This window comes from Mesoflavibacter zeaxanthinifaciens DSM 18436 (assembly GCF_000422365.1).
GTDB classification, from domain to species: domain Bacteria; phylum Bacteroidota; class Bacteroidia; order Flavobacteriales; family Flavobacteriaceae; genus Mesoflavibacter; species Mesoflavibacter zeaxanthinifaciens.
In genome coordinates this window covers 322,009-376,411 of record NZ_KE383820.1, presented here as the reverse complement: position 1 = coordinate 376,411, position 54,403 = coordinate 322,009, and the positions used below count along the sequence as shown (strand labels likewise).

Sequence of the window (54,403 nt, the reverse complement as noted above, 5' to 3'; positions counted from 1 at the left end):
TTTTTATCTTTTTTTCAAATCTGTTTTTTCAACCTATATAATACACTTAATGCTCCTTTTAAATCTTATACTTTTATGTAGAGTATATATATATTATTACTTATTTCTTATAAACATTTAAATAGTGTTTCAACTATATATAATATTAATACTTCTTATAAATCTAAAACATTAATCAATTTAAATCATACCAGGAAAAAAAGCACTAGCCGTAAAAATAATTAAGTTCTGTACTTAAAAGAATTCTACATAAAGAAATCCCATACCAACCCAAAACGAACAGCAAAATCTCGAAATGGTTGGTTTGGTGCTGAATAATAATTATATCCTGTAAAAGCTGCATTGAAGTGCTCTGCCTTTAAAAAGATTCTTGTTTGACGAATTTTAGCATTAATGAAAAAGTCTAATCTAGGGAACCCACCATACTCTTGCTGATTTTGCGTATAAAATTCTGCCAACAAAGGATCATAACCATTCATATTATATTTTGTGAAATAATTAAATATCACACCTGTTTGAAGAAACATCGCTTTTTTAAACACGTGATTTGAATAGTACAATGTATTACGTGTTACTATTTGAGGTACATTTAATGTATTATTCTCATCGGAGACATTTTGATATAGTACCGTATTATCTAAAGCGAAGTTTTTATATCGTATTTCTTTTTGAAGTTTTGCTCTAAGATATGTAATTGTAGCACTATTTTGAAAAGGCTTTACGTTATCATCTTCGTTTTTTGCAAAATACACATTGTCTGTTATGGTGTTAAAGTCTAATGATAGGTTTACGTATTTATCTGATTTAATGTCAAAAACTATTTGTTGTGTCTTTATATTGTTGAAATTATTTTTCCAGTTATAATTTACATAGTCACTTTGATACAATAAAGTATTAAAGTTTGGTGCCACAGTATGATGATTAATACCTACAGAAGCATCAAAGTTTTCACTTAACTTATAACCTGCTTTTGCGGATAGATAATTAGAATCATAATCACCCACGATGTTTAATTGTGCTTCTCCGGATAATAAGAAACCTTTATATTGTTTTTTATACTTTCCGCCAACACTTAATATGTCTCCTTTAATCCTATTAGGTATTGTCCCAGAATCTAAATACAATACTTTATTGTAACCATAATTATAATTATTATGACTTGCATTAAATTGTATGTTACCTATTGTTTTATTTGTATAATCTAGTCGCAATTGATTGTAAAAACGCTCATACTCATTTCTGTCTACTAGATTTGAGGTCTTAAAAGCTTCTCCAAAATAGTCATTACTACTACTTTGTTCAAACTTGTATATTTTATCCTCTAGCATCATTATATGCCCCACTTGTAACTTATTGGTTTGTGTAGAATCGTTTTGTTTAATGATATCATATGTATGGTTAAGATAAAATCGTTTTCCTAAAAATAAGCTTTCGGCATTTTCAAAATTTACTTCAAAAACACCTCTATCTAAGAAATCTTCATCTCCAGTTTCAAAAAACTCAATACTTTCATCTGTAATACCACCATTTTCTTCATTTAAAATATCTTGAGAGGTAAAGTGCATATTAGCTATATATCTATTGTTTTTAGTCTTATAGCTTGCTGTCATCCTTAAGTTTCCGGTACTTGATAAAGAATTTTGATAAAACCCTAAAGATCGCATTCCTTTATATGCAATAGATAAATTAAGTCGTTTTGATGTGTTTACCGTAAAAAAAGCATCTAATTGCTGACCTTGTGTAAAAGCTGTTTTATAGTAAATCTCTGTTAAAGGTGTCGGGACATGGTAATAATTAACATCTTCTGCGTCTAAATAATTAAAATGTTTTGCGTTAGCACCAAATTTGGGCAATAAATTATTATCACTAAAATTATGCGTTAAACTATTATACGTTTGTCCAACATTGGCAAAAGGCATTAAACCAAAATCATCACGTCTTAAATAATTATATTTATACTCTTTTTTTATAGATAAGGTTGTATCTAAATAAGTAGAGTCTCTTTCTGGAGTAATTATTAGATATTGTGTTATTTCTGTGTCTTCAAATTTGACTTTTTTCCATTTTTTTTCTCCTCCTTGACCAATAGAATCCATTAACTCTTGATCTTCTTTTGACACATCTGACTTCCCTCCAAGTTTTCTTTGAGCAAAACCAAATACTGTAAACATTATTAAAATTATACTGAAAATTATTTTTTTCATTAATTGCTGACTATTTTAGTCTTTTAATTTTTAAATTATCTAAGTGCCAAAAATAGCAAATATCTTTATGGTATTTGATTTTTAGTAAAGAAAGGCATAAATCTGTAATTTTTTAAACGTTTTATTATTCATTTTATTTAATGCTTAAACTAAATTTTTCTGGCTTTAACCTTGAATGCGGAACAGACGAAGCTGGTCGTGGTTGTCTTGCTGGTCCCGTTACTGCTGCTGCTGTTATATTAAAACCTGATTTTAAAAACTCTATTCTTAACGACTCTAAACAGATAAGCGAAAAAAAACGCGACATTTTAAGACCTGTTATAGAAAATGAAGCTTTATGTTTTAGCTTTTCTCATATCTATCCTGATGTAATTGACGAGATAAACATTTTAAACGCATCAATTTTAGCAATGCACAATTCTATTAAAACTTTAAAAAACACACCCGAATTCATCATAGTTGATGGCAACAAGTTTAAACCTTTTAAAGAAATACCGCATGAAACTATAATTAAAGGAGATGGTAAATTTTTAAGTATTGCTGCTGCTTCGGTTTTAGCAAAAACGTATAGAGATGAGTATATGAATAAAATCCATGAAGAATTCCCTATGTATAATTGGAAAAAAAACAAAGGTTACCCAACAAAAGAACATAGAGAAGCCATTAAGGAATTTGGCGTAACAAAATATCACAGGAAATCTTTTAGACTATTACCAGAACAATTGAAATTAGAACTGTAACTTTCTATCTTTGCATAAACCCTCATAATTTATATGAAACATTTTTGGTATTACCTTTCAATAGTATTCTTATTTTTTTCTTGTAATTCGGATTCAAAAAAAGTTAAGGTTGTAGATTTTATTTCAGAAGGTGCAGATGTTGTTTTAACCATAAACAACCTAGAAGGTTTTACAAACAACCTTAATAATAATGATCTTCTTTCTTCATTAAACAAAACTAAAAGCTATCAAAATACAGTAGCTAAATTTGCCTTTATAAAAAACCTAAAAACAAAACATCCTATATATATAGGTATAAATTCTAAAAAAGAAACTGTTTTTAGTTTTACAACTAGAATATCAGATTCGATTTTTACTTTAGATAGTACAAAAAGAAAATCTCTACAATTAAAAGGGTTTTCTGCTGAAGAAATTTCAATAGACAGTTTAAAACTTTACGTAACTAAAAAAGATAGTGTTTTAATAGGTAGCAATACCAAAACCGAATTAGAGCAAATCATAAACAGTAAGCAAAAACCTGAACACATTAAAAATTTAATTAATGTCCAGGATAAAAATGCTGCATTTTCTGTAATTGCGACAAACAATTCACCTGTAAAAAGTCTATTTAAAAACGAAAAGATTACGTTTTCAAATTTCACTAATTCGTTAACTTTTGATGCAGATGTATCTCAAGACCAAATTATATTAAATGGTATTACAAAAGCAACAGATAGTAGTAACAGTTTAATTAATGTTTTTAAAAACACAATACCACAAACCAACCAACTTGCACAAATTGCTCCATCTAACAGTAATGGTTTTTTAAGTTTGACCTATAACAACTACACTACGTTTAAAAAAAATCTAAACGCTTTTACTAAGAAAAATGACACTTTAGCAAATTCACTTTTAAAAAACAGTATAGAATTTGGAGAAGTTTATTTTGAATCAGGCAACCTATTTATTATAAATACCGAAGATATTATTGCTACAGAAGAAGCCTTAATAAGCGAACAACATCTTGTAGAAACTTACCGAAATGTAGATCTGTTTAATTTTAGTAATCCTGAAATTTTCAATAATACATTAGCACCATTTATAAATAAAGTTGAAGCTAATCATTATTGTGTGTTAGATCAGTTTGTTGTATTTGCTAAAACTACCGAAGCATTAGAAAATGTTATTGCTAATTATCAAAACCAAACCACATTTAGCCACCGCGATTATTACAAAACAGTAAAATCAAAAATTAGCAATGATGCTTCAATCTTACAAATTTTAACTCCAGAAAGTTTAGAAGCAACAGTTAAACACAACTTAGATTCTGAAGAAGATTTCAACCTAAAGGGTTATAAAACTTCTGCTATACAATTTATATACGATCGCGATTTTGCACATTTCAATGCTATTTTCAAAAAAGCAAAACAAAGCTATAGAGACAATATTATTTCTGAAGTATTCAATATAAAAATTGAAAATGATGTACTTAACACGCCGCAATTTGTTACTAATCATACAAACAATCAAAAAGAAATTATAGTGCAAGACATTACTAACAAGTTGTATTTAATTTCTAATAACGGAAAAATCTTATGGACCAAACAACTAGACGGTCCAATTTTAGGTGAAGTCAACCAAATAGACATGTACAAAAACAGCAGGTTACAATTAGCTTTTGCAACTCCGCATCGTGTTTATGTTATAGACAGAAATGGTAAAGACGTAGATCCTTTTCCTCTTAAATTTAGTGACGAAATCACACAACCTTTAGCTGTTTTTGATTATGATAAAAGACGTAAATACAGATTGTTTGTCACTCAAGGTAAAAACGTATTATTATACGATGCAAAAGGGAAAACAGTAAAAGGTTTTGAATTTGAATCTGCCAAAGACTTAATTAATACACCTCCAAAACATATAAGAATTGGCTCTAAAGACTATATTGTTGTAAAAACAGATAATCATTTACACATTTTATCAAGGCGAGGTAAAACCAGAATCAAAGTAAAGCAACAATTAAATTACTCTAATCAACCAGTTTTTGAATTTAATAACGGATTTATAACAACAACAAACAACGGAAAATTAGCTACAATTGATCAAAACGGGAATGTAAACGTTGCTAATACCAATCTAAAAGAAAAACATCAACTAGTTACAACTACAAAAACATTGGTGTCTCAATCAGAAAACATACTTAATATTAAAGACAAAACGCTTAATTTAGATTTAGCAAATTACACGGCGCCAAAGTTATTTTATATCAATAATAAGATATACGTTTCGGTAACAGATGTTCAAAATCAAAAAATTCTTCTTTATGATAGTAATGCTGAAATGATTGAAAACTTCCCGGTTTACGGCACTTCAAGCATTGAACTAAACAATATTGACACAGACAATAAATTAGAATTTGTTACTAAAGGAGAAAGCAACAATATTTTAGTTTACAAAATTAACTAATAGCACTAATGATAAACAGAAACAAAGCCAGCATACTTAAATGTATAATCCATAAAGTTGGTAATAAACATAACGATACAAAAAATGCATTTTCTGAAAACGAATTACAGTTTGACGAAGAAAGCTACGAGCTAATGTTACCCTTTTTACTAAGACCTTTTACCAGCTTAGTACAAAGTCACAGATTTAATCATCACGCCAATATCGAGTTAAATGAAATTAACGCCTACTCTAAAGAAATTTTTAGTGATGATAATGCATTAGTAGAAACTTCAAAAAACATAGTAAAACATTTATACGAGCAATCTACAAGTGCACAAATTAAAACAGGAGATGTTATTGTAGCTTATTTTGATGGTATAGAATATAATGAAATGGTCATTGATGCAGTTGGTATTTTTAAAATTGAAAACAAGAGCAATTTCTTTCAAACCTATTTAGAAAATAATAGCTACGATGTTATTGTTCAAAAAGGAATCAATGCAAAAAAACTAGACAAAGGTTGTTTAATTTTAAACACTGGTGATGCAGAAGGAAAAGTAGTGCTTACCGTAGATAACAATAATTATGATGCAGCATATTGGACAGACAAGTTTTTAAACATAAAATATGCAGACGATTATAATAGTCATACCCAAAACTATTTAGAATTATGTAAAGAGTTTTCTACAGAAGTTATAAAGACCAGTTACGGATCTAAAGAAAGAAATGACTTTTTAGCCAAAACCATAGACTTTTTTAAAGAAAATGAAATTATAAATGTAGAGCGTTTTAAAGAAGAAATCTTTGAAGAAGATAAACACATAGATTTATTTGAAAGCTATAAAAAAGATTTTGAAGCAGAGCAAAACATAATTATCAGAAATCAATTTGATGTTTCTGAAAAAGTATTAACCAAAGAAAAAAAGAAAATAAAAACCGATATAAAATTAGATACGCATATTCAAATAAAACTTGATATTGACGCACCAGATGCTGCTAGTGAACATCTAGAACGCGGTTACGACGAGGACAAAAAAATGCATTACTATAAAGTATATTTTAATGCAGAAGATTAAAAACAAAAAAGCGATTTGAAATTTCAAATCGCTTTTTTTTATACTGTCGCTGTTACAAATTCAGCTTCAAAAAGAGTTTTAAAATGATTAAGCAGTTTTTCTTTTACTTCAGCTTCATCTACTTCCTTTACACCTAACTCTACATTTAAAGAAGTTACTGCTTTTCCTCTTATGCCGCAAGGAATAATATTATCAAAGTATCCTAAGTTTGCATTCACGTTAAGTGCAAAACCATGCATAGTTACCCATCTACTAGCACGTACGCCCATAGCACAAATCTTACGTGCAAACGGTGTACCAACATCTAACCAAACTCCTGTTTCGCCTTCACTACGGGTAGCATCTAAACCGTATTCTTTTAAAGTTAAAATAATAACCTCTTCAAGAAAACGTAAATACTTATGGATGTCTGTAAAAAAATTGTCTAAATCCAATATAGGATAACCAACAATTTGTCCTGGTCCATGATAAGTTATATCTCCGCCTCTATTTATTTTATAAAATGTAGCACCTTTTTCTTCTAACTGTTTTTCATCTAAAAGTAAATTAGACATATCTCCACTTTTACCTAAAGTATATACATGCGGATGCTCTACAAAAAGAAAATAGTTTGGAGTTTCTAAACCTGCATCTTCTCTTCTGTTTTTAATTTTTATATCAAGGATTTCTTTAAATAAAGTTTCTTGGTAATCCCAAGTATCTTTATAGTCTTTAAATCCTAAATCTTCTATTATTATTTGTTTATTCAATGTATTAATCTTCTAAAATTACTTCCAAATTTAAAGCTTCTGGATCTGTTACATAAGTTGCAAAAGGAAATTCTACCATTATAGTTTTTCTATCTGCACTAAACATAGCGTTATCATTATTTACAGATTTTACTGGTCTAGGAAAATGATAATTTAATTTATACGTAGAAGACCCAAACATAGCCATCATATCTTTAATACTGTCTGCTCCTTTTTGATGAGCTTCTGGATCCAGAATTTTTACAGTTCTTGTAAATGTTTTTCCGTCAAAATTATAGTCTAGTTTTGTAGCTGTATTATCTAATTGACTAAAAGGATTTGACGGATCATTAATTGGTTGCTTCTTACCCTTTTTATTACCTTCTAACTCACTAAAAGTATTCATAGCTTCAAACATATTTTGCATTTCAGAAGCATTATTAAATTCTGTAAACAACTCAAATGTCATTTGTTCTGTTTCAGGATTCATAACCATATGCATACTAAAGTTTTCTAGCTTTTTAAATTTCGCTTGTTCTTCAGCTGGTAATTTAGATATACTATCTCTTTTTTCGTCAAACAATTCTTTAAAACTAAAGGTAGAATCTATAGCTTTTTCGCCATCTTCTTTAATTTTATCTCCTGCCATTTGCATTAATTGAGAGCCGTCAAAAGAGAAAGAAATTTTACCTGATCCGTCTTCGTTGATGTAAACATCTTCAGAAAAGTTACAACTGGTTAAAAACAGAGTCATAAGACCAAAAACTAGAGTAAAAAATTTGTTCATTATAATTATTGATTAAGTTGGTTAAAGTACAAAGATACGATTTATCTGTTAGGATTGTTTACAATTATCAAAGCCGCAATAGTACCTGGTATCCAACCCAAACACCATAATATAAATACGATTAGAATTGATCCGCATCCTTTATCTAAAACGGATAAAGGCGGAAAGAAAATGCATAATAATACGCGCCAAAAAGACATAATAATTTGATTTTTAATGATTGATGATTACATATAAGACGTTTACAAAAGTTATTTGTTACAAAAAATAATTCTTATTTTAATTCAATTCTAGACGCTGCATTACGTAAAAAAATAGTTTTAATTCCTCTGTTAATATCTTATCTTTGCTAGCTAAAATTATATTCAAAATAAACATGTCACAATTATCTGAGCAAGAACTTGTAAGAAGAGAAAAACTAGGTAAATTAAGAGAACTTGGTATTAACCCTTATCCTGCGGATTTATTTCCTGTAACCGAAAACTCTAAACAAATAAAATCTCAATTTGAAGAAGGTAAAAAGGTAGTTATTGCCGGTCGTTTAATGAGTCGTCGTATTCAAGGAAATGCTAGTTTTGCCGAACTACAAGATAGCGAAGGTCGTATTCAAGTTTATTTTAATAGAGACGAAATTTGTACTGGCGAAGACAAAACAAAATACAATACTGTTTACAAAAAATTACTTGACATAGGTGATTTTATTGGTATTGAAGGCGAATTATTTACCACTAAAGTTGGTGAAAAAACAGTTTTAGTAAAAGACTTTACCTTATTAAGTAAAGCATTAAAACCTTTACCATTACCAAAAGTAGATGCCGAAGGTAATATACACGATAAATTTGATGATCCAGAATTACGTTATCGTCAACGTTATGCAGATTTAGTGGTTAACCCAAAAGTTAAAGACGTATTTGTAAAACGTACTAAACTGTTTAACGCTATGCGTCAATTTTTTAATAACTCTGGTTATTTTGAAGTTGAAACACCAATCTTACAACCAATACCAGGTGGCGCTGCTGCAAGACCATTTATTACACATCACAACAGTTTAGACATTCCTTTATATATGAGAATTGCTAACGAACTGTATCTAAAACGATTAATTGTTGGTGGTTTTGAAGGTGTTTATGAGTTTTCTAAAAACTTCCGTAACGAAGGTATGGACCGTACACACAATCCAGAATTTACCGCTATGGAAATTTACGTGGCTTACAAAGACTATAACTGGATGATGGATTTTTGCGAGCAATTATTAGAGCATTGTGCAACAGCTGTAAACGGAACAACAAAAGCGACATTTGGCAAACACGAAATAGACTTTAAAGCGCCATACGCAAGAGTGACTATGGCAGACTCCATAAAACATTTTACAGGTTTTGATATTACAGGTAAAACAGAAGCAGAAATAAGACAAGCTGCAAAAGAAATGGGTATTGAAGTTGATGAAACCATGGGTAAAGGAAAATTAATTGACGAAATTTTTGGAGAAAAATGTGAAGGTAATTACATCCAACCAACATTTATCACAGATTACCCAAAAGAAATGAGTCCGTTATGTAAAGAACACCGTGATAACCCTGAGTTAACAGAACGTTTTGAACTTATGGTTTGCGGTAAAGAAATTGCAAATGCCTATTCAGAGCTTAATGATCCTATTGATCAAAAAGAACGTTTTGAACACCAATTAAAATTAGCCGAAAAAGGAGACGACGAAGCTACAGAGTTTATAGACTACGACTTTTTACGTGCTTTAGAATATGGTATGCCACCTACATCTGGTATGGGAATTGGTATGGACAGATTAATCATGTTTTTAACCAATAACCAATCTATACAAGAAGTATTGTTTTTCCCTCAAATGAAACCTGAGAAAAAAGCAATACCAATGACAGATGAAGAAAAAGCAGTGTTTGCAATCTTAAAAGCAAATAACCCAATAGACCTTAACGAGCTTAAATCTCAATCTGGATTAAGTAATAAAAAATGGGACAAAACCATAAAAGGTTTAACCAAACTTGGTGTTGCTAAAGTCAACAAAACCGACGAAGGTTTATTTGTAGAAATAGCTTAAAACCTAAATTAATTAGCACATAAAACCTAAATTTTATCTATCGATATAATTTAGGTTTTTTTTGTAAATTGTACTAGTAAAACTAATTTACTTAAACTTAAGAAAAAGCTTATATCTTCTAAGATTATGTAAGCCAAAACCTATTACAATGTTTAAAACTTTAAACAAAAAGATTGTTATATTTCCTTTGGCTACATTTTTAGTGATAACACTAATTGTAATCACAGCTTGGCAAGAAGCTTTAAATAATAATAAAGATTTAGTTAGAGAAAGCGTCCTGCAAAATGGCAAGTTAATTTCTAAAGAATTTAAAAATATCTTTAAAGCCGATGTCTCTAGACTTGAAAATCTTAAAAACAGAATAGAATTCACCAATGGTTTATATCTAGATTATTGGGAAAAAGATGCCTCTATGCTTCTTGAGCAAAATCAATCATTTAAGTTTTTAGAATGGATTGATAGCGCTATGGTTATCAGAAAAATAAACCCTTTAAAAGGTAACCAAAAAGCTATAAACTTAGATATCTCTAAAATCGAATATAGAAGAGATGAATGGATACAACATAGCAAAGACAGTTCTGTAAACATAACACCATGGGCTAAACTAACACAAGGTGGAAATGCTTTTTTGGTAGATGTACCAGTTTATTTTGAAAATAAATTTCAAGGAACGATTACTGGCGGAATGAATTTTAAAGACAATTTTGATAAGCTGGCTAAAAACTTAAACAACCATCTTTCCATACAGCTATTTGACCATAACAACACCTTATTTTACGAATTAAATAAAGACTCAAAAACTACCAATAACATCATCTTTCAAGATAGTATCCTTGTAGATAAACTAGACAACCAAAAATGGAAACTTCAAGTAACCGCAAATAAAAACCTTTTTACAGCAAACGGAAGATACATAACCAACATAACACTTATAATTGGTCTTATTTTAAGTTTTTTAATTAGTTTATTAATCTACTTTTACCAAAGAGCAAGAGCAGAAAGAAAACTTGTTTTAAAATCTAATAAAGAGCTTTTACAAACTAACAAACAACTAAACATAGAACGTAAAAAGGCAGAAAAAGCTTCTTTAGCTAAAACAGAGTTTTTATCTAATATGAGCCACGAGATAAGAACACCTTTACACGCTATATTAGGCTTTATAGATCTTTTAAAAAGCAGCAATCTTAATAAAAACGACAAAGAATATCTAAACTTAATGAGTAAGTCCTCAAGCAACTTATTAAATATCGTAAACGATATTTTAGATATTGATAAAATCGAGTCTGGCAAACTAGAATTAACAAAAGTTAAATTTAACCCATATCAAAAAATAATTGAATTAATAGAGGTTAATCAATTTTTATTTATACAGAAGGACTTATACCTTAAAGGAAAATACATAAACATAGAAAACAAATTTGTTTTAGGTGACGAAAGTAAATTTATTCAAGTCGTAAATAACATACTTAAAAACGGGTTAAAATTCACAAATAATGGCGGTGTTACACTAACATATAATGAAGAAATTACAAACGACAACAAGTTGCAGATTAATATATCCATAGCAGATACAGGTATTGGCATACCAAAAGACAGATTAAATACAATTTTTGAAAGATTTACACAATTAGAAAACAGTGTTAAAAAACAATATGAAGGTAGTGGTTTAGGTCTTGCTATTTGTAAAATTTTTATAGAAATGATGGGTGGAGAAATTTCTGTAGAAAGCACACCTAATAAAGGAACAACATTTAATTTTCACCTAAAATATCCAATCTTAGATATCCAAAAAGAAGAAAACGTTAAGTTTGAAAACCAAAAAGACATTAACCTTAAAAATCTAAATGTATTAATTGTAGATGATAACAAATTAAACATTATTGTTCTTAAAAAAATTCTTGAAGATTTAGGAGTTAAAGCCGACTCTGCTAATAACGGAAAAGCAGGCCTAAGAAAATTTAAAGAAAAAAATTATCAGCTTATATTTATGGATATACATATGCCAGAAATGGACGGCTGGGAAGCAACAAAAAAGATTAGAGAATTTAATAAAGAGGTTATTATATTTGGACTATCTGCTAATGTAACTACAGAAGCTATAGACAAAGCTTTAGAAAGTGGCATGAATAACTATCTTTCAAAACCTTTCAAAAAAGAACACTTGTATAAGCTACTATTTTTCCATTTTAATAAAGATTAACTAGCACCAACTTTATTTTTCTAACTCAGGTCAAGTTTCTATCACTTATTTTAAAACTAGATAAATTACTTTTTATCAAAATCAACAACTATCCTTCGTTTACAAAGTATTATCAACTATTAATAAAAAATCAGATTGTTAATTAATTCACAAAAATAAAACACTATTAAACCATTTAAGTTTTTAAAAGTCAAAGTAGTAAATAACTTAAAAAACAAAACAGATGAAAAAATTAGCAATACTAGCTTTAGCATTGATCACTTTTCAAGCTAATGCACAAGACAAAAAAGAAGTAAAAAAAGAACGTAAAGAAAAAATGATGCAGTTAGAGCCTCAAGAAATGGCTGAGCTTCAAACTAAAAAAATGACTTTACATTTAGATCTTACCGAAGCACAACAAAAAAAAGTAATGGCGCTTAATTTAGAGCAAGCTAAACAACGTAAAGCCGCAATGGAAAAACGTAAAGAAGCTAAAGAAAAAGGTAAAAAACCAACAAAAGAAGAACGCCTAGCTTTTGAGAACAAAAAATTAGATGCTCAAATTGAAAATAAAAAACAAATGAAAAGCATCTTAAATGAAGAACAATACAAAAAATGGGAAACCATGTTAGAGAAAAGAGCTAGAATGAAAAGCAGAATGAAAAGAGGAAAACGTATGGAAGAGAAAAAAATGCATAAAGAGCTATCAAAAGATTAACACAATCTTAATTACTTGGTATTTTAATCACTTTAAAAGATAAAAAGCATTGATTTGTCTAATCAATGCTTTTTTATTTGTAATTATTAATCAAAAAGCGTTACTTTGAGATACAATTAATTAACTATTACTACAATGAAAAAATTATTTACTCTTTGTTTATTTGTTTTTGGACTTTTATTAACTACGCAATCAGTTAATGCACAACAAAAGTTTAGCACAGAAGTTAACCAAAAAGCTTATCAAAAAGCTGTAGAATATGGTAGACACTTAAAAGCAGACCAAGAAACACAAGAAGCTATGTACACTGCTTTTCAAGAATATTATGACAAAACAAATACATTAAACAAAACTCAAAAAATTGGTTCTAGCGGATATACTGATTTAGAAACAAAAATCAACAAACGTTTACTTACATCTTTAGAGAGTGTTTTAAATGAAGAACAATTTGGAAAATATTTAGAGTTAACAGACCAAATCAAAGACGAGTAATAATTATCATATTTATTATAAAAAAATCCGATTGAAAATTTCAATCGGATTTTTTTATTTCAAAACATACATGTTTAACTAACTAAATACAGCATCACAAGCAGCTATAGTTTTATCTAAATCTTCGTAAGTTAAAGCATCATTTAAAAACCAACTTTCAAATGCGCTTGGCGCTATATAAATACCCTGGTTTAACATACCGTGAAAAAACGTTTTAAATGTTTCATTATTCCCTTTTGCAGATGTTTCAAAATCTAAAACTTCATCTTCACAAAAATGTACCGAAATCATAGAACCTACTCTATTTATGGTATAAGTCACATTGTTTTTGTCTAAAACTTTTACTAAACCTTTATGTAAGTATTCAGTTTTTTTAGCTAAACTCTCAAAAACATTCCCGCTATTTAATTCTGTAAGCATGGCTAAACCTGCAGCCATAGCTAAAGGATTCCCGCTTAAAGTTCCTGCTTGATACACTGGTCCTAAAGGCGCAAGATGATTCATTATTTCGTTTCTTGCTGCAAATGCACCAACTGGCAATCCACCACCAATTACTTTTCCGAAGCAAACAATATCTGCCTTAATACCAAGTAATTCTTGAGCTCCACCTTTTGCTAATCTAAAGCCTGTCATAACTTCATCAAATACTAACAAAATATTATTTTCGTCACATAAAGCTCTAAGTCCTTCTAAAAAACCCGGTTTTGGAGGTATACACCCCATATTTCCTGCAACTGGTTCTAGAATTATACAAGCTATTTCATCTTTATTAGCCTCTATTAAAGATTTTACATTATCTAGATCGTTATATTTTGCTAACAAAGTATCTTTTGCTGTTCCTTGAGTAACTCCTGGACTATTTGGTGTACCAAAAGTAACTGCGCCACTTCCTGCTTGTATTAAAAACGAATCTGAATGTCCATGGTAACAACCAGCAAATTTGATTATTTTTTCTCTTTTAGTATAACCTCTAGCTAGCCTAACAGCACTCATACATGCTTCTGTACCTGAGTTTACAAATCTAATTTTATCAATATTAGGTACCATTGACACAGCTAATTCTGCTATTTTAGTTTCAATTTCTGTAGGTGTTCCAAAAGAGGTTCCTTTTTTAGCTTTATCTATTACTGCATTAACTACAGGCTCATGTGCGTGACCTAAAATCATTGGTCCCCAAGATGCTATGTAATCTATTAATTGGTTTCCATCTTCGTCATATAAATATGCTCCTTTAGCTTCTTTAACAAAAATTGGTGTTCCGCCAACAGCTTTAAATGCTCTAACAGGACTATTAACGCCTCCAGGAATTACTTTTTCTGCTTCAGCAAATAAGGCACTACTTCTTTTATAAATCATGTATTAAAAATCTTTTGGAATTGGTTTTACAAATAAAACTTGACCTACGTGTAAATCGTTACTTTGTAAACCGTTTAACGATTTTAACTGGTCTACTGTTATATTATATTTTTTTGAAATGGCATAAAGTGTATCGCCTTTTACGACAACATGTTTATCATTGTTAACGGTTTGCTTTCCTAAAACTTCAGCATCAAATCTATGTAATTGATAACGTTCTATCAAGCTTATTAACTTATCTGGATACTTTCTATCTGTAGCATAACCGGCTTTTCTAAGCTCTATTGCCCAATTTTTATAATCGTCTTTTTCTAGTGTAAAAAGTTTTGAATAACGTTTTCTTTCTTTTAAGAATAAAGAATGATCTCTGAAAGAGTATTTTGAGTTTTTATATTTTCTGAAACACTCTTGAGATGCATCGTCATCATGATATATTTTTGCTCCTGTCCAACCATGACATTTGATACCAAAATGATTATTTGCCTCTACAGATAGTCTTCCTTTACCAGAAGCAGACTCTAAAATTCCTTGCGCTAATGTAATACTAGCTGGTATACCATAATTACGCATTTCTTCTTGAGCTATATCACTGTATATTGCAATGTATTCTTCAGTTTTATTTGCATAAACTTCAGGTGTACTTTTTGGTGTTACTTCTACAACGACATCTTTTGTCTCTTCTTTATCAGTTACTTTTGGTGTTTTTTTTACAACAACTTTTGGTTTTGTTTTAGTTTTTCTAGTTGTAACTTTTCTAGAACTACCACAACTTACTATTAATATTGAAAGTAGTAAAAGCGTAAAAATTTTCTTCATTAATTTATAGAATTAACGGTTTGTTTTGTTTTTTAAGTTTCGCATTCATTCCTTCTATTCCTTGTAATCCTCCTGTATGAATGGCTAAAATCTTTGAATTTGGTTTAAAATATCCCTTTTTAATTAAATCAAAAATACCAAACATCATTTTTCCTGTATAAATTGGGTCTAACGGAATTTTATTTTCTGATTTAAATTTATTGATAAACGTAATTAAACTGTCATTTATTTTTCCGTAGCCTCCAAAATGATAATCTGTAATTAATTCCCAATTTGTACTTGTGGCAAATTTACTAATATCTTTATTTAAAAAGTCACCTTTTAATGACGAAAACCCTAAAACTTTTTGATTAGATTTTGACGCATTAATCATCCCTGAAACTGTACCACCTGTTCCAACAGCACAACACAAATAATCAAACTTACTATCCTTCTCATTTAAAATTTCTTGACATCCTTTTATGGCTAAATTATTTGTTCCTCCTTCTGGTATTAAATAAAAATCACCAAACTGTTCTTTCAGTTTTGCTATAAATTTTGGATTAGACTTATCTCTATAGTCTTTACGACTTATAAAAATAAAAGTCATTCCACAAGATTTAGCAAAACTTAGTGTAGGATTAGTGACAACTTTGTCTTTCAATTCCTCTCCTCTAATAATTCCTATAGTGTTAAAGTCTTCAGCTTTACCTGCAGATGCAACTGCTGCAATATGGTTAGAAAATGCACCTCCAAAAGTTAGCAAGGTTGTTTTATTTTCTTCTCTAGCTTGTAAAACGTTGTATTTAAGTTTTCTATACTTATTACCAGATACAAAAGGATGTATTAAATCTTCTCTCTTTATTGAAAGCTCAATATTTTTTTTATCATCTAACCAAACATTCTGATTATCTGATAAAAAATTAGAAGAAAACAAATTTAAACTCATTACTTATTTTATTAAGTACCAAACTTCAAAAAAACTGATTTAAAATAAAAAGAAAACTATATAAATAAATTTAAATACAAAATTGACCAAAAATTCATTTTTAAGCAATTAAGTGTTTTCTTACAAGGCAAAAAAACTCCTAAAAACCAGCAAAATCAGTAAAATCGGTATATGAACAATTTTAAATATCATGTTTTTTATCGATAAAAAAAGCATTTAAATATTAAAAAGTAAAGAACTGATTAATTTTGTTATTTAAAATGTTAAAAAAAACTTAAAGCAATGAAGAGAATTTCCACAAAAAAAAACACACTTGTTTTATTTGCCTTTTTAAGCTTTTATTATAGCTATTCACAAGTTGGGATTGGGACTACTGCACCAAGAGGCGCAGTAGATATAGCTTCTACCACACAAGGTTTAGTTTTCCCTAATGTAGCTCTTGTAAATACCATTACAGAAACCGCAGTTAATCCTCAAGGAGGATCTATACCTACAGGTACTGTAGTTTATAACACTGCAACATCTGGTACATCTCCAAACAATGTAGCTCCTGGTTTATACTACTGGAATGGATCTAGATGGATTGCTTTTGCAGGCTCACCTGGTGGATTAGATTGGTCTTTAACTGGTAACAGCGGTACAACTGCTGGTACAAATTTTTTAGGAACAACAGATGCGCAAGATTTAAGGTTTTTTACTAATAATAGTGAACGAGCTAGAATATTGAGTACTGGTACAATTGGAGTAAATTCTGCAGGTTCTGCCGTTAGTCAAGTTTATGTTCAAGCAGCAGGTACAAATGATGCTGTAGCTGGAAGAAATGATGATACTCTTGCTAATGCGTTTTGGGGACTAAACTTAAATACTGGCGGAACTGCTATTATTGGCGCTGCAAATGGTATTGGTGGTTACTATCCTACTACTGGAGCTGGAGTTGCTGGATCTGCTGTAGATGGATTCGGCATTAGCGGTATGGTAGGAAATGGATCACCAAATAACTCTGCACATAATGGTCATGCAGCTGGTTATTTTTCCTTAGATAGTGACAACAACCCAAGTACTAATAACACAAGTGCTTTTGCAAAAATAGCTGGAAAAGATGAACAATTAATACCTGTTTTAGGAGGTACTTCTAGAAGAATTTTATACGGTGGCTATTTTATTGGAGGTACATCAAGCGGCGGTCAATCTTATAGCTATGTTGGACTTAAATATAATCACAATAATGATGCTAATGCAACTGGAGGCACAAACTACAAAGTAGTAGGTAACGGTTCTAACTCTACTCTAGTATTAGACAAAAACAGAGAACCTAGAGTTATGTTTTCTCCTGAAGCTCCGGAAATTTTATTTCAAGATTTTGGAACAGGAAAACTGAATAATGGTGAAGCAGTCATTAAGCTAGAAAAATTACTAACAGATAATATTTACGTTGATGAAGAACACCCATTAAAAGTTTTCATTCAACTTGAGGGTGATTGTAATGGAGTTTTTGTCACAAATAAATCAGCTGAAGGTTTTACTGTAAAAGAACTATCAAACGGTAATAGTAATGTCTCTTTTTCATGGCAAATAGTAGCTAGCAGAGCTAATTCTACAGACGAAAATGGAAACATTACATCTCAACACATTGGATTAAGATTTCCTTATGGACCAAAACCACTAAAAAGAACTCCTGAAAGCTCTAAAGAAACAAAAAGAAGATAGAATTTAAATCTCCTTAAAAAAACTCCATAACGACCTAGATTTTAAATAATTTAGGTCGTTTTCATTTTTATAAGCTTCTCTTTCAAAAGAGATATTTAAATAAGCTCTATACCAATTCTTAAATTTTATTAACCGTAATAAAAATTCAACAAAATACCACAAATAAAAACCAATCACTAACAATTCTAATTGCTGTCTTAAATGTATTTTTTCATGATTAATTAAAATCATGTCATCTTTTTGTCTTTTATGCTTTAACACTATAAATGGATAAATAGTTATAGCCGTATAACCTTTTGGCACCAAATATTTAAAAACTAAAAGCATAAGGTTTTTGATATAAAAGTAGTAGTAAAATTACATTATCTTTGTAAATATGAAGAAAATCATTCCTGTAGAAGAAGGTGATTATTATCTAACACCAGAAGGTTACCGTTGTTTTACAGCGCAATATCACCTTAAACGTGGTTATTGCTGCCAAAGCGGTTGCAGACATTGTCCTTATGGGTATGATAAATCAACCAATACATTAAAAAAAAAGTAATGCAAGCAACAAGTATATCATTTAAAGAACAAATTTTAGAAGGAATTCCAAATGAATTACCTCAACCTAAACCATTTGATCATTCTTTAAATCATGCACCAAAAAGAAAAGCTATTTTAAATGATGAAGAAAAAAAATTAGCACTAAAAAATGCACTTCGTTATTTTGATAAAAAACATCATGCAACGTTACTTCCAGAGTTTAAAAACGAATTAGACACCTACGGAAGAATCTATATGTATCGCTTACGTCCTGATTACAAAATGTACGCAAGACCAATAGAAGAATACCCTGCAAAATCTAGACAAGCAGCTGCAATCATGTTAATGATTCAAAACAATTTAGATTATGCAGTAGCGCAACATCCGCACGAGCTAATAACTTATGGCGGTAACGGTGCAGTTTTTTCTAATTGGGCACAGTATAGATTAACCATGAAATATTTAGCCGAAATGACCGACGAGCAAACTTTGGTTATGTACTCTGGTCATCCAATGGGCTTATTCCCTAGTCACAAAGAAGCTCCAAGAGTTGTAGTCACCAACGGAATGATGATTCCTAATTACTCCAAACCTGATGATTGGGAAAAATTTAATGCACTTGGTGTCACGCAATATGGTCAAATGACTGCTGGTAGTTACATGTACATTGGTCCGCAAGGTATTGTTCACGGCACAACAATTACAGTACTTAACGGATTTAGAAAAATAAAAAAACAACCTAAAGGAAATCTATTTGTAACTTCTGGTTTAGGTGGTATGTCTGGCGCACAACCAAAAGCAGGTAATATTGCTGGTTGTATTACGGTTTGCGCAGAAGTCAACCCAAAAATCACACAAGTACGATTAGACCAAGGTTGGATTGACGAGAAAATTACAGATGTAAATACATTAGTTACCCGTGTTAAAAAAGCTAAAGCAGAAAAAGAAACCATTTCTATAGCCTATTTAGGTAATGTAGTTGACGTTTGGGAAACTTTTGATAAAGAAAACATACATATTGATTTAGGTAGTGATCAAACCTCATTACATAATCCTTGGGCTGGCGGTTATTATCCTGCTGGACTATCTTTTGAAGATGCCAATACAATGATGGCTAATCAACCAGATTTATTTAAAGAAAAAGTACAAGAATCTTTACGTAGACAAGCTAAAGCTATAAATAAACATACAGCAAAAGGCACTTACTTTTTTGATTATGGTAATGCATTTTTACTTGAAGCGTCTCGTGCTGGCGCAGATGTAATGGCTACAAACGCTACTTTAGGTCGAGAATTTAAATACCCAAGTTATGTACAAGATATTATGGGACCAATGTGTTTTGATTATGGTTTTGGTCCATTTAGATGGGTTTGCGCATCAGGAAAACAAGAAGATTTAGCTAAAACAGATGAAATTGCTTGTCAAGTTTTAGAAGAAATTATGCAGCATTCTCCTGAAGAAATCCAGCAACAAATGGCTGATAATATTCAATGGATAAAAGGTGCTCAAGAAAACAAATTAGTCGTTGGTTCTCAAGCTCGAATCTTATATGCAGATGCCGAAGGACGCATGAAAATAGCCGAAGCCTTTAATCAAGCTATAAAAAACAATGAAATTGGTCCAGTTATTTTAGGTAGAGATCATCATGATGTATCAGGTACAGATAGTCCTTATAGAGAAACTTCAAATATTTATGATGGTTCTCGTTTTACAGCAGATATGGCAATACATAATGTAATTGGCGATAGCTTTAGAGGCGCTACTTGGGTTAGCATACACAACGGTGGCGGCGTTGGTTGGGGCGAAGTTATAAACGGTGGATTTGGTATGGTTCTTGATGGTACTAAAGAAGCATCAACCCGATTAAAACAAATGTTATTTTGGGATGTTAATAACGGAATTGCAAGACGTAGTTGGGCAAGAAATGACGAGGCTATTTTTGCCATTAAACGCGCCATGCAAACCGAGCCTAACTTAAAAGTAACATTACCAAATATTGTGGATGATGATTTATTGAATTCAATTTAAAACACATAACGCTATGAAAACAATCATTAAACTTTTACCAATTGCTCTAATAGCTATGGTAATCACATCTTGTAGCTCAGTTAGAGTTGCTGCTGATTACGATAGACAAGTAGATTTTAGCCAGTATAAAACGTTTGCTTTTTTCAAATCTGGAATAGATAAAGCTGAAATAAGCGACCTTGATAAAAAACGTATCTTACGTGCAATAGAAGCAGAATTATTAGCAAAAGGATACACAAAATCAGAAAATCCTGATATGCTAGTTAGCATTTTTACCAAATCTAACCAACGTGTTGATGTTTATAATAACTCATGGGGCTTTGGTGCTTGGGGATGGGGCGCACCTGGTTGGGGATGGGGCTGGAATATGCAACCTAATGTTTCTACCAGAACACAAGGTGTTTTATTTGTAGACCTTATAGACGCTAAGAAAAAAGAATTAGTCTGGCAAGGACAAGGTACTGGTTACTTAAGTTCTAATATGGAAAAGAAAGAACAAAGAATAAAAGAATTTGTTGCAAAAATCATGGAGAAATATCCTCCTGGAAGTATGCAATAAGAATAAAAAAGGCGACTAATTAAATAGTCGCCTTTTTGTATTTTAAGGGTAATATTCTTTAGCGTGACCATTATCTACTAACCATTGATTAACTTCTAATCCATCTTCTAAAATAATATTTGCTAAATAACGACCATATTTACCTTGTTTATCTTTGTAAGAACGTATTGTTACTTCTTTCCCTAATACCATTTCTCTTAGTATATCTCGAACAACAATACCTTGCTCTCTTTCTTCTCCTCTAAGCTCTGGAGTATCAATACCGTAAAGACGTAATTTCATTTCTTGAAAATGTAAAAAACCTAAATCTACCATTGCTGTTACAGTATCTCCATCATAAACGTCTATAATTTTTGCTTTGTAATTGAACATATCTAATTGTTTAATAGCTATTTAAATATATAAAAACTAAGTGAAATACAGTCAATCAAACTATTATATGCAATAAAAAACCCTTAAAACTAAAGTTTTAAGGGTTAGATTTATAACTTAATAAAGTCTTTATGATTAATCTTTATTTTGTTTGAAGTTATCAAACTCGCTTGTTTGCTCTTCTTTTGGCCAAGTGTTGTTTGATGTGTCAACGTCTGCAGTTTCTAGTTTTGGATCTACTGTAATTTTAACAATTTCTTTTTCAGAAGCTACAGCTTTACTTACTTCTTTATCGTTAAGTCTCCAGATTTGCGCTGGATAAGTTTCTGTTTTTGATGTTCCGTCTGCATAAGTATACTCTACAATTATTGGCATTACCAATCCTCCTGGTTTTTCAAAAGTCACATTATAAAAATACTTCGGCTCTTTTAATTGCTTTTGTTCTGCAGGTGTAAAGTTATCCATAATGTATTCTTTTAGTGATTGAGAACCTTCCATTAAGCTTTTTGCTTTCATGTCTTCTTTGTAATCTTCACTTCCTTCTTCTACCATATAAACTAACGGTGGTAAATCACTTAAACTCATACCACGCGCTTTAACCATGTCTTTGATTTGCTGTGTTGGTTCATTAGATACATAAAACTTTTTAACATCTTTAATTGCTATATCTACATAATCTGTTGTATAAAACCATCCTCTCCAAAACCAATCTAAATCTACAGCAGAAGCATCTTCCATTGTTCTAAAGAAATCCTCTGGAGTTGGGTGTTTAAACATCCATCTTTGTGCATATGTTCTAAAAGAGTAATCAAATAATTCGCGTCCCATAATTGTTTCACGTAAAATATTTAACGCTGTAGCTGGTTTTCCGTAAGCATTATTACCAAACTGATATGTATTTAAACCTTTTGTCATAATTGGTGCTATGTAATCTTGATCACCACCCATGTAATTAACAATTTTTTCTGCAGGACCACGTCGTGAAGGATACTTGTCCATACCTGGAGATAAAGAAGACGGATACCACTCTGCAAAATCTTGTTCTGCTACGTATTGAGAAAATGTATTTAAACCTTCATCCATCCATGTCCATTGACGCTCGTCACTATTAACAATCATTGGGAAGAAGTTGTGTCCAACCTCATGAATAATTACACTTATCATTCCGTATTTTACACGATCGCTATAATTACCATCTGCATCTGGTCTTCCATAGTTCCAGCAAATCATTGGGTATTCCATTCCTTGATTTTTAGCATGAACTGAAATTGCTTTATGATATGGGTAATCAAAAGTCATACGTGAATACGTTTTTAAAGTACTTGCTACTGCTTTTGTAGACCATTCTTCCCACAAAGGATTTCCTTCTTTAGGATATAATGATACTGCCATCACATCTTTATCTCCTATTTTAACAGCCATCATATCCCAGATGTAACGTCTTGATGTTGTAAATGCAAAATCACGAACATTTTCAGCATATAGCTTCCATGTTTTTTTCTTTGTTGCTTTTGTTTTTTCTGCTGCTCTTGCTTCTTCTTCTGTTACGATTAAAACAGGCTCTTCATAAGATTTTTTTGCTTTCTCATAACGTTTCATCATTTCTTTAGAAAAAACATCTTTACGGTTAGTTAATTTACCTGTACCATCTAACATATGATCTTCTGGCACTGTAATGTTAACCTCAAAATTACCAAATGGTAGTGCAAATTCATCACGTCCCCAAAATTGAGAGTTTTGCCATCCTTCTACATCATTATAAACTGCCATACGAGGATAAAATTGAGCTATAACGTATGCTCTATTATCGTCTTCTTCAAAGTATTCGTAACCAGAACGACCTCTTCCTTCTACGTGATTATTAATATTATACCACCATTTGATTTTGAAAGTAAATTGATCTCCAGATTTTAATACTGAAGGCATCTCTACTCTCATCATAGTACGATTAATCATGTGTGGTAAAGCATTACCTTTTTCATCTTTTACATATTCTATGTTAAAGCCTCCATCAAAACCTTCTGTCATATAGCTATTAGCAAAAGATGATGTTTGTTGTGCTGGTGCTATACCGCTTCCTTGTATTAAAGGTGTTTTAGAGTCTTTAGCTCTCATATTTTGGTCTAATTGCACCCATAAATACTCTAGGTTGTCTGGTGAGTTGTTTGTGTACGTAATTGTTTCTTCACCGTAAATTCTAGCGTTAACATCGTCTAACTCGATGTCCATTTTATAGTCTGCTTGTTGTTGGTAATAAGCAGGACCTGGTGCACCAGACGCAGTTCTAAACATGTTTGGTGTAGAAAACTCGTCGTATAATTGCTTAAACTTGTTGTTGTTTGTGTGACCTGGTTGTCTTTCTTTTTTGTCTTCAGCTTGGTCTTGCGCAAATACACTTGCTGAAACAAATAAAGCTGAAAGGAATAAATACTTTAGTTTTTTCATTTTTAGAATTAGTTATAAAGGATGTGAATTTAACAAAATTTAACGTTGCTATAAAGGCTTTACTAAAAGTTTAACAAACCTTTATCGTTCTGCGCAGTTAATACCACGGTTTTATTTTTGTTATTTATATTGGTTCTTATAACGTTTTTTTGATCTTCAAACATATCAAACAAAACTTTATTTTTAATTTGAAAAGTATAAATTGATTTTATGTTTTCTATCTCTAGGTAACAATGCATAATACCATCATCATATTTTTTGCCTATAAAATTTGGTATTACCTCTTGGTTATTTATTGATATTTCAATCTTTGTTAAAAGATATTTTTTAATGTAATCGTCTATTTGTGTTTCGTCATCACCTCTATCTAAAGTTATATTTTTGTCGTATCTTTTTCTTAATACACTTTCAAAATCATCAATAAATATTCTAGAAATTATTTGCACAGATTGTTGCTCTTCAACAAACTCTATTTGTGTAATACTTACATAATATTTGTGTAGTGTATTAAAAGAGCATAAAAAGAAAATTGCTATTACAGATATTAGTTTAATTGATTTCATTTAAGTGTATTATTTAGAGTCACAAATCTAATGGTTAGTAACCAAAAACCATTCTAATTAATTATCATTTTGTATTTGACTTACATTTTTAATAAACTCATTATACTTATCTGTAAAAAATTGTAATGCTTCTAAGTTACTTTTTGTACATCTTGGTCTAAAGTTTGGATCTTCTTGACAATAGTAAAAAAACTCGTCTTTTTTGTCTTCTGGTAAGGGATTTTGGGTAAAAAAATCTTCGATTAAATCATTTTTTAATCTAGCTAATAACGCGTCATTACTTTCTAATCTTACACGTTCTTTTAACATTTTTGTGCGACCAGTAATAGTGTTTAAAAACTTATTAAAGTTAACAGCAGCACCTAAGCCTATTGCAAACATTTTTTCGTTTCCGCCTGCTTCATTAAGTCGGTTTTCGTTTTGGGTTAATGGTTTTCCTTTGTAACCAGGTATACCTACATCATAAAAGTTAATATCTGCTTTTGCTGTAGAGGAAGAAACATCTTTATTTAAATCTCCAGAAAGTTGTTTGGTTAAAAAAACTTCATCCAGATCATTAGTAAATAATTCTAATTTTGCGTTTAAAGTTTTTGTCTTAATATTTTCTTCTGATACAACTTTAACTAAAACTTGATATTGGACACCTGAAAAAACAATAGTGTCATTTTGCTTTGCCTTGATTTTAAAAACTCCTAAACTATCTGTTGTAGCATTTGTCAAAGATGTTTTATTTAGAACATGAATATTTTCTAAATCATCATCAGCAACTATCTGACCTTTTATTGTAACCGTTTGAGATATTGAAAATTGTACAATAAAAGCTAATAAAATAAAAAGCTGACTACTCTTTTTCAACTTGATTCTTACTTAAAAATTTTTTACTCCTTTTGTTTAAATCCTCTATTAACTGTATCTCTTTACCTTTTTCTAAAAGTGAGACGTCAAAATCATTATTTTGCACAAATGCTATAAAAGCTTCTACTTGCTCTTCTGGGATATTAAAATTTTTAGTGTAATAATCATGTTGGTATTTATCTGCTAAAGTCTGGGTTGGTATTTTCTCTGTTTCTGTATTAGTATTTTTAGATTTCTTTTTGGGTTTAAAAATTAAATTTACCAAACCTTCAACAATAGCAACACCGTTAGCTTGATAACGTATACGATCATTTTGATTCATCGCTGCATAATTTTCTACCTTACTATATTGATCATCAGAAAACTCGTAAACAGAAATATCATCTACTCCAAAATAAATAGCATCCATATCTGGATTAAACACCTCTACACTTTCAATATCTTCTTTTAAAACACCAGTTAAATCGTATGGTAATATTACAACTTCATCTAACTTATTAACTCGTTCTACTAAAAAAACAGTCATTTGTTTATTTTTAATAATAGATTCTGTTACAGTTAAACTAAAGTCTTTAAACTGAAGCGCAGACACCTCTACCTTATCATTAAGCATAACTTGCAAGGTAAACTCTCCTTTTTCATCTGTAATTGTTCCTTTATTAGAAGATATATTAAAAACTGTAACACCTTCTACATCTGGTGTATTTACAATAATTTTACCTTTTACAGTAACTCTGGTTGAATCTTGAGCTAAAGAAAAAATAGTGAAGAAGAATAAAGATAAGGATAGAAAATATTTCATAACGGTTGATTTTACTGTAAATTAAGCATTTTTACTCTTAATTTAATTCTAATTAGGCACTAAACTTTTGTTAAAAGCTAGCTTTACATAAATTTACAAAAACTATTTATTACAATGAAGCAAATAATTATTGCAAGCACTTCTACCGTACATGGCGGTCAATATTTAGACTATCTTTTAGACACATTAAAAACTCATTTTAAAGATACAGAAGAAGTTATCTTTATTCCCTACGCTAGACCTAGCGGAATCACACATAAACAGTATACAGAAAAGGCTAGCGATGCTTTTAATAAAATAGAAAAAAAATTAATTGGCTTACATACTTTTAAAAATCCAAAAGAAGCAATAGACAACGCAAAAGGTATTTTTGTTGGTGGCGGAAACACCTTTGTTTTAGTCAATGCCCTTTACAAATTTAATTTAATTGAAAGCTTACAAGACGCCATAAAAAAAGGAACTCCGTATTTAGGAACCAGTGCTGGAAGCAACATTTGTGGCCTTACCATGAATACAACTAATGATATGCCTATTGTTTATCCGCCAAGCTTTAAAACATTAGGTTTTGTGCCATTTAATATTAATCCACACTATTTAGATCCAAACCCAAGTAGCAAACACATGGGTGAAACTAGAGAAACCAGAATAAAAGAATTTCATCAATTTAATACACAACCAGTAATTGGTTTACGCGAGGGAAGTTGGATAGAAGTTAAAGACAACAATTTACAATTAAAAGGAAATTTACAAGCACGCATTTTTGAGCACAATCAAGAACCTTACGAAGTTGATCCTGATACATTCTTAAACGAATTGAAGTAAAGTACAAAAATTTAAAACAAATTATTTTTCATCAAAGTATGTCATTCCGAACGAGGTACGAGGAGGAATCTCATATTCATATTATTAAGATGAGATTTCTCACTATGTTCGAAAAGACAAAAGCATCATAATAAATTACAATGAATAAAATAAAAAAGCTTCATCGTTTTTGATGAAGCTTTTTGAGCGGGAGACCGGGTTCGAACCGGCGACATTCAGCTTGGAAGGCTGACGCTCTACCAACTGAGCTACTCCCGCTTTTTGCGGTGGCAAATATAAACAAAGATTTTAATTATTTGCAAAAAATTATAATTTCTTTAAAAAATGATAGCCTAAAATTTCAAAACCCTCGTTATAATAAAATTTGTGTGACGGGTAGTTTTGAACGTAAGTATTTAATTCACAAGTAGTACAACCTTTACTTTTGGCATAATCGTATAACCACTTAAAAAAAAGTTTACCAAGACCATTTCCTCTATATTTTTCTTCTATATAAACATGATCTACCTCCATACTTCTACCAACGTAATGTCTTGTTTGAAACCACATTCCTGACATACCAATTAAAGTATCGCCATCATAAATACCTGCACACTCATAATTTTGAGTAATCATTTCGGCAAAACGCTCTTTTAATACTGCATCAGAATTAGCATTATTAGTTAATTTTTGCATTAACGGAATAATGCTAAAAACTTCAGTTTTATCTATTATTTTAAACTTAAAAGACATCTCAATTTTTATTGCAAAATTAGTTAATTTTGAAATACTATTATACAAATAATGCAAATCATAGCAAGTACACAACGATTATATTTAAGAGAATTTTCTGTAGATGATGCTATTCATTTTTACGAGATGAATTCTGACCAAGACGTACTAAAATATACTGGTTATAAACCGTTTTCTTCTTTAAATGAAGCAGAGCAATTCCTATTAAACTACAAAGAATACGAAAAACATAATATGGGAAGATGGGCAGTTTGCGATAAAAAGACAGATATGTTTTTAGGCTGGTGCGGTTTAAAATTTCATCCTAAAGAAAACAAAGTTGAAGTTGGTTACCGCTTTTATAAAAAATATTGGAACAATGGTTACGCTACCGAAAGCTGCCAAGCTGCAATAGATTATGGTTTTAAAAACCTTAACCTTAAAACCATATATGCACATGCACATATAGACAATTATGCATCCCATAAAGTCTTAGAAAAATGCAATATGAATTTTATAAAAACCTTTAATTACGCAGGTATGCCAGCAAATCTATATAAAATCGAAAATCCTGATATTAAAATTAAACAAATCACTGCTTTAGAAACCTATCCAGTACGTCATCCTGTTTTAAGAACTGGTAGACCTATTGAAGATTGCAAGCTAACTTTTGATGACCACGAAGACACATTTCACTTAGGTTTATATTATAAAAACGAGTTGTCCGGTGTAGTTAGTTTAATGAAACTTAACAACGAAAAATTTGAAGAACAAGACCAATATCGCTTACGCGGAATGGGCGTTTTAGAACAATTTCAAGACTATGGATTTGGCAGATTACTAGTAGAAACAGCCGAAACAATGGTAAAACAAAAAGGAACTAAACTACTTTGGTTTGATGCTAGATTAATTGCTGTTGGATTTTACAAGCGATTAGGTTTTACAATTATTGGTAATCAATTTGAAGTCCCTAAAATTGGTCCACATTATGTAATGTATAAACGATTATAGATTTTATTTGTATTTCGTCTAAATTCATTCAACTAAAAAAACTAACTCAACATTTATCGATGAACTTTCGTAAATTGCTTTATCTAAATCAATTATCATGAGAAATTTTAAAGGTAGACTTCTAATTGGTGTTCTTCTTGCTGCATTTGCTTTGTTTAAATATTACAACTCAATGGAAACAAATGAGTACACAGGAAAGAAACAAGCAATCTCTATGACGCCAGACCAAGAAATACAAATGGGTTTGCAAAGTCGTGATCAAATGGCAGCGCAACATGGTGGATTATATCCTAATCAAGAATATCAAGCATTTATAGATAGAGTTGGCAACAAACTAGTACAAAATAGTGTCGCAAAAGACACGCCTTACAAGTACGAGTTTCATTTACTTGCAGATAAAAATACAATTAATGCGTTTGCTTTACCTGGCGGACAAATTTTTATTACCTATGCCTTATTTTCTAAATTAGAAAACGAAGACCAGTTAGCTGGTGTTTTAGGGCACGAAATTGGTCACGTTATTGGACGTCATAGTGCAGAGCGTATTGCGAATTCCGAGCTTTGGCAAGGTTTATCAACCGCAGGTTCTGTTGGCGGTAATATGGGAGATGTAGTTAGTCAATATGGCATGTCTAAACTATTAAAAAATGGTCGTGGTGATGAGTTAGAAAGTGACGACTTAGGTGTACGTTTTATGATGCGTTCTGGCTATGACCCAGAAGAAATGATTGGCGTTATGCAAATTTTAAAACAAGCAGCTGGTCCAAACCGTGTACCAGAATTCCAGAGCACACATCCTGACCCAGAAAATAGAATTGAAAAAATTAAAGCCTCTATTAAAAAATACACAATAAACTAAAACGATTTAGTAGAAAACCAACAAAGTCCTGCAAATGCAGGACTTTTGTTTTTATATTTGTTATAATAAAATTTACAGTAATGAATAAAAAAGTCATCTTAATGATACTAGATGGTTGGGGAAAATCTCCAGACCCAAAAGTATCTGCAATAGATAATGCTAACACACCTTTTATAGACAGTTTATACACCAAATTTCCTAATGCACAATTGCGTACAGATGGACTACATGTTGGTCTGCCAGAAGGACAAATGGGAAATAGTGAAGTTGGCCACATGAATCTTGGTGCAGGACGTATTGTTTATCAAGACTTAGCAAAAATTAATCTTGCTGTAGAAAATAACACACTTGCCAAAGAACAAGTATTAATAGATGCTTTTAATTATGCAAAAGCAAATAATAAAGATGTTCATTTTTTAGGGTTAGTAAGTAATGGTGGCGTACACTCGCACATCAACCATATTAAAGGATTAATTACAGCTGCTCAAAATGCTGGAGTTACAAATAGCTATGTTCATGCTTTTACAGATGGTCGTGATGTAGACCCAAAATCTGGTAAAGGATTTATTGAAGATTTAGAAAATTTCACTTCAAATACAAACACAAAAATTGCAAGCGTTACTGGTCGTTATTATGCAATGGACAGAGACAAACGTTGGGAACGTGTTAAATTAGCATACGATGCTGTAGTAAATGGTTTAGGTGAAAAAACGCTGGATTTATCTAATAAAATTCAGACAAATTATGATAATGATATCACAGACGAATTTATCAAACCAATTATTAAAACAGATGAAGCTGGTAATCCAATAGCAACTATTAAAGAAGATGACGTGGTTATCTTTTTCAACTTTAGAACAGATCGTGGTCGCGAATTAACAGAAGCGTTATCCCAACGCGATTTTCATGAGCAAAACATGCATAAGTTAAATCTGCATTATGTAACATTAACTAATTACGACGAAACTTTTACAGGTATTAACGTTGTTTTCAACAAAGAAAATTTAACCGATACTTTAGGTGAAGTTTTAGAAAAGCATAATAAAACACAAATTAGAATTGCAGAAACTGAAAAATATCCACACGTTACATTTTTCTTTTCTGGTGGACGCGAAACGCCTTTTGAAGGTGAAAAACGAATTTTAAAAAATTCGCCTAAAGTAGCAACCTACGATTTAAAACCAGAAATGAGTGCTTACGAGCTTACAGATGCTTTAGTACCAGAATTAGAAAACGAAACAACAGATTTTGTTTGTTTAAATTTTGCAAATGGTGATATGGTTGGTCACACTGGTGTTATGGACGCTGCTGTTAAAGCTTGCGAAGCTGTAGATAAATGTGTAGAAAAAGTGGTAACAACTGCATTAGATCACGGGTATACAACACTTCTTATTGCCGACCATGGTAATTGCGAAACTATGATAAATCCTGATGGTAGCCCAAATACAGCACATACTACAAATCCTGTTCCTGTTATTTTAATTGATAATGAATTAAAGCATATAGAAAACGGTATTTTAGGAGATATGGCACCAACTATCTTAAAGTTAATGGGTGTAAAGCAACCTGAAGCGATGACGCAAAAATCTTTAGTTTAATACAAAAAAATAATTGTAATTAAAAAAATCCGCTTCAATACGAAGCGGATTTTTCATTTTAAATCAATTGAATTTTAAATTCAAAAAATTAAATTTATTGTACTTTTACAATCTTATTTCTATATAAATGAATATACAAGGAAAAATAATAGCTGTAGATTTTGATGGCACTATTGTAGAAGATGCATATCCAGGTATAGGCAAACCTCGTTTGTTTGCTTTTGAAACCTTAAAACGTCTTCAAAATGATGGTCATCGACTTATACTTTGGACCTATAGACATGGTAAACGTCTAGAGGAAGCTGTTAATTTCTGTAAAGACAACGGTATAGACTTTTACGCTGTAAATAAAAGTTTTCCTGAAGAAACGTTTAAAGGTGATGTAAGCCGAAAAATTAACGCCGATTTATTTATAGACGATCGTAATATTGGTGGTATTTTAGGTTGGGGAGAAATTTATCAAATGCTTACCAACCAAACACCACAACAATCAAAACCTAAGAAAAAAAGCTGGTTTAAATTTTAACAACCAATCATTTCAAAATACGCTTTATCTATTTCTTCTCTGTGATCTGGATGAGCTATATTAACCAAAGCTTTTATACGCTCTTTAATAGTTTTCCCATAAAGGCTAGCCACACCAAATTCTGTTACAACATAATGTACGTGCGACCTTGTAGTTACCACACCAGCACCTGGTTTTAAAGATGGTACAATTCGACTAATACCATTTCTAGTTACAGATGGTAATGCTATAATTGCTTTACCACCTTCACTTAAAGATGCGCCTCTAATAAAATCCATTTGTCCACCAACTCCAGAATACATATGTGCACCAATAGAGTCTGCACAAACTTGTCCCGTTACATCTACTTCAATAGCAGAATTAATGGCTACCATTTTTGGATTTTGTTTAATAATCGAAACATCGTTTGTGTAATTTGATGCACGCATTTCTATAAATGGGTTATCGTCTACATAGTCATATAACTTTTGCGAACCTATTAAAAAAGTAGCCAAAGCACGACCACGATTAATTTCTTTATAGTTACCATTAATTACATCCTTTAAAATTAAATCTATAACACCATCAGAAAACATTTCGGTATGTAAACCTAAGTCTTTGTGATTAGTTAATCGGGCTAAAACTGCATTTGGAATACTACCAATACCCATTTGCAACGTACTTCTATCTTCAATTAAATTAGCTACATATTGGCCTATTTTTGCTTCAACTTCATTAGGTGGTAATGCATCGTGACTTGGTAATGGTTCATGATGTTCTACAAATTGGTCAATTTCAGAAATATGAATAATACCAGCACCATGTGTACGTGGCATATATTTATTAATTTGAGCTATTACAATTTTAGCATTATCTATTGCTGCTAATGTTGCTTCAACAGAAACACCTAAAGAACAATACCCATGTCTATCTGGTACCGATACGTGGATTAACGCTACATCTAAATCAATTATATTTCTTTTAAATAAAAGCGGTAATTCACTTAAAAAAACTGGTGTGTATGAGCCATTTCCTTCTTTTAAAGTATGACGTACATTTTTACCTATAAAAAATGAGTTAACATGAAAACTATCTTTAAGCTCCGGATTTGAATATGGCGCTTCACCTTCGGTATGTAAGTGGCATATTTCAACATTTTTCAATTCTTCGTGTCTTAAGGACAAAGCTTTAATTAAAGCTTGAGGTGCAGCTGCTGCTGCTTGCACATATATTCTATTATTTGATTTAATTACTTTTACTGCTTCTTCTGCGGTTACTGGTGAATACATATTGGTTTTGTTTTTATTTTACAAAATTACAATGCATCGTATAGATAAATCCTGCTAAAAGTCATGTTTCTAAAAGAAATTTGACTTTTATTTTAAGTATATTTGCAGATATTTTAGAGATTATGATTATTGTAAAAACAAGAGAAGAAATAGAATTAATGCGCCAAGCTGCTTTAGTAGTGTCTAAAACTTTAGGAGAAGTTGCTAAAGCTGTAAAACCTGGTGTAACAACACTTCAACTAGATAAAATTGCAGAAGAACACATAAGAGATCTTGGAGCTATACCTGGATTTTTGGGTTTATATGACTTCCCTAACACACTTTGTATGAGTCCTAACTCGCAAGTGGTACATGGTATCCCTAACGACAAGCCACTTGAAGAAGGAGATATAATATCTATAGATTGTGGTGCTATTTTAGATGGTTTTTACGGTGATCATGCTTACACATTTGCTGTAGGTGAAATTGATCCTGAAACAGAAAAACTACTTAAAGTTACTAAAGAATCTTTATATGTTGGTATCAAAGAGTTTAAATTAGGAAACCGCGTTGGAGATGTAGGTTATGCTATTCAAAAATATTGCGAAGATCATGGTTATGGCGTGGTAAGAGAATTAGTAGGTCATGGATTAGGGCGCACTATGCACGAAGATCCAGAAATGCCAAATTACGGAAAACGAGGAAGAGGAAAAAAGTTTATTGAAGGTATGGTCGTAGCTATTGAACCTATGATAAACATGGGAACAAAACGAATTAAACAACACCGTGATGGCTGGACAATTACAACTTTAGATGGTAAACCTAGCGCACATTTCGAGCATGATGTTGCTATTGTAGATGGTAAACCAGAGCTATTATCTACTTTTAAATACATTTATGACGCTTTAGGTATTGAAAGTGACGAGGAAGATGAATTTAGACAACAAGCTTTAGTTTTATAGACCTAAAGACACGAATTACACTAATTCTCACTAATAATTCACTTTCTATTGAAAAATTTAATTTATAAAGATGAAGCTTATAAGATAATTGGTCTTTGTATGGAAGTACATAACCAACTTGGAAAAGGTTTTAATGAAGTTGTATATGCTGATGCTTTAGAAATCGAATTAATTGATAACAATATAGCTTATTCTAGAGAAACTAAATTTGCAATAAGCTATAAAGGAAACACTTTACCTCATAAATATAAAGCAGATTTTATCATTGATGATAAAATAATTTTAGAACTAAAAGCTATTGAAGCTTTAAATTCTGCTCATGTAAAACAAACATTAAACTATCTTGCTGTCTCAAAATTAAAATTAGGTTTATTAATTAATTTTGGTGATGAAAGTTTAAAATATAAACGAATTGTCTTGTAATAATTTGTGTTAATTCGTGAAATTAGTGTCAAAAAAACTCTTTAAATACATACTTAATATTATACCGAGACCTATTTTAATCAGGTTAAGTTATTTAGCTAAACCTGTTTTAGCTTTTGTTTTAAGAGGCAAAAAATATACAGACCCAATAGATGGCAAGAGTTTTAAGTCTTTTTTACCTTATGGCTACGGTAAACAAAGACCTAATGTACTGTCGCCTTCTACTCTAAGTTTAGAAAGACATAGACTATTATGGCTCTATTTAAAAAATGAAACAGATTTTTTTACTTCTAATAAAAAAGTGCTCCATTTTGCTCCAGAACAAGCATTTTACAAACGCTTTAGGCAACTTAAAAATTTAGATTACACAACAACAGATTTACTATCTCCATTAGCAGATGTTAAAGCAGATATTTGCGATTTACCCTTTGAAGATAATACTTACGATGTTATTTTATGTAATCATGTGTTAGAGCATATTCCTAATGACACTAAAGCAATGCAAGAGTTATATCGTGTTTTAAAACCTAACGGAATTGCTATTTTGCAAATACCGCAAGACTTAAATCGTGAAACTACTTTTGAGGATAACACCATTACAGACAAAAAAGAACGTGCTGAAATTTTTGGTCAATACGATCATGTACGCATTTACGGTCGTGATTATTTTGACAAACTTAGAAGCATAGGTTTTAAAGTTGAAGAAGTAGATTATACAAGTAAACTTTCTTTAGAAAAAATAGACAAATATCGTTTAGCAAAAGGGGAAATTATCCCTGTTTGTTATAAATAGAAACAATTATGACACAACAAACTTTTATCATTACAGGTGCATTTTTTGGTATGTTAGCCATAATATTTGGCGCTTTTGGAGCACATGCTTTAAAGAAAATCTTATCAGATGATCAACTTAAAAGTTTTGAAACCGGTATTAAATACCAAATGTATCATGCTATTGTTTTATTACTTCTTGGGTTTAATTTTCAGTTTTCAACTTCTGCAATGTATTGGTGTTTCACTTTAGGTATTGTACTTTTTTCTTTTAGTATTTACGGTTTGATTTTAAGTGATGTAAAAGGAAAAAAACTAAAGTTTTTAGGTCCAATTACACCTATTGGCGGCTTACTTTTTGTGATTGGTTGGTTGTTATTAATACTTAAAGCTATTAACTTTTAATTTTATTCAGGAAAACCATTAAAAGACTTCGTTTCTAACTCTCCTTTTTCATTTTCAAAAATTAAATACACTTGTAATTCTGGGTGTTTTGCTAAAAAGTAATCTACTTTTTTTATTCCCATTGCTTGAAATGCTGTAGCATAACCATCTGCCATCATACATTTATCTGTAATTACTGAAGCACTTAAGATTCTGGTTCGTGTTGGATAGCCTGTTTTTGTATTTATAATATGAGCGTATTTGTTACCGTTATTATCTACCTTAAACTTTCTGTAAGTTCCTGAAGTAGCCATAGCTTTATCTGTAATACCAATAACCTTAGAATAACTTTGAGAGCCATCAAAATTTGGGTTTTCTACGCCAATTGCCCATTCTTTTTGTTTATTTAAATTTATTCCCTTAGCTCTTAACTCTCCTCCTATATCTACCAAATAATTAGTTATGCCTTTACTTTCTAAAAAATCTGCTATAACATCTACACCATAACCTTTAGCTATAGCATTAAAATCTATAAACGTATTAGTGCGTTTCATTATAACTCCGTTTACAACACCAACACGATTAAAACCTACAGATTTCATTAGACTATCCACTTTAATACTATCTACAGCAGATTTATTATTCTCTGATCCAAAATTCCATGCGTTTACTAACTTACCAATCGTTGGATCAAAAACTCCTTCTGTTTCTCTGTAAATTTTCTTAGCTGCCTTAAAAACAGTGTCAAAATGAGGATCTGTATTTACGCTTTCGTTTCTATTAATTTTTGAAATATTTGAAGACGGAATGTAATTTGACATAGATTGATTTAGTACTTCAAAAATACTATCAAATTGCTTTTGATAACTTTTACTGCCAACATCATAATATTGTATTTGATAAGCAGTGCCAAAAATTGGTCCTTTAATTTTTACTAATTCTGGTTCGTTTTTACAAGAAATAAAAACTAATAACAATAATAAAATTGAAGATAAACGCTGTAACATAAATTTAATTTAAATGAGTTTCTATCACTTGGATGCCATTATATTCTATTAAATACTCTTCATTTAAGTATATCGGTAAATCCTCTCCTTTTGGATTACCTAAACCAACACCAGCATATAAAACTTTTGCATTATGCTCTTGAGCATGTTTTTTAAAAGATTCCATCCAAACGACATCATAATTATTAGCATTTTCAGGTAAAATTACAGCTTTTACTATTACAAAGTAGTACTGTTTATTTTTATCCATACAAACAAATTGCGGATGTCTTTTTAGCTTACTATTTATAGCAATAAACTCGAAACCACGTTGTTCTAAGTCTTTTCCAACATGGTTCATTGCTAGATTATGAAGTTCTTGTTTTGTTAAGGCTTTACTCATAGTACAAAAATACGTTTTAACATTTATTTGCTGAAATTTTCTTATTTTAAAAGAAGAAAATCGCTAAGAAATTTAAAATGAAAACATCAACAAGATTTGATAACGCTATTAAAAAACTATACACAGCTTTTAATGAAAATCTATTAAACCCTGAATGTTGTAAACAATGTGCTGTTGGAAATATTTTAGATCAAAAAGATGCTTGGAAATATTTATCTGATGATCATGGCTCTTTAAAGTTGAATTATCTTGGACTAGTACATCAAAATTTAGGAAGAACTTTTAACGGATATTCGCCATTAGAATTACTAAAAATTGAAGCTGCTTTTTTGAAAGGTTGTGGTTACGAACTACCACTTAATCATAAAAATAAAAGACCTAAAAACTCAACAAATAAAGACATACTATTTAATGGTTTAAAAGAAACAATTAAAGTGCTTTGCAGCTTTGATAATATTGAAAATATTATGGATTATTCCAACGTATTTAAAGCTGTAATTACAAAAAATAGTGATTTAAAATTTACAAATTTTGAATTTGAAAATGTTTAAAATAAAAAAGCCCAACACTTTAGTATTGGGCTTTTCTAAATATATATCATTAATCTACTTCACTACAATTCTTTTAAATGCAGACTTATTACCTGCTTCAACTTTAAGTATATAAATTCCTGTTGAATTTGTATTTAAATTAATAGTCTTATTAAATATTGAATTGTTGTTAGAGTATAAATTATTAAAAATTTGACGACCTCTAATATCAAATAAAGAAAGATTAACATCTTGATTGGTGCTTAAAGCAATAGTCACTTTGCCATTTGTTGGGTTTGGATAAACTGCAAATTGATCAAAATCAAATTCTGAAGTTGATAATGCAGCAGGCACACCAAAATAATAAGTCCCTTCAATTCCTGAAGTAAATGTTCCTGATAATTTATAGTCTGAACCAAAAGATGAGACTGAAGCTGATACTACTTCTGTTGTAACTCCATTATCTCTTAATATACTAATCGAATTTCTACTTTGTCCAGTAGTAGCTTCATAACCTAATATTTCTGCTTCAGTAAAATAAAAATCTACAGTAACATTAGAAGTCGTAAGTATATTTGAAGGTGTTATAGTAAACGTCTTATCTGTTACATAATTAGACACAGAGCTTCCGTTGTAGCTTTGTGCACTAGTACCTGCTCTAGATACAGATATGTCTACACAACCAAAATCATCATTATTTACATTGGTTATATCTAACATTAAATCTGTACTAACAGAATCTGAAGCGTAAACAGTTCCACTAGACCTTAAAGCTAATAAATCATTAGATGTACTTGTATTAACATCTGTTTGTATACTTTTAGCAACTATAGCTTCAAAATTTATATTATCTAATAAGAACAGTCCTTCTGTTACCCCGTTACCGTTGTTTGTACCAGGACTATTGTGCCTAAATGCTAAATAACCTGTCTGACCAATATAAGCAGACATATCTATATTTCTAAACTCACCATTATCATCAAGTGTATTTCCTGAATCAATTAAATTACCGCTAGTTATAGTGCTTACATTAGTGTTATCTGTAGTCCAATAAACCTCATACGGTTCACTATCCCCATATCCTGCAATACCATAAGATAAGTTAACTGAAGATGCATTTGAAGGTATAGATATCATATCAGACAGTAAGAAATTATCTGGTGTAAAATTAGCTCCTGTACCAAAAATTGCACCATTAGATTCTGAAGCAAAAAATACACTTACTATTGTCCCATTACCATATAAATCTGTACCTGAAGAATTAGCACTTAAGAAATTATTTCCATCACCATCATTATCTATTACAAACCAATTTGTAGCATCTGTTGTTTCTAAATTAGAATCTATTAGAGTAATTGTTTGAATATTTACAGGAACAACATCATCATCTGTAATTACTAATGTAAAGTTATTATTACCTGCTGTAGCATCTCCTCCATTAGCATTAACTGTAAAAGTTAAATCTATACTTTCTTCTCCTTCAACAAAGCCATCATTAAAAACTCTTATTACTACAGACTGTGTTGCTGTTGAACCTGCACTGAATACTACTGAATTATTTAAAAGCGTATAATCTTGTGCATCTGCTGTTGCCCCTTGTACTGTTAAGTTAACAGTTGTGTTTTGAGAAGCTCCTTCGGCAATTGTTAAATCTACAGTTACATCTGTAAAATTACAATCAGACCCTTCAATAACATTATCACTAGCTAAAGCAAAAGAAATTATAGGTCCAGCGTTACCTGTGTTAGAGCTAGCTAACTCAGATCGACCAGGAGAGTTTTGCATAACTACAGCCATTCTTGCAACTTGATCTGCAGTAAATAAATTCATACAAGTATCAAAACTATAATCCATAAAATTTTCTACCATATCTCTATCTCCTCCAATACATGTATCGTTAGTATTTGGACAACCTGAACTTGATCCGTTTTGGTTTGGTGTATCATTACAAAAATCGTCTACACTACAATTTCCATCTCCCCAAATATGTCTTAGACCGATCCAGTGACCTATTTCATGTGTTAAAGTTCTTCCTGCTGCATAAACACCTCCGTTTGGATGTGGGTTAGCTACAGATCCTATTGATGTATATAAACAAACAACACCATCTGTATTTGCAGATCCTCCTGAAGCTGGCATACCAGGTAATCCTGAACTATCAGGAAACTGAGCATATCCCAATAATCCACCTCCTAAATTTCCAGTCCAACAATTAGCATATAATGTTCTGTCCCAAATTGTAGCAGGTTTAATTGTATTATCAAAATCTGCAGTTGATAATTGTCCAGGATATCCATAAACACGATTAATACCTGGTTCTGCTAAAGGATTTCCATTGGGATCTACTTGAGCAGGAACAAATACAATTTGTGCATCTGCTGCTACAGAAGACCAATATCCTGTTGCTCCGCCAGCTTGATTAGAAAAATCAAGATTTAATTGTTCGATTTGAGCATTTACATACTGAGCATCTAAATCTGGTGCATCACCTTGTGTTCCAGAAACTACATGAAAGATAATAGGAATAGTATATACTTGCATTTGAGCAGATTCTACATTATTAGCTATTCTTGAAGCCTGTTGAGCTTTATACTGCTGAACTAAAGGAGCAATCCAATCTTCAAACTGCTGTTTAGATTGCACATTTGGGTTATTTAATCTATACTTGTTATTCATTTCTTCAGTAAGACAACGAACAACACCATTCTCATTTAAGAATCTTTGATTTTCTTCATTTAATATAACATCCTGCTCTGTATTAGGATGATTATGACTAATACTTTTAGAATTTTCTTTATTAATCTTTCTATTTTGAGAGTAACTGAGATTAACACTTAACAAAAGTATCGCTATTAACAATAATTTAGTATTTTTTTTCATAGATATAAGAATATTTACATTTAACCGATGCAAATTAACTTTTAAACTTAAAAATAGAATGATTTTAATCATTTTTCGATAAAAAACTAAAAAAAAAGGAAATATTCGGTTTTTTTTGATTTTAAGTAATAAAAAAAAGCCAATGTAAAAACATTGGCTTTTTTTTATTTGAAGAGGTTTTATACTATCCTCCAAAGTCATCAAATCGGATGTTTTCATCTGGTATACCAAAATCTTCACCCATTTTTTGTACTGCTTTATTCATTAAAGGAGGACCACAGAAGTATAACTCTATATCCTCTGGTGTATCATGATGATTTAAGTAGTTATCTATTACACAATTATGAATAAACCCTACAAAACCATCTCCTTCTTCATCATGTATATCTTTCTTAACTTTCCAGTTATCTTCTTCTAAAGGTTCTGAAAGAGCTAAGTAAAATTTAAAGTTAGGGAAATCTCTTTCTAACTCACGGAAATGTTCAATATAGAATAATTCACGCTTAGAACGACCACCATACCAATATGTTACTTTACGTCCTGTTTTTAACGTTTTGAATAAATGATATAAGTGAGAACGCATTGGTGCCATACCTGCTCCTCCACCAACGTAAAGCATTTCTGCATCAGATTCGTTAATAAAGAACTCTCCATAAGGTCCAGAGATTACACACTTATCACCTTTCTTTAAGTTAAATATGTATGATGATGCTACACCTGGATTTACGTCCATCCATCCATTTTTATTTCTATCCCATGGTGGCGTTGCAATACGAACATTTAACATAATCTCTCTACCTTCTGCTGGGTAAGAAGCCATAGAGTAAGCACGTTCTACAGTTTCGTCATTTTTCATTACTAATGGCCATAAATTGAATTTATCCCATTCTGCCTGAAACTTATCTGGTGAATCATGTTCTTCTGGATGTGCGGTAATATCCATATCTGAATATTTCACTTCACATTTAGGAATTTCAATTTGAATGTATCCACCAGCCTTGTAATTCATATCCTCAGGGATTTCAACTACAAACTCCTTAATAAAAGAGGCTACATTGTAATTACGTACAACTGTTGCTTCCCATTTTTTAATACCAAATACTTCTTCTGGTATCGTAATTTCCATGTCTTGTTTAACTTTAACTTGACAAGCTAAACGCGCACCATGTTGTAATTCTTTTCTTGTAAAGTGAGGTGTTTCTGTTGGTAAAGCTTCTCCTCCTCCATCTAAAACGTGACATTCACATTGGATACAAGTTCCACCACCACCACATGCTGATGGCAAGAATATTTTTTGGTTACCTAATGTTGATAATAATGTACCACCTGATGATACTTCAATTTCTTTTTCACCATTTATTTTTATAGTTACAGGACCTGATGGTGATAATTTTTGCTTAACATATAATAATAATGATACTAATACCAATGTTATTACTAAGAATGCGATAACAGTTGTTAAAACTGTTCCTAATGTACTTGCTGCTAAAATCATATTACTCTACTGTTGTATTGTTAGCTATAGTTGAGTTATTCTCTATAACCTTAGTTTCGGTTTTATCTTGCTTTTCAATTTGAGCTGCTTGTTCTGTTTTTTTAGAACCTTCATCATCTCCTCCAGTTAACATTCCTCCAAAACTCATAAATCCAATTGCCATAAGACCAGTAATAATAAATGTAATTCCTAGTCCTCTTAAAGGAGCTGGTACGTTAGAATAACGAATCTTTTCGCGGATTGCTGCGATAGCTAAAATTGCTAAGAACCAACCTATACCAGAAGCTATACCATAATTAAATGCTAAACCTATAGTTTCGATTTCTCTAGACTGCATAAATAAAGATCCTCCTAAAATTGCACAGTTTACAGCAATTAGCGGTAAAAATATACCTAGTGAGTTATATAATGAAGGAGAAAACTTTTCTACAACAATTTCTACTAATTGTACCATGGTTGCTATAGTTGCAATAAACATGATAAATGATAAGAAACTTAAATCATAACTAGCATATTCTTCTCCTAACCAAGATAATGCACCTGGTTGTAATACATATTGATCTAAAAGCCAGTTTATAGGCACAGTAACTGCTAATACAAAGATTACTGCAGCACCTAAACCTACAGCTGTTGATACTTTTTTAGATACTGCAAGGTAAGAACACATCCCAAGGAATGTTGCAAATACCATGTTATCTATAAAGATTGATTTGAAAAATAATTCTATATGTTCCATATGTTATTTTTTGATGTCTTTTTGAAGTATACTTCAAAAAACGAGTCAATGTTTAGTCTTCTATTAAATCTTTGTTTCTGCTACGTTGTACCCAAATAATAATTCCTACAACAATTAATGCCATTGGCGATAATAACATAAACCCGTTATTTTCATATCCTATTGCGTACAAACCTGATTTTTCGATTGGATCTCCTAAAACTTTAAATCCTAATAAAGTACCAGAACCTAATAATTCTCTAAAAAAACCTACTATTATTAATATAACACCGTATCCTAATGCGTTACCTATTCCATCAAGGAAAGATTTCCACGGTCCATTACCTAAAGCAAATGCTTCAAAACGTCCCATAATGATACAGTTTGTAATAATTAAACCAACGAATACCGAAAGTGTTTTACTTAACTCGTAAGCAAAAGCTTTTAGTACTTGATCAACAATAATTACAAGAGCAGCTACAACAATAAGTTGTACTATAATTCTAATTTTTGAAGGTATGATATTTCTCATTAAAGAGATAACAACGTTACCAACTCCTAATACAAATAATACAGAAATTGCCATTACTATAGAAGCTTTAAGTTCTGCAGTAATTGCTAACGCAGAACAAATACCTAATACCTGTATAGTAATTGGGTTATTATCTGCTAATGGATCTGTAATTAATTTAGCGTCTTTTTTTGAAAGTAGTCCCATAATTAATTAGCTTGATTTTTTAATGTTTCAAAATAAGGCATGTATAACTTCAAGTCATTTTTAATCATAGCACTAACTCCATTACCTGTAATGGTAGCTCCTGCCAGAGCATCTACCTCATAATCTGTTTTATCTTCATTTTTAGGATCGTTATTTCCTTTTGCAACTGTTATACCTTTAAACACTCCATTATCTGTTAGTAAGTGTTCTCCATAAAAGTCATCCATAAAATAACGTTGTTTAATGTTTGCTCCTAAACCTGGTGTTTCTCCTTTATGGTCAAAATACACACCTTGAACAACCATATCTTTATCCATAGCAATATAGCCCCAAATAGCGTCCCAAAGTCCTTTACCATATATTGGTGCTACGTAAAATGTATTACCATCTTTTTCTCCAATAAATAAAGGCAAACGTCTTGTTTCTCCTGCTTTTGCTTTTGCTTGTTCTTTTTTAACATCGATTAAGTAAGCCTCATCATTTTCTTTAACATCATTACCTTCTATTACAATTTGTTTAGTAATGTATTTTGAAAAAGCTTCGCTAACCTTATCTGTAGAAATAAATGCAACATCAGTTTCTCCATTGTCATTTACTCCCATAGCGTAAAGAATGTTTTGTTGTTTTTCCATTCTTTCGTTTTCTTTTATAGTAGGCTTTAAAGATGCTGCTGTAAAAGCTAATAAAGCACCAACTACAACTACCATTCCTATGGCAAATAATACGGTATATAAATTACTATCTGTTTTGTTTGACATGACTAAGCAGTTTTAACTTTTAAACGTTTCATTCTACGTTTTACATTTGCTTGTACAACGTAATGATCAATTGTTGGTGCAAAAACATTCATTAAAAGAATAGCTAAGAAAACACCTTCTGGATATGCTGGATTAAATACACGTATCATTATTGATAGGAAACCAATTAAGAAACCATATATCCATTTTCCTTTGTTTGTTTGAGATGCTGTAACTGGATCTGTTGCCATATAAACAGCACCAAACAAAATACTTCCAATAATTAAATGTTGCCAGAAAGGAACACTCATTAATCCATAAAACTTACTAGTATCTCCTATCCAACCTGCATCTACTACACCATTAAAAATTAACCCCATAGATAAAGCTCCAATTATTGTGGATAGAATAATTCTCCAGCTTCCTATTTTAGTGAAGATTAAGAATAATGCTCCTACTATAATTAATAACTTAGAAGTTTCTCCAACTGAACCTGGAATAAAACCGTAGAACATGTCCATGTAGTCAATTCCGGCTAGACTACTGTTTTGAGCATAAGCTCCTAATAGTGTTTCGCCTGAAATAGCATCTGGTGTACCTGCTCTTTCAACTGCTCCGTGTACCCATACTTTATCTCCAGACATCCATGTTGGATAAGCAAAGAATAAGAATGCACGAATAGCTAATGCTGGGTTTAAGATATTCATTCCTGTACCACCAAAAACTTCTTTACCTATAACTACACCAAAAACAACTGCTACAGCTAACATCCATAATGGGATATCTACTGGAACAATTAATGGCACTAACATTCCTGTTACAAGGTAACCTTCTTCTACTTCGTGACCTTTAATTACTGCAAAAATAAATTCGACTAAAAGACCAACTCCGTAAGATACGATTACTAAAGGTAAAACGGTCCAAGCACCGATAACAAAATTATCCCATGTTAAGAAGTTTCCAAATAAAGAAGCTTCTCTTGTTATACCTGCAGCAGCATCGATAGCTGCATAGTGTTGGTAACCGGCGTTAAAAATACCGAAAATTAAACATGGTATTAATGCCATGATTACAGTATTCATTGTACGCTTTAAATCGTCTGCTGCCTTTACATGAGTTCCTCCATGAGTCGTTTCATTTGGCAGATATAAAAAAGTATGTATTGCATTAAATGCTGGCGCCATTTTGGTGCCCTTATACTTTTCTTTTAAATTGTGTAAGTTACTTTTTAAACCCATTATCCAATTTCTTTAAGCATTAAGTCTAATCCTTCTCTAATTATTTTTTGATGTGGTTGTTTTGACACACAAATAAATTCTGTTAATGCAAAATCCTCTGGTGCAACCTCATACATCCCTAAAGCTTCCATTTCATCTAGATCTTTATACATACAAGATTTTAAGATTTGTAATGGATAAATATCTAAAGGAAATACTTCTTCATAACTTCCTGTTACTACAAAAGCTCTATGCTCTCCGTTAGTATTAGTATCTAAGTTATATTTTTTGTTTGGCGATAACCAAGAAAAAGTTAAAGCTCTTGATGTAGATATTTTATTAAATACAGGCTTATTCCAACCGAAAAATTCGTAATCGTCTCCTTCAGGAATTACCGTAATTATGTTACTGTAGTAATCTAAATATCCGTCTGGTTTAACTTGCTTTCCTGTTAAGACATTTCCTGAAATAATACGGTCATTACCATCTTTATCAACACCATTATCATAAATCATAGTAGACACTTCACTTCCTATTTTAGTACGGAAATATCTTGGCTTTTTAACAGATGCTCCTGCTAGCGCGATAACACGTTCTGCATTAAACTTTCCTGTTAAAAGTAATTCTCCTATGATTACTAAATCTTGAGCATTTACTGTCCAAACAACTTCACCTTTATTAATCGGATCTATTTTGTTGATTTGTGTTCCTACATTACCAGATGGATGCGGACCAGACACTTTGTGTACTGTTACATTATTTAAGTTAGCTAATGGTGAGTTACCATTTTTACCAACAGAAACATGCACTGCTCCTTCTGTTAACTTACTTAAAGCAGTTACTGCAGCTTGAAGCTCAGCCTCTTTACCTTGCAGTGTATAATCTAAATCTGCTGCTAATGGCGCACTTGCATAAGCTGAAATAAAGATAGACTTTGGCATACCATTTGGCTTTGCAACAACATCGTAAGGACGTTGTTTGATAAAAGCCCAACAACCTGATTCTAATAACCTAGACTTTACTGCTTCTGCATTTGCAGACTGTACGTCTAACTTTCCAAAATCTTCGTAAGCTTGCTCTTTGTCTGCTTTAATTTTGATTGTTAAAATTCTTCTTTTAGCTCCACGTTCTATCTCAACGATTTCTCCAGAAACAGGAGAAACAAATTTTACACTTTCGTCGGATTTATCATAAAAAACAGCACTTCCTGCTTTTACTTTATCTCCTTCTCTAGCAACTAATTTTGGAGTAACTTGATGGAAATCTTCTGGTCTAATAGCGTAAAAGTTGCTTACTATGGCATTTTCAGTAGCCTTTTCTGCCTCTCCTTCTAACTTTATATCTAGACCTTTTTTAATCTTAATGTCGTTTGACATGTTATAAATCTATTAGTTAATAGTTATACTGATTGAGTTTTGAGGAATCAAAAATCCGTGCAAATTTAAGAATAAATACATAATTATATCATAAATAATCAAGAAAAACTTTAAGGCACAGATTTTGTTTATATTTGTTATATAAAATCTTCGTTAAATGCAACAAAAAATTAAACAACTTATATTGCTATTAATCTTTCCTTTATTTGGCTTTTCACAAGTTGAAGAAATTATTCCTCCTGACTATATTAAAACCATTTATTTTAATGGCGGGACTGCAGAAAGCCAACTTCCAATCATAAAATTAGGCGAATCCTTACAACTTGAATTTGATGCTCTCAATGGAAATGAAGATGATTATTATTACGAGATTAAACATTATAATTTTGATTGGACACCATCGCAATTAGTAGAATCTGAATACTTAGATGGCTTTGATGAACAACGCATAAGAAACTACCAAAACTCATTTAACACACTACAAACTTACTCGCATTACAAGTTAACTATACCTAACCAATACACGCAAGCCATTAAAGTTACAGGTAACTATATGATTACTATTTATGATGATTATGACGATATAATTTTCTCTAGAAAATTTATGGTTTATGAGCAATTAGCTGATGTTGGAGTTGCAATAAGACGATCCAGAAACGTTAAAGAAATAGACAAAAAACAATCAGTAGATATTACCATTAACTCTAGTCAAATTCAGTTTGTAAACCCAAAAGAAACTGTAAAAACCGTAGTTATTCAAAACAATAATTTAAAAACTGCAATTACTGATTTAAAACCACAATACATCTTAGCCAACGAGCTAACTTATAGATATAATGAAAAGTCTAGCTTTTATGGTGGTAACGAATTTTTCTTTTTCGAAAACAAAGAAATAAGAGCCGCAAGTAATGGCGTTCAATTTATTGATTTACAAGACTTATACCACTCTTATTTATTTACAAACGTGTCAAGAGCAAATCAAAAATACACATACAATCCTGACATTAACGGTAATTTTGTAATCACTGCTTTAGATGTTAATAATCCTGATGTAGAAGCAGATTATGCCGAAGTTCATTTTAGTCTTCAATACCCAAAATTAGAAGACGGTCAAGATATTTTTGTTTATGGGAATTTTAATAACTATGAACTTGAAGAAGCTACAAGAATGGAGTTTTTTGAAGAAGAAGGTATTTATACCACTTCATTTATATTAAAACAAGGTTTTTACAACTACAAATATGTTATTTTAAACAAAGACAACTCCATAGATCATGATAAAATAGGCGGAAGTTTTTGGCAAACAGAAAATAATTATAAAGTTATAGTTTATTATAGAGAACTTGGTGCTAGATATGATAAAGTAATTGGTTTAGGCGAAAAAAACTCGGTTGGAATCACCAATTAATCTTAAAATTATTCTAATAAACATTAAAAACAATCAACTTAACTGATAATTTGCTATTTTTGCAATAGCAGAAAACCAGTTAATCTATTATGGTACAGCAAATTACTAAAGGCATAAAAATTTCGGTAGAAACAAATTTTGAAGGTACGTTTTACAAAAACTACAAACTTCATTTTGCTTTTGGTTATCAAGTAACTATTGAAAACCAAGGTAAAGATGCTGTTCAACTTAATTCAAGAAAATGGACAATTTACGATGCTTTAAACAATATTGAAGAAGTTGAAGGCGAAGGCGTAATTGGTCAAAAACCTGTAATTAAACCTGGTGAATCTCACACCTATTCTTCTGGTTGCTTATTAACATCTCCATTTGGAGCTATGTCAGGATTTTACAATATGGTTAATTTTGCAACCACCAAAAATTTTGAAGTAGCAATACCTAAGTTTCACCTTAGTGCGCCATTTGCTATCAACTAATTATTTTTAAATAATAAGCTACCAAACAAGTATTTACATTACCCATTAACTATTCCTAAAAACATACTTTTACCCATAAAAAAATTGTACCTTTGTGTGACAAAATTTTGAATTAAAAAACACAACATTAAACTATGGGAAAAGGATTTTTTAACGTACCTATTGCTGTTAATGAACCAGTAAAAAGCTATGCTCCAGGCTCGCCAGAACGCGAAGCAGTTTTAAAAGCATACAAAGAAATGATTAACACGACTATTGATGTACCAATGTATATTAATGGTAAAGATGTTACTACAGGAAACACAAGAACAATGTCTCCTCCTCACGACCATAAACATGTTGTTGGAACCTACCATTTAGCTGAAAAAAAACATGTTGACGAAGCTATTGCAACTGCATTAGAAGCTAGAAAAACATGGGCTAACACACCTTGGGAACAACGTGCTGCTATATTTTTAAAAGCTGCAGAATTAATTGCTGGTCCATACCGTGCAAAAATTAATGCAGCAACCATGATTGCACAATCAAAAACAATACACCAAGCTGAAATTGATTCTGCTTGCGAGTTGATTGATTTTTTACGTTTTAACGTGCAATACATGACAGACATTTATCACGACCAACCAGAAAGCACAAGTGATGCTTGGAATCGTTTAGAATATCGCCCGTTAGAAGGATTTACATACGCAGTAACTCCATTTAACTTTACTGCAATTGCAGGAAACTTACCTTCTTGTATGGCTATGATGGGTAATGTTGTGGTTTGGAAACCAAGTGACTCACAAATCTACTCTGCTAAAGTTGTAATGGATGTATTTAAAGAAGCTGGTGTACCAGACGGTGTAATTAACGTTGTTTTTGGTGATCCAGTGATGATTACAGATACTGTTTTAGACAGTCCAGATTTTTCAGGATTACACTTTACAGGATCTACTTTTATCTTTAAAGAATTATGGAAAAAAATAGGTAACAACATTCACAACTACAAAACATACCCTAAAATTGTAGGTGAAACTGGAGGAAAAGATTTTATTGTCGCACATAAAACCGCAAACCCAAAACAAGTCGCTACTGCAATTGTTAGAGGCGCATTTGAGTTTCAAGGTCAAAAATGTAGCGCAGCTTCTAGAGCATACATCTCTGAAAGTATTTGGGACCAAGTTAAAGACTACGTAGTAGAAGATGTAAAATCATTTAAAATAGGTTCTCCAGAAGATATGAGCAACTTCTTTACTGCTGTAATACACGAAGGTTCTTTTGATAAATTAGCAAAGTATATCGACCAAGCTAAAGCTGATGATAATGTTGAAGTTATAGCTGGCGGAAATTACGATAAAAGTAAAGGTTATTTTATAGAGCCAACTGTACTTTTAACAACAGATCCAAAATATACAACAATGCAAGAAGAACTTTTTGGTCCTGTAATTACTATTTACGTGTTTAAAGATGATCAATTCTCTGAAACATTAGAATTAGTAGATGGCACTAGCGAGTATGCTTTAACAGGAGCTATTTTAGCACAAGACAGATATGCTATTGTAGAAGCAACAAAAGCATTACAAAATTGTGCTGGTAACTTCTACATTAACGATAAACCAACTGGTGCTGTTGTAGGACAACAACCTTTTGGTGGTGCAAGATCATCTGGAACTAACGATAAAGCTGGAAGTGCTTTAAATTTATTACGTTGGGTTTCACCAAGAATGATTAAAGAAACATTTGTAACTCCAACAGATTACAGATATCCGTTTTTAGGTGAATAATCTATAAATTATTCAATAAAAAAAACCGAAGCAAATTGCTTCGGTTTTTTATTTTAAATTATGATGCTCTTATTTTTTCAATTCAAGTTTTTCTGCAAAGTAATCACAAAAATCTTTCATTGTAGCAGACATTTTTTCGTCTTGTGTTGCTCTATGAAATGTGTTACTCATAGCTACTAATGTTTGATGGAAAAAAACTTTCATTTCATCTACAGGCATATCTTTTGTCCATAAATCTATCCTTAAAGATTCTTGCGCTTTACTATCCCAAACAGAAAGCATCATTGCTTTAGCTTCTGCATTTGTTATTCCGCCATCTTGTGCTGTCCAGTTTAATTTTTCTGGAACACGATTTTCATCTAATTCTACGTTTAATTTTATTTCTGATTTAATATTTGCCATTATTAATTTGGTTTATATTTTGCTTTATTAAAAATTGTTTGTGCTGGTGTATTTAACAACTGTACAAAATCTATGTCATTTTTTTCTGCATAAGACCTTACAATTTGCCAACCTATGTATCTTCCTACACGACCAGGCGATTCATTATCAATTTGCTCTAAATAAAATTTAGAAAAAGGAGCTGGATTAATAAACCTACCAGGTAATTTTGCATCTGTACTAAAAAGCAACTCTTTATCTACAAAGTAACGCCAGATGTACTCTTCATTAGATTTTACCCATTCTATTTGCTCTGGTGTGTATTTTATTTTTTCTGCATCAGTTTTAAACGGAATAATCATGTCTTTGAAATACAATATCTTTCCGTGGTAAATCATTTCTTCTAACAAGTTTTTTCGTTTGCCATCTAAAATTATTTTTTTAGCATAAGCTTCAGATAGGTCTGAAACTATATATTCTGACTCCATATTACTAGCAATATACTTTTGCATACCTTGATAAAACTCATGGTCTTTTCCTAAATACGTATCAAGCTCTATTAACGTAACTGTATCTGTTACAAAAACTCTATTTTGATATACCACTCTATCATTAAAGGTTATTATTCTTGGGATTTTAGTATCTGGGAAATAATATTTTAGATGTTGATACATTTTTTTTATTTCAACAGTCTCATCCTTAAAATCAGGAAAAACTTCTCTTGTTTTTTCAGCAATTAGAACATCTAAAGTATCTGTCATTCTGTTTAACCAAAACTCATCTTCATATTTATTAGAAAACATAAATGGATATGCTTCTTTTAGTTTTGGAAAATCTTCTTTAGAAGTGTTAGAAAACGCTAAATCAAAACGTTCTACATCTAAATTCACATTAATTTTAGATATTTCTTCTTCTATTTTATTGTCGTCTTCACAAGAAAACAGACTAAAAAAAATAAAAACACAAAAAATGTAAACTCTCATAGACTTAAACTTCTCTTAATTTTTATTACTTAAAGCTTTACTTTACTTTTGTTAAACAAAGGTACTACACTTTAACTTAAATTCTTTTATTATGCAAACAGAAAAAGTTGTTAAACATATTGTAAACTGGTTAAAAGACTATGCAAATAACGCAAAAGTTAATGGTTTTGTTGTTGGTGTTTCTGGCGGAATCGATAGCGCAGTAACATCTACTTTGTGCGCAGAAACAGGCTTAAAAGTTTTATGCATAGAAATGCCTATACATCAAGCAGCTAGCCACGTAAGTAGAGCACAAGAACACATCAAACAACTTAAAAATAGATATAGTAATGTTGACGATGTTAGAGTAGATTTAACTCCTGTTTTTGAAGAGTTTAAGACAGAAGTTTCTTTAGAAGGCAAACAGGATACTGTTGATATGGCACTTGCTAACACAAGAGCAAGACTGCGCATGACTACTTTGTACTACCATGCAGGTTTATATGGGTTATTAGTTGCTGGAACTGGAAATAAAGTTGAAGATTTTGGCGTTGGTTTTTATACAAAATATGGAGATGGCGGCGTAGATTTAAGTCCAATTGCAGATTTAATGAAAAGTGAAGTTTATAAAATTGGCGAATTTTTACATGTCCCTAAATCAATAATTGAGGCAGCACCAAGCGATGGTTTATTTGGTGACGCAAGAAGCGACGAAGACCAAATAGGCGCTAGCTATCCTGAATTAGAATGGGCTATGACCATGGATGCCAAAGGAAAACAGGTTTCTGATTTTTCGGGAAGAGAAAAAGAAGTTTTTAAAATATATAAGTCATACAATACCAGAAACTTACATAAAATGAACCCTATACCTGTGTGTGAAATCCCTAAATTTTTGTTATAACACCTTAATTTACTTTGTTTTTTTCTGTTTTTTACATAACTTTAGAATGCTATTAATTATTCTATAACCAGTCTATCTTACTTTTTGATGGATATAAAAAACTTACAACATGGTCAAATTATTGGTTGCAGACCAATATCCTATTATTACAAAAGGAATAGAATTGGTCTTTTCAGATTCTAGAGATGTAAAAATTGTTGCTACTGTAGCAGACGGAGAAGCTATCTTTGACGTTTTAAATGAATACTACGTAGACATTATAATGTGCGACATTGACTTACCCAAACTTAACGGGATAAGCGTTTTAAGACGCTTAAAAAAAGAACACCCTAACGTTAAAACAATTATTTTTTCTGGACAACAAGAAGATGTTTATGCGATTAGCACCATTAAAGCTGGCGCAGATGGATTTATATCTAAAACAGAAGACTTATTAACATTAAAAGATGCAATAATGAAAGTGCATTTAGGAGGCGTTTATTTAAGTCCTGCTTTATCTAAAAAAATTGCATCAAATAAATCTAAAAGTAGAGGAGGAAGTTATTTTAAAAAACTATCTACAAGAGAAGTAGAAGTTTTAAAACTTCTTTCTAATGGTAGACGAAACAAAGAAGTTGCTGAAGAATTAAACATAAACGAAAAAACGGTAAGTACTTATAAAGCAAGATTAATGAAAAAGTTAAACGTCTCTAACTTAATAGACTTGGTTAATCAAGCTAATAATTTAAACCTATAAAGGTTTACCTAAGCGTCTAGATAAAATGTTATCTAGTTTTTTATAATCCATTACATCTTCGATAATAGATCTATTTTGCACTGTTAAATCACTATCTGTTTGCTGCAATAAACTGTTTATCTTTTTAGTTATTAAAAATGACCTTAAGTGCAAAATAGTTTGACTAACTAATTGAGATAAACTTATTGTTTTGTCCTTAGGAAAGATATTGTTTCTTTGCCAATCTGCTAGACTATATTTTTCATCTTCCATCATAATAGAAGTGATCTCTTGTGAAAGCACAGGATCTATAGTGTTAATAAGGTTTTCTATTTTAAAATTAGGATCTTGGTTTAAACCATTTATGACCTCATAATAAATAGATTTAAATTTTGGATTTAAAAACTCCATTTCGTCTTCTTGAAGATCTAAGTAAATTTTTTCAAATACTTTAGCTTCTTGTATTACTGTTTCCTCTACTAAATCACCTTTTTCATTTTCTTTCAATATAGAATCTTCAAACTCTTCTGTTCTATCACCATAAAGCAATAAAATTTCAATAATTTTTCTTTCTAATTCATATTGAACATCAACCTTTTTTACAGATTGCTCTGGTTTTATTACATCAAATGCTTTTTTTGCTATGACATTTTGTTTTGAAGTTTCGTTTACTTCTTTATTTTGAAGTTGTGCTAAAGTTGTAAAAAGTACATCTTCACTTATATCCATAATACGAGCGCATTCTTGAATATAAACCTCGGTTTTAATCCTGTCTGGTATTTTTGAGATACTTGTAACAATGTCTCTAATCGTTTCAGCTTTTTTTATTGGATCTCCTTTTGCAGATTGGTATAACACCGATGCTTTAAACTGAATGAAATCTTTAGCGTTTTCTTCTAAATAAGTTGTTAACTCTTCTAATGTATTTGACTTAGCAAAACTATCTGGATCTTCGCCTTCTGGAAAGGTACAAACCTTAACATTCATACCTTGCTCTAAAATCAAATCTATACCACGTAATGACGCACGCATACCTGCAGCATCGCCG

General features: G+C 31.1%; 53 protein-coding genes and 1 tRNA gene (1 of these 54 cut by a window edge). 26 read left to right on the top strand and 28 right to left on the bottom strand.

Translation table 11 applies throughout. The annotated features are described in order from the left end of the window. Nucleotides 1–245 precede the first annotated feature (245 nt). On the bottom strand, nt 246–2,204 hold the full coding sequence (locus tag H574_RS0113805) for a putative porin (protein ID WP_027881145.1): 1,959 nt from the start codon (nt 2,202–2,204) through the stop codon (nt 246–248). Between the two features lie 140 nt (nt 2,205–2,344). On the opposite strand from H574_RS0113805, the gene H574_RS0113800 reads away from it, so the two are divergent. The 3 genes from H574_RS0113800 to H574_RS0113790 are packed head-to-tail and all read left to right on the top strand — an operon-like array spanning nt 2,345 to nt 6,447. After that, on the top strand, nt 2,345–2,944 hold the full coding sequence (locus tag H574_RS0113800) for a ribonuclease HII (RefSeq protein WP_027881144.1): 600 nt from the start codon (nt 2,345–2,347) through the stop codon (nt 2,942–2,944). A gap of 33 nt (nt 2,945–2,977) precedes the next feature. Then, complete coding sequence (locus tag H574_RS0113795; protein ID WP_027881143.1) at nt 2,978–5,389, top strand: DUF3352 domain-containing protein; 2,412 nt, start codon at nt 2,978–2,980, stop codon at nt 5,387–5,389. Between the two features lie 8 nt (nt 5,390–5,397). After that, complete coding sequence (locus tag H574_RS0113790; RefSeq protein WP_027881142.1) at nt 5,398–6,447, top strand: nucleoid-associated protein; 1,050 nt, start codon at nt 5,398–5,400, stop codon at nt 6,445–6,447. Between the two features lie 38 nt (nt 6,448–6,485). Here H574_RS0113790 and lipB read toward each other — a convergent pair whose 3' ends face one another. The 3 genes from lipB to H574_RS14600 are packed head-to-tail and all read right to left on the bottom strand — an operon-like array spanning nt 6,486 to nt 8,162. Next, entirely contained in the window at nt 6,486–7,196 is a 711-nt protein-coding gene (gene lipB / locus H574_RS0113785; protein WP_027881141.1) for a lipoyl(octanoyl) transferase LipB, read from the bottom strand. Between the two features lie 4 nt (nt 7,197–7,200). Further along, nucleotides 7,201–7,962: a hypothetical protein gene (locus H574_RS0113780; protein ID WP_036227664.1), complete on the bottom strand. Its 762-nt coding sequence runs from the start codon at nt 7,960–7,962 to the stop codon at nt 7,201–7,203. 41 nt (nt 7,963–8,003) lie between these two features. Continuing rightward, nucleotides 8,004–8,162 carry a YqaE/Pmp3 family membrane protein gene (locus H574_RS14600; protein ID WP_081653219.1) on the bottom strand — a complete coding sequence of 53 codons (159 nt, stop codon included), beginning with the start codon at nt 8,160–8,162 and terminating at the stop codon, nt 8,004–8,006. A gap of 176 nt (nt 8,163–8,338) precedes the next feature. Here H574_RS14600 and lysS point away from each other — a divergent pair, with 176 nt between their 5' ends. The 4 genes from lysS to H574_RS0113760 all read left to right on the top strand — a co-directional run bounded on the left by lysS (nt 8,339) and on the right by H574_RS0113760 (nt 13,422). Beyond that, nucleotides 8,339–10,033 carry a lysine--tRNA ligase gene (lysS, locus tag H574_RS0113775; protein WP_027881139.1) on the top strand — a complete coding sequence of 565 codons (1,695 nt, stop codon included), beginning with the start codon at nt 8,339–8,341 and terminating at the stop codon, nt 10,031–10,033. Nucleotides 10,034–10,181: 148 nt separating this feature from the next. Then, complete coding sequence (locus H574_RS0113770) at nt 10,182–12,233, top strand: response regulator (protein ID WP_027881138.1); 2,052 nt, start codon at nt 10,182–10,184, stop codon at nt 12,231–12,233. A 223-nt stretch (nt 12,234–12,456) separates the two neighbouring features. After that, nucleotides 12,457–12,930 (top strand): hypothetical protein, encoded by a 474-nt coding sequence (locus H574_RS0113765; RefSeq protein ID WP_027881137.1) that lies wholly within the window; start codon nt 12,457–12,459, stop codon nt 12,928–12,930. Between the two features lie 135 nt (nt 12,931–13,065). Continuing rightward, on the top strand, nt 13,066–13,422 hold the full coding sequence (locus tag H574_RS0113760) for a hypothetical protein (protein ID WP_027881136.1): 357 nt from the start codon (nt 13,066–13,068) through the stop codon (nt 13,420–13,422). 78 nt (nt 13,423–13,500) lie between these two features. Here the strand turns inward: H574_RS0113760 and hemL are convergent, their stop codons facing one another. From hemL to H574_RS0113745, 3 genes are read right to left on the bottom strand one after another with little or no spacing between them, the layout of a single operon-like run. Then, complete coding sequence (hemL, locus tag H574_RS0113755; RefSeq protein WP_027881135.1) at nt 13,501–14,778, bottom strand: glutamate-1-semialdehyde 2,1-aminomutase; 1,278 nt, start codon at nt 14,776–14,778, stop codon at nt 13,501–13,503. A 3-nt stretch (nt 14,779–14,781) separates the two neighbouring features. Next, nucleotides 14,782–15,594 (bottom strand): glucosaminidase domain-containing protein, encoded by an 813-nt coding sequence (locus H574_RS0113750; RefSeq protein ID WP_027881134.1) that lies wholly within the window; start codon nt 15,592–15,594, stop codon nt 14,782–14,784. Nucleotides 15,595–15,598: 4 nt separating this feature from the next. After that, nucleotides 15,599–16,522: a 1-aminocyclopropane-1-carboxylate deaminase/D-cysteine desulfhydrase gene (locus H574_RS0113745; RefSeq protein ID WP_036227663.1), complete on the bottom strand. Its 924-nt coding sequence runs from the start codon at nt 16,520–16,522 to the stop codon at nt 15,599–15,601. 282 nt (nt 16,523–16,804) lie between these two features. On the opposite strand from H574_RS0113745, the gene H574_RS14505 reads away from it, so the two are divergent. Then, nucleotides 16,805–18,229 (top strand): hypothetical protein, encoded by a 1,425-nt coding sequence (locus H574_RS14505; RefSeq protein WP_027881132.1) that lies wholly within the window; start codon nt 16,805–16,807, stop codon nt 18,227–18,229. 3 nt (nt 18,230–18,232) lie between these two features. On the opposite strand, the gene H574_RS0113735 is transcribed toward H574_RS14505, so the two are convergent. Then, on the bottom strand, nt 18,233–18,556 hold the full coding sequence (locus tag H574_RS0113735) for a hypothetical protein (protein ID WP_027881131.1): 324 nt from the start codon (nt 18,554–18,556) through the stop codon (nt 18,233–18,235). A gap of 49 nt (nt 18,557–18,605) precedes the next feature. Between H574_RS0113735 and H574_RS14715 the strand changes: the two genes are divergently transcribed. The 3 genes from H574_RS14715 to H574_RS0113720 are packed head-to-tail and all read left to right on the top strand — an operon-like array spanning nt 18,606 to nt 21,341. Continuing rightward, nucleotides 18,606–18,773 carry a C1orf53 family protein gene (locus H574_RS14715; RefSeq protein WP_162138988.1) on the top strand — a complete coding sequence of 56 codons (168 nt, stop codon included), beginning with the start codon at nt 18,606–18,608 and terminating at the stop codon, nt 18,771–18,773. A 14-nt stretch (nt 18,774–18,787) separates the two neighbouring features. Beyond that, entirely contained in the window at nt 18,788–20,782 is a 1,995-nt protein-coding gene (locus tag H574_RS0113725; protein ID WP_027881130.1) for a urocanate hydratase, read from the top strand. Nucleotides 20,783–20,795: 13 nt separating this feature from the next. Next, entirely contained in the window at nt 20,796–21,341 is a 546-nt protein-coding gene (locus H574_RS0113720; protein WP_027881129.1) for a DUF4136 domain-containing protein, read from the top strand. Between the two features lie 42 nt (nt 21,342–21,383). Here the strand turns inward: H574_RS0113720 and H574_RS0113715 are convergent, their stop codons facing one another. The 5 genes from H574_RS0113715 to H574_RS14300 all read right to left on the bottom strand — a co-directional run bounded on the left by H574_RS0113715 (nt 21,384) and on the right by H574_RS14300 (nt 26,378). Then, a complete protein-coding gene (locus tag H574_RS0113715; RefSeq protein ID WP_027881128.1) occupies nt 21,384–21,713 on the bottom strand; it encodes a thermonuclease family protein in 330 nt (109 codons plus the stop codon). Nucleotides 21,714–21,848: 135 nt separating this feature from the next. Next, on the bottom strand, nt 21,849–24,158 hold the full coding sequence (locus tag H574_RS0113710; protein WP_027881127.1) for a M1 family metallopeptidase: 2,310 nt from the start codon (nt 24,156–24,158) through the stop codon (nt 21,849–21,851). A 62-nt stretch (nt 24,159–24,220) separates the two neighbouring features. Next, nucleotides 24,221–24,721 carry a DUF6702 family protein gene (locus H574_RS0113705; RefSeq protein ID WP_027881126.1) on the bottom strand — a complete coding sequence of 167 codons (501 nt, stop codon included), beginning with the start codon at nt 24,719–24,721 and terminating at the stop codon, nt 24,221–24,223. A gap of 57 nt (nt 24,722–24,778) precedes the next feature. Next, on the bottom strand, nt 24,779–25,576 hold the full coding sequence (locus H574_RS0113700; RefSeq protein ID WP_036227662.1) for a carboxypeptidase-like regulatory domain-containing protein: 798 nt from the start codon (nt 25,574–25,576) through the stop codon (nt 24,779–24,781). Then, the gene (locus H574_RS14300) at nt 25,563–26,378 is read right to left on the bottom strand and encodes a carboxypeptidase-like regulatory domain-containing protein (protein ID WP_051169902.1); all 816 of its coding nucleotides are present in this window, start codon (nt 26,376–26,378) and stop codon (nt 25,563–25,565) included. The genes H574_RS0113700 and H574_RS14300 overlap by 14 nt, the downstream gene beginning before the upstream one ends. Before the next feature lie 114 nt (nt 26,379–26,492). Between H574_RS14300 and pepE the strand changes: the two genes are divergently transcribed. After that, nucleotides 26,493–27,200: a dipeptidase PepE gene (gene pepE / locus H574_RS0113690; protein ID WP_027881124.1), complete on the top strand. Its 708-nt coding sequence runs from the start codon at nt 26,493–26,495 to the stop codon at nt 27,198–27,200. Nucleotides 27,201–27,385: 185 nt separating this feature from the next. Here the strand turns inward: pepE and H574_RS0113685 are convergent. Both H574_RS0113685 and H574_RS0113680 read right to left on the bottom strand, forming a co-directional pair. Beyond that, a tRNA-Gly gene (locus H574_RS0113685) sits at nt 27,386–27,458 on the bottom strand. A gap of 48 nt (nt 27,459–27,506) precedes the next feature. Beyond that, a complete protein-coding gene (locus tag H574_RS0113680) occupies nt 27,507–27,932 on the bottom strand; it encodes a GNAT family N-acetyltransferase (protein WP_027881123.1) in 426 nt (141 codons plus the stop codon). A gap of 51 nt (nt 27,933–27,983) precedes the next feature. Here H574_RS0113680 and H574_RS14680 point away from each other — a divergent pair, with 51 nt between their 5' ends. From H574_RS14680 to H574_RS0113655, 4 genes are all read left to right on the top strand, one after another. Beyond that, nucleotides 27,984–28,922, top strand: coding sequence for a GNAT family N-acetyltransferase (locus tag H574_RS14680; RefSeq protein WP_155912679.1), 939 nt, complete (start codon nt 27,984–27,986; stop codon nt 28,920–28,922). Nucleotides 28,923–29,019: 97 nt separating this feature from the next. Further along, the gene (locus H574_RS0113665; RefSeq protein WP_027881121.1) at nt 29,020–29,781 is read left to right on the top strand and encodes a M48 family metalloprotease; all 762 of its coding nucleotides are present in this window, start codon (nt 29,020–29,022) and stop codon (nt 29,779–29,781) included. 80 nt (nt 29,782–29,861) lie between these two features. Beyond that, entirely contained in the window at nt 29,862–31,379 is a 1,518-nt protein-coding gene (gpmI, locus tag H574_RS0113660; RefSeq protein WP_027881120.1) for a 2,3-bisphosphoglycerate-independent phosphoglycerate mutase, read from the top strand. Between the two features lie 127 nt (nt 31,380–31,506). Then, entirely contained in the window at nt 31,507–31,905 is a 399-nt protein-coding gene (locus H574_RS0113655) for a BT0820 family HAD-type phosphatase (protein WP_027881119.1), read from the top strand. Here the strand turns inward: H574_RS0113655 and H574_RS0113650 are convergent. After that, a complete protein-coding gene (locus H574_RS0113650; RefSeq protein WP_027881118.1) occupies nt 31,902–33,173 on the bottom strand; it encodes an acetyl-CoA hydrolase/transferase family protein in 1,272 nt (423 codons plus the stop codon). The two genes, H574_RS0113655 and H574_RS0113650, sit on opposite strands and share 4 nt — an antisense overlap. 122 nt (nt 33,174–33,295) lie before the next feature. Here H574_RS0113650 and map point away from each other — a divergent pair, with 122 nt between their 5' ends. From map to H574_RS0113630, 4 genes are read left to right on the top strand one after another with little or no spacing between them, the layout of a single operon-like run. Then, on the top strand, nt 33,296–34,114 hold the full coding sequence (gene map, locus H574_RS0113645; protein ID WP_027881117.1) for a type I methionyl aminopeptidase: 819 nt from the start codon (nt 33,296–33,298) through the stop codon (nt 34,112–34,114). 48 nt (nt 34,115–34,162) lie between these two features. Next, nucleotides 34,163–34,537 carry a GxxExxY protein gene (locus H574_RS0113640; RefSeq protein ID WP_027881116.1) on the top strand — a complete coding sequence of 125 codons (375 nt, stop codon included), beginning with the start codon at nt 34,163–34,165 and terminating at the stop codon, nt 34,535–34,537. Between the two features lie 25 nt (nt 34,538–34,562). Beyond that, nucleotides 34,563–35,330: a class I SAM-dependent methyltransferase gene (locus tag H574_RS0113635; RefSeq protein WP_036227661.1), complete on the top strand. Its 768-nt coding sequence runs from the start codon at nt 34,563–34,565 to the stop codon at nt 35,328–35,330. Between the two features lie 8 nt (nt 35,331–35,338). Further along, complete coding sequence (locus H574_RS0113630; RefSeq protein WP_027881114.1) at nt 35,339–35,713, top strand: DUF423 domain-containing protein; 375 nt, start codon at nt 35,339–35,341, stop codon at nt 35,711–35,713. Nucleotides 35,714–35,715: 2 nt separating this feature from the next. Here H574_RS0113630 and H574_RS0113625 read toward each other — a convergent pair whose 3' ends face one another. Beyond that, a complete protein-coding gene (locus tag H574_RS0113625) occupies nt 35,716–36,699 on the bottom strand; it encodes an FAD:protein FMN transferase (protein ID WP_027881113.1) in 984 nt (327 codons plus the stop codon). Between the two features lie 4 nt (nt 36,700–36,703). Next, entirely contained in the window at nt 36,704–37,081 is a 378-nt protein-coding gene (locus H574_RS0113620; protein WP_027881112.1) for a hypothetical protein, read from the bottom strand. 77 nt (nt 37,082–37,158) lie between these two features. Here H574_RS0113620 and H574_RS14290 point away from each other — a divergent pair, with 77 nt between their 5' ends. After that, nucleotides 37,159–37,632, top strand: coding sequence for a hypothetical protein (locus H574_RS14290; protein WP_051169901.1), 474 nt, complete (start codon nt 37,159–37,161; stop codon nt 37,630–37,632). A 54-nt stretch (nt 37,633–37,686) separates the two neighbouring features. Here the strand turns inward: H574_RS14290 and H574_RS14500 are convergent, their stop codons facing one another. From H574_RS14500 to H574_RS0113580, 7 genes are all read right to left on the bottom strand, one after another. Further along, a complete protein-coding gene (locus H574_RS14500) occupies nt 37,687–40,491 on the bottom strand; it encodes a M43 family zinc metalloprotease (protein WP_027881111.1) in 2,805 nt (934 codons plus the stop codon). Nucleotides 40,492–40,675: 184 nt separating this feature from the next. Then, nucleotides 40,676–41,986, bottom strand: a complete 1,311-nt coding sequence (gene nqrF / locus H574_RS0113605; protein WP_027881110.1) for an NADH:ubiquinone reductase (Na(+)-transporting) subunit F — start codon at nt 41,984–41,986, stop codon at nt 40,676–40,678. A 1-nt stretch (nt 41,987) separates the two neighbouring features. Then, the gene (nqrE, locus tag H574_RS0113600) at nt 41,988–42,722 is read right to left on the bottom strand and encodes an NADH:ubiquinone reductase (Na(+)-transporting) subunit E (protein ID WP_027881109.1); all 735 of its coding nucleotides are present in this window, start codon (nt 42,720–42,722) and stop codon (nt 41,988–41,990) included. Between the two features lie 52 nt (nt 42,723–42,774). Further along, on the bottom strand, nt 42,775–43,419 hold the full coding sequence (locus H574_RS0113595) for an NADH:ubiquinone reductase (Na(+)-transporting) subunit D (protein WP_027881108.1): 645 nt from the start codon (nt 43,417–43,419) through the stop codon (nt 42,775–42,777). A gap of 2 nt (nt 43,420–43,421) precedes the next feature. Continuing rightward, a complete protein-coding gene (locus tag H574_RS0113590; protein ID WP_027881107.1) occupies nt 43,422–44,177 on the bottom strand; it encodes a Na(+)-translocating NADH-quinone reductase subunit C in 756 nt (251 codons plus the stop codon). A gap of 2 nt (nt 44,178–44,179) precedes the next feature. Next, nucleotides 44,180–45,394, bottom strand: coding sequence for an NADH:ubiquinone reductase (Na(+)-transporting) subunit B (locus tag H574_RS0113585; RefSeq protein WP_027881106.1), 1,215 nt, complete (start codon nt 45,392–45,394; stop codon nt 44,180–44,182). Further along, a complete protein-coding gene (locus H574_RS0113580; RefSeq protein ID WP_027881105.1) occupies nt 45,394–46,749 on the bottom strand; it encodes a Na(+)-translocating NADH-quinone reductase subunit A in 1,356 nt (451 codons plus the stop codon). Before H574_RS0113580 ends, H574_RS0113585 begins: the two co-directional genes overlap by 1 nt. A gap of 157 nt (nt 46,750–46,906) precedes the next feature. Between H574_RS0113580 and H574_RS0113575 the strand changes: the two genes are divergently transcribed. The 3 genes from H574_RS0113575 (at nt 46,907) to pruA (ending at nt 50,396) form a co-directional block, all read left to right on the top strand. Next, a complete protein-coding gene (locus H574_RS0113575) occupies nt 46,907–48,157 on the top strand; it encodes a type IX secretion system plug protein (protein ID WP_027881104.1) in 1,251 nt (416 codons plus the stop codon). Between the two features lie 89 nt (nt 48,158–48,246). Beyond that, nucleotides 48,247–48,633: a Co2+/Mg2+ efflux protein ApaG gene (gene apaG, locus H574_RS0113570; RefSeq protein WP_027881103.1), complete on the top strand. Its 387-nt coding sequence runs from the start codon at nt 48,247–48,249 to the stop codon at nt 48,631–48,633. Nucleotides 48,634–48,767: 134 nt separating this feature from the next. Further along, nucleotides 48,768–50,396, top strand: coding sequence for an L-glutamate gamma-semialdehyde dehydrogenase (pruA, locus tag H574_RS0113565; RefSeq protein WP_027881102.1), 1,629 nt, complete (start codon nt 48,768–48,770; stop codon nt 50,394–50,396). A gap of 69 nt (nt 50,397–50,465) precedes the next feature. Here pruA and gldC read toward each other — a convergent pair whose 3' ends face one another. Both gldC and gldB read right to left on the bottom strand, forming a co-directional pair. Further along, nucleotides 50,466–50,798 carry a gliding motility protein GldC gene (gldC, locus tag H574_RS0113560; RefSeq protein ID WP_027881101.1) on the bottom strand — a complete coding sequence of 111 codons (333 nt, stop codon included), beginning with the start codon at nt 50,796–50,798 and terminating at the stop codon, nt 50,466–50,468. A gap of 2 nt (nt 50,799–50,800) precedes the next feature. Next, entirely contained in the window at nt 50,801–51,760 is a 960-nt protein-coding gene (gene gldB, locus H574_RS0113555; RefSeq protein WP_027881100.1) for a gliding motility lipoprotein GldB, read from the bottom strand. Nucleotides 51,761–51,851: 91 nt separating this feature from the next. On the opposite strand from gldB, the gene nadE reads away from it, so the two are divergent. Continuing rightward, the gene (gene nadE / locus H574_RS0113550) at nt 51,852–52,640 is read left to right on the top strand and encodes an NAD(+) synthase (RefSeq protein WP_027881099.1); all 789 of its coding nucleotides are present in this window, start codon (nt 51,852–51,854) and stop codon (nt 52,638–52,640) included. A 109-nt stretch (nt 52,641–52,749) separates the two neighbouring features. Continuing rightward, complete coding sequence (locus tag H574_RS0113545) at nt 52,750–53,376, top strand: response regulator (RefSeq protein WP_027881098.1); 627 nt, start codon at nt 52,750–52,752, stop codon at nt 53,374–53,376. Here H574_RS0113545 and dnaG read toward each other — a convergent pair. Beyond that, a protein-coding gene (dnaG, locus tag H574_RS0113540; RefSeq protein WP_027881097.1) for a DNA primase crosses the window boundary here: on the bottom strand, nt 53,371–54,403 show its 3' portion. The gene runs 926 nt beyond the window's last position; the window shows 1,033 of its 1,959 coding nt (coding positions 927–1,959); the start codon falls outside the window, past its right edge; it ends in the stop codon at nt 53,371–53,373. The genes H574_RS0113545 and dnaG overlap by 6 nt on opposite strands.

Bases quoted from the DNA above. Each gene is read 5' to 3' on its own strand.
- pruA (WP_027881102.1), top strand. From the start codon at position 48,768: ATGGGAAAAGGATTTTTTAACGTACCTATTGCTGTTAATGAACCAGTA.
- H574_RS0113665 (WP_027881121.1), top strand. From the start codon at position 29,020: ATGAGAAATTTTAAAGGTAGACTTCTAATTGGTGTTCTTCTTGCTGCA.
- lysS (WP_027881139.1), top strand. From the start codon at position 8,339: ATGTCACAATTATCTGAGCAAGAACTTGTAAGAAGAGAAAAACTAGGT.
- H574_RS0113760 (WP_027881136.1), top strand. From the start codon at position 13,066: ATGAAAAAATTATTTACTCTTTGTTTATTTGTTTTTGGACTTTTATTA.
- nqrE (WP_027881109.1), bottom strand. From the start codon at position 42,722: ATGGAACATATAGAATTATTTTTCAAATCAATCTTTATAGATAACATG.
- H574_RS0113795 (WP_027881143.1), top strand. From the start codon at position 2,978: ATGAAACATTTTTGGTATTACCTTTCAATAGTATTCTTATTTTTTTCT.
- H574_RS0113620 (WP_027881112.1), bottom strand. From the start codon at position 37,081: ATGAGTAAAGCCTTAACAAAACAAGAACTTCATAATCTAGCAATGAAC.
- H574_RS0113780 (WP_036227664.1), bottom strand. From the start codon at position 7,962: ATGAACAAATTTTTTACTCTAGTTTTTGGTCTTATGACTCTGTTTTTA.
- H574_RS0113630 (WP_027881114.1), top strand. From the start codon at position 35,339: ATGACACAACAAACTTTTATCATTACAGGTGCATTTTTTGGTATGTTA.
- H574_RS0113765 (WP_027881137.1), top strand. From the start codon at position 12,457: ATGAAAAAATTAGCAATACTAGCTTTAGCATTGATCACTTTTCAAGCT.
- hemL (WP_027881135.1), bottom strand. From the start codon at position 14,778: ATGATTTATAAAAGAAGTAGTGCCTTATTTGCTGAAGCAGAAAAAGTA.
- H574_RS0113800 (WP_027881144.1), top strand. From the start codon at position 2,345: ATGCTTAAACTAAATTTTTCTGGCTTTAACCTTGAATGCGGAACAGAC.
- H574_RS0113745 (WP_036227663.1), bottom strand. From the start codon at position 16,522: ATGAGTTTAAATTTGTTTTCTTCTAATTTTTTATCAGATAATCAGAAT.
- H574_RS0113715 (WP_027881128.1), bottom strand. From the start codon at position 21,713: ATGTTCAATTACAAAGCAAAAATTATAGACGTTTATGATGGAGATACT.
- apaG (WP_027881103.1), top strand. From the start codon at position 48,247: ATGGTACAGCAAATTACTAAAGGCATAAAAATTTCGGTAGAAACAAAT.
- gldB (WP_027881100.1), bottom strand. From the start codon at position 51,760: ATGAGAGTTTACATTTTTTGTGTTTTTATTTTTTTTAGTCTGTTTTCT.
- H574_RS0113585 (WP_027881106.1), bottom strand. From the start codon at position 45,394: ATGGGTTTAAAAAGTAACTTACACAATTTAAAAGAAAAGTATAAGGGC.
- map (WP_027881117.1), top strand. From the start codon at position 33,296: ATGATTATTGTAAAAACAAGAGAAGAAATAGAATTAATGCGCCAAGCT.
- H574_RS0113575 (WP_027881104.1), top strand. From the start codon at position 46,907: ATGCAACAAAAAATTAAACAACTTATATTGCTATTAATCTTTCCTTTA.
- H574_RS0113770 (WP_027881138.1), top strand. From the start codon at position 10,182: ATGTTTAAAACTTTAAACAAAAAGATTGTTATATTTCCTTTGGCTACA.
- gldC (WP_027881101.1), bottom strand. From the start codon at position 50,798: ATGGCAAATATTAAATCAGAAATAAAATTAAACGTAGAATTAGATGAA.
- H574_RS0113705 (WP_027881126.1), bottom strand. From the start codon at position 24,721: ATGAAATCAATTAAACTAATATCTGTAATAGCAATTTTCTTTTTATGC.
- H574_RS0113625 (WP_027881113.1), bottom strand. From the start codon at position 36,699: ATGTTACAGCGTTTATCTTCAATTTTATTATTGTTATTAGTTTTTATT.
- H574_RS0113650 (WP_027881118.1), bottom strand. From the start codon at position 33,173: ATGTATTCACCAGTAACCGCAGAAGAAGCAGTAAAAGTAATTAAATCA.
- H574_RS0113595 (WP_027881108.1), bottom strand. From the start codon at position 43,419: ATGGGACTACTTTCAAAAAAAGACGCTAAATTAATTACAGATCCATTA.
- nqrF (WP_027881110.1), bottom strand. From the start codon at position 41,986: ATGATTTTAGCAGCAAGTACATTAGGAACAGTTTTAACAACTGTTATC.
- H574_RS0113655 (WP_027881119.1), top strand. From the start codon at position 31,507: ATGAATATACAAGGAAAAATAATAGCTGTAGATTTTGATGGCACTATT.
- H574_RS14505 (WP_027881132.1), top strand. From the start codon at position 16,805: ATGAAGAGAATTTCCACAAAAAAAAACACACTTGTTTTATTTGCCTTT.
- H574_RS14500 (WP_027881111.1), bottom strand. From the start codon at position 40,491: ATGAAAAAAAATACTAAATTATTGTTAATAGCGATACTTTTGTTAAGT.
- H574_RS0113750 (WP_027881134.1), bottom strand. From the start codon at position 15,594: ATGAAGAAAATTTTTACGCTTTTACTACTTTCAATATTAATAGTAAGT.
- H574_RS0113545 (WP_027881098.1), top strand. From the start codon at position 52,750: ATGGTCAAATTATTGGTTGCAGACCAATATCCTATTATTACAAAAGGA.
- H574_RS0113710 (WP_027881127.1), bottom strand. From the start codon at position 24,158: ATGAAAAAACTAAAGTATTTATTCCTTTCAGCTTTATTTGTTTCAGCA.
- H574_RS0113805 (WP_027881145.1), bottom strand. From the start codon at position 2,204: ATGAAAAAAATAATTTTCAGTATAATTTTAATAATGTTTACAGTATTT.
- nadE (WP_027881099.1), top strand. From the start codon at position 51,852: ATGCAAACAGAAAAAGTTGTTAAACATATTGTAAACTGGTTAAAAGAC.
- H574_RS14600 (WP_081653219.1), bottom strand. From the start codon at position 8,162: ATGTCTTTTTGGCGCGTATTATTATGCATTTTCTTTCCGCCTTTATCC.
- H574_RS0113680 (WP_027881123.1), bottom strand. From the start codon at position 27,932: ATGTCTTTTAAGTTTAAAATAATAGATAAAACTGAAGTTTTTAGCATT.
- gpmI (WP_027881120.1), top strand. From the start codon at position 29,862: ATGAATAAAAAAGTCATCTTAATGATACTAGATGGTTGGGGAAAATCT.
- H574_RS14715 (WP_162138988.1), top strand. From the start codon at position 18,606: ATGAAGAAAATCATTCCTGTAGAAGAAGGTGATTATTATCTAACACCA.
- H574_RS14680 (WP_155912679.1), top strand. From the start codon at position 27,984: ATGCAAATCATAGCAAGTACACAACGATTATATTTAAGAGAATTTTCT.
- H574_RS0113590 (WP_027881107.1), bottom strand. From the start codon at position 44,177: ATGTCAAACAAAACAGATAGTAATTTATATACCGTATTATTTGCCATA.
- H574_RS0113790 (WP_027881142.1), top strand. From the start codon at position 5,398: ATGATAAACAGAAACAAAGCCAGCATACTTAAATGTATAATCCATAAA.
- H574_RS0113735 (WP_027881131.1), bottom strand. From the start codon at position 18,556: ATGCTTTTAGTTTTTAAATATTTGGTGCCAAAAGGTTATACGGCTATA.
- pepE (WP_027881124.1), top strand. From the start codon at position 26,493: ATGAAGCAAATAATTATTGCAAGCACTTCTACCGTACATGGCGGTCAA.
- H574_RS0113720 (WP_027881129.1), top strand. From the start codon at position 20,796: ATGAAAACAATCATTAAACTTTTACCAATTGCTCTAATAGCTATGGTA.
- H574_RS0113580 (WP_027881105.1), bottom strand. From the start codon at position 46,749: ATGTCAAACGACATTAAGATTAAAAAAGGTCTAGATATAAAGTTAGAA.
- H574_RS14300 (WP_051169902.1), bottom strand. From the start codon at position 26,378: ATGAAATATTTTCTATCCTTATCTTTATTCTTCTTCACTATTTTTTCT.
- H574_RS14290 (WP_051169901.1), top strand. From the start codon at position 37,159: ATGAAAACATCAACAAGATTTGATAACGCTATTAAAAAACTATACACA.